Raw genomic sequence first — 56,349 nt, 5'->3', positions numbered from 1 at the left:
TGTAACGCCGATCAACGACGGTAACGGTCTGGCCAACTTCACCGGCAATCGCTATTACGCGTTCCCGATTCCAAAGAACGGAGTCGAGGTGATCTGGAACCACATCACCCGTTATCACGGCGGTAATCTGCGACGCACCATTACCCAGGCAACGCCGCAATCGAATGGTGATTTCACCGTCATCCGCTTCAAGGACGAGGTGGCCGTACCGTCCCTGCTGGGGGATTACAAACCGGGCAGCGATGAAAACGTGCTCAGCTATTTCAAGCAGGAGGTGACCGCACCGGCGCGGCTGGCGGGCAACGTGTTGCTGGTTCACGAGACCCTCGATCAGGTCCAGGAGCCGCGCAAGGCGTGGATCTACAACGCTGGCCAGCGCCGCGTGCGGCGTGCACCGCAAGTGGCCTATGACGGCGTCGGCACCTCATCGGACGGGTTACGCACCACCGACAACTTCGACATGTTTTCCGGAGCGCCGGATCGCTACGACTGGAAACTGATCGGCAAGAAAGAAATGTACATCCCGTACAACAGCTACAAGCTCGATTCGCCTGACCTGAAGTACACCGATGTGATCAAGGCCGGGCACATCAATCAGGACCTGACCCGCTATGAGTTGCACCGGGTCTGGGAGGTTGTCGCCACGGTCAAGCCCAACGAGCGGCACATATACGCCAAGCGCCACATGTACCTCGACGAAGACACCTGGCAAGTGGCCCTGGCCGATCACTACGACGGTCGCGGACAGCTCTGGCGTGTGGCCGAGGGGCATGCCCAGTTCTACTACGATCATCAGGTTCCGGCCTATACCGTCGAAGCGCTGTATGACTTGATTGCTGGTCGTTACATCGCCCTGGGGATGAAAAACGAAGAGAAGCGCAGCTTCGAATTCAACATCGCGGCAAAAGCCGGGGACTACACGCCTGCAGCCTTGAGGAGTACAGGTGTGAAGTAGTCTTCCTACAGGCTTTACACAAAAAGGTGACCTCGCGGTCACCTTTTTTATGGGTGTAAATCAGTCTGCTGAATACTTCTTCAACAAGCGTTCGGGAGAGGTCTAGGGTGGCGCCACAACTATAAAAAGGCGCCTCATAATGACTGCCATGACCCTGGGTCTGGACCGTCCTGGACCCCTGCCTCGTTTGTCTTCTCACCACCTGTCTCGCGACCGTTTAATTGAGCCGTTGCTGGCCTCGCCAGCGCGGGTGAAGTTGCTTTGCGCCCCGGCCGGCAGCGGCAAGAGCGCCCTGCTCACCGAGTGTCTGCTGCGAGCACCAACGCACTGTCGCGTGTATTGGCTGTCGTTGGCGGGGGCGTCCTTGAGTGTTGTCGAGTTCCAGCAATGGCTGGCCTGCACACTGGGGCTGCCTGGGGCGGATGAGCTTGCTTTGCTGGAGGCTCTGGCCAGGCTGCAAACGCCCACTTGGCTGTTTCTCGATGATTACTGTCGCGTGCCCAATCCTGAGCTCGACCGCTTGCTGGACCGTTTACTGGCTGTCAGAAATCCACTGTTGAACTGGTGGTTGGGTTCGCGCCGGCGTCCATCATGCAACTGGCCACGCTTGTTGCTCGACGATGAGTTGTACGAATGCGAGGCGCGGGCCCTGGCATTCAACGAATCGGACATCGAACAATTGCTCGTCCATGTCGTGCCGCCGCAGTCAGCCAATACGGCCAGGAGGATCATCCAGCGTAGCGGTGGCTGGTGCGCCGGCGTGCGCATCGCCTTGCTCGACGGTTGTCAGTGGGCGGCCGGGGAGGGCAGGCAGGGGCGATCGGCGACGTTGCTCGATTACCTGCAACATGAACTGTTCAACACCTTGCCGCCAGAACTGGTGGAAGCCTGGCAAGTGCTGGCGCACCTGCCGCGCTTCAATGCCAGCCTGTGCGAGCATCTGTTTGGCGCCGGTGAGGGCGCGCAGTGGTTGCACGCCTTGCAGGACATGGGGTGTTTCATCGAACCCTGGGAGGACTCGCCCGACTTGTTGCGGGTGTTCGTGCCATTGGCCCGGGCCATGCGCGAGGAACAAGGTTCGGCAGGGCGCTCCTGGCACCGGCGCGCCTGTCAGTGGTTCACCACCGAGGAGGACTGGCAGGGCGCGTTCGAGCAGGCGTTGTTGGCCGAAGAGTTCGAGGTGGCGGTCAGCCTGTTGCAGCACTTCAGCTTTGAGCATTTGTTCCGCCGGGAGAATGTGCGTCTGTTGCTCAGTCTGCATGAGCGCCAAGGTGAAGAATTGACCCTTGGTACGCCGCAATTGGTGGGTTTGATCACCGCGGCGTTGTTGTTTGCCGGGCGCTTCGATCAGGCCGCGTCGTGCATCGAGCAACTGGTGCGGTTCACGCCTCAGCCGACGGCGGCCCTGCAACGGCAACTGCTGGCGCGCTGGCAGGCTCAGCAGGGCTGGTTGCTGCATTTGCAGGGGCGGATGGAAGCGGCGCGCACGCACTTTATCGAGGCGCTGGCCGAGTTGGACTCCGACGCTTGGGCCGCGCGCTTGTTATGCCTGTCCGGGCTGACCCAGCAAGCGCTGCTGACCGCCGACCTCGATGGCGCACAGGCCTTCAATCGTGAGGCGCTGTGTCTGGCGCGGGCGCAGGGTTCGCTGCTCTTTGAAGGCTTGCTCGAACTCGATCATGCCCAGTGGCTGGAGCAGCGCGGTGCTCCCCAGCGAGCCGAAAGTTTGTTGGCGGATATCCATGAATTACTGTGTCGGCAGGCCGATCGCCCGACGCCGCTGCTGGGGCGGATTGCCTTGCGACGCGGACGTCTGGCGCTCTGCCAGGGGCAGGATGGCCTGGCATCCCGGTTCTTCCAGTCCGGTCTGCAGGACTGCCTGCACAGTCAGGACAAACGCGCGTTGTATGGTTTTCTCGGGTTGGCACAGGTGGCCGCCAATCAGCGCGATTACGCACAGGCGTTTGACCGGTTACGTGATGCCGAACGGTTGATGCAGCAGCGGCAGATTCCCGACACGGTTTATCGCAGCGCACTGCTGCAGATCAGCAGTCACTTCTGGTTGCAGCAAGGTCGCACGACATTGGCTTGTGAAGCATTGACCCGAGTCCTGCGGCACTACCGTGGACCTCAGGCTCGCCAGGCACCTCCGGCCACCATCGAACTGATCGCGCGGATCGAATACCAGCTGGTGATCGCCGAGACGTATCTGCAACAGGCGAAGCACCCCCTGGAGCGGCTCAAGGCGTTGCTTGATCAAGCGCAACGTGATGCCAGGCTGGCGCTTGAAGCGGAATTGCAATTGGCGATTTGCGAAGTGGCCGATCTGATGGGCGAGACGGCACTGGCGAAGTCGGCCTTGCAGGCCGGGCTGGAACTGGTGAAACGCTGCCATTTGCAACAAGCCTTGTGCGAACTGCGCCTGCGTCAGCCGACATTGCTCAGTCGCTTGGGGGAGGAGGAGCCCCTGGCGCCGTCAACGCTGGACGCCAATCCATTGAGCGTACGAGAACTGGAGGTGCTGAGCCTGATCGCCCAAGGCAACTCCAATCAACAGATTGCCGAACAGTTGTTTATTTCATTGCATACCGTGAAGACCCATGCGCGGCGAATACACAGCAAGTTGGGTGTCGAGCGTCGCACCCAAGCCGTGGCCACTGCGAAGAAGTTAGGGCTCATATCGTCAGGATGAAACGGGTGCTCTTTAAGTGGGTTGAGTATTACCTGCAAGATAGCGAAACATTCTACTGCGTACGTGGTGTGTGAATTTGCCTAGTATGCTTTCCGGCAACAACTAACGAAGATTCATTAATTGGCAAGCAAGGAAGTTAAATCATGGAAGAGCTGAATATTGAACGGGTGCGTGCCATGTTGCATGCAAGACTCGGCGGTCGTGGTATCAATGTCGATAAAGTGTATGTGAATGGCATTAATAAACTTGACGAACTGCTGGTGACTTATTCCCAAACGCTGGTGTGGGCGTTCCTTCTGCAGTTGCAGGATCGCGAGACTCCCTGCTTTGAAGGAGAGCACCTGGGGTTGTTTACCGAGCCTTACACATTCGACCCGGACTTTCGTTTCAAAGGTCTCGATTTTGACGAACTAAACAGAATGGGCGTAGACATCGCCCAGGTTTTTCTGGGTGACTCCGTAAACGGTTGAAAGCAGTGATGCCCGCGGCAGTGGGTATGAATGTTATTTGCGTGTTCCCTCCAGCATCTCTGAGCGGGCGGGACTCTCGTAACCCATGCGCCAACTGACGGCCCGCGATGCCGCGAGTAATCGCTGCGCCGCCGGGCCGTTTTCGTCGGCGTGAAACAGCGATGCCGGGCCCACCACCGTCAGCACGGCCACCACTTTCCCCATCGCATTGAACACCGGCGCCGACAAGGCATCCACACCGGGCATCAACAAACCATGCACATGATGCAGGCCGCGTGCGCGGATCTGTTCGCACATGGCGGCATAGGTTGGGTCATCCGCCAGGACGTGGGCTGATTGGCCCCGCAATTCCTGCTCGCGCAGGTCCGCGGTCTCGCGCTTGGGCAGGTAGGCGCCAAAGACCAGTCCCGTCGATGAACTGAGCAACGGCAGCACCGAGCCCAATTGCGTCACAACCGTCACCGCGCGCACCGCCGGCTCGATGTGCACCACGGTTGCCCCCTGGTTGCCCCATACCGCCAGGAAGCAGGTTTCGTTCAAGTCGTCGCGCAACTCGGCCAAGGGCAGGGCGGCGACTTTCAGCACGTCCATACTATTGAGTGCGGCCAGCCCGACGCGCAAGGCTTCGCGGCCCAGGCCGTAATGGTTGGTGACGCTGTTCTGTTCGGCAAAACCGCTGGCGATCAGCGCCTGCAGATAGCGGTGAACCTTGCTCGCCGGCATCTGCACGTGCTCGGCCAGGCGCGAGAGCGAAGTCGAGGGGGACAACTGCGCCAGGGCCTTGAGGATGTCGGTACCCACCTCGGCCGAGCGTACTTTCTGTTTACCGTTGCTGTCTGGCTTTTCCATGGAGGCGGTGTGATCCCGGGACGAATGGGCGTCTTTATAGCTTGACGGTCAATACCAATCAAATTACGTTAAGCGTAATTGAATTACGATAAAAATAACCCTGGCGTGTCCCAGACCTCTGCAATGGAGCGACAGGCCACTGCCCACTCCCTGTTCAGGAGGCTCCATGAACCTCGATTCAACGGCGCCAGCGCTGGCTTACCAGTCAGGCTTCGGCAACGAATTCAGCAGTGAGGCATTGCCCGGTGCGCTGCCGGTCGGCCAGAACGCGCCGCAAAAAGCCCCGTACGGCCTCTACACCGAACTGTTCTCCGGTACCGCGTTCACCATGGCCCGCAGTGAAGCGCGGCGTACGTGGATGTACCGCATCCAGCCATCGGCCAATCATCCGGCATTCGTCAAGCTCGAGCGGCAACTGGCCGGTGGCCCATTGGGTGAAGTGACCCCTAATCGGCTGCGCTGGAACCCGCTGGATATTCCCGCCGAACCGACGGACTTCATCGACGGCCTGGTGAGCATGGCCGCCAACGCCAGCGCCGACAAACCGGCCGGGATCAGCATCTACAGCTACCGCGCCAACCGCTCCATGGAACGGGTGTTCTTCAACGCCGACGGCGAATGGCTGCTGGTGCCTGAGCAGGGCCGTCTGCGCATTGCCACGGAACTGGGCGTGCTCGAACTCGAGCCACTGGAAATCGCCGTGCTACCGCGCGGTTTGAAATTCCGCATCGAACTGCTCGACCCGCAAGCCCGCGGCTACATCGCCGAAAACCATGGCGCGCCGCTTCGCCTGCCGGATCTGGGGCCGATCGGCAGCAACGGTCTGGCCAATCCGCGGGACTTCCTGGCCCCGGTGGCCCATTACGAAAACCTCAAGCAGCCGACCACGCTGGTGCAGAAATTCCTCGGTCAGCTGTGGGGCTGCGAGCTCGATCATTCGCCGCTGAACGTGGTCGCCTGGCACGGCAACAACGTGCCGTACAAATATGACCTGCGCCGGTTCAACACCATCGGCACCGTCAGCTTCGATCACCCGGACCCGTCGATTTTCACCGTATTGACCTCGCCGACCAGCGTCCACGGCCTGGCCAATCTGGACTTCGTGATCTTCCCGCCACGCTGGATGGTGGCCGAGAACACCTTCCGTCCACCATGGTTCCACCGTAACCTGATGAACGAATTCATGGGCCTGATCAAAGGCGAGTACGACGCCAAGGCTGAGGGCTTCGTGCCCGGCGGTGCTTCCTTGCACAGTTGCATGAGCGCGCACGGCCCGGATGGCGAAACTTGCACCAAGGCCATCAACGCTGACCTCAAGCCGGTGAAAATCGACAACACCATGGCCTTCATGTTCGAGACCAGCCAGGTGCTGCGTCCGAGCCGGTTCGCCCTCGATTGCCCGCAACTGCAAACCAACTACGATGCCTGCTGGGCCACATTGCCCGCGACTTTCGACCCGACACGGAGATAACCCATGACGCAAACTTCCATCCCTCGCAGTTGGGTTGCTTCCGCCAACGGCCATACGGATTTCCCTTTGCAAAACCTGCCGCTGGGCATCTTCAGCGTGAAGGGTTCGGCGCCACGCAGTGGCGTGGCCATCGGTGAGCATATCTTCGATCTGGAGGCCGCACTCGAGGCCGGCCTGTTCGATGGCGCAGCAAAAGCCGCCGTCGAAGCCACCCGTGGCGGTCAGTTGAATGCGTTCTTCGAACTCGGTCGTGAAGCGCGTGTGGCCTTGCGTGAACGTTTGATCGAGTTGCTCGAAGAAGGCAGCAGCCTGCGCGGCAAGATCGAAGTCCAGGGCGCAAAACTCCTGCCACTGGCGGCGGATTGCGTGATGCACCTGCCGGCGAAAATCAACGACTACACCGACTTCTATGTCGGTATCGAACACGCGCAGAACGTCGGCAAACTGTTCCGCCCGGACAACCCGTTGCTGCCGAACTACAAGTACGTGCCGATCGGATACCACGGCCGCGCCTCGACCATTCGCCCCTCCGGCACTGACGTGCGTCGCCCGAAAGGCCAGACCTTGCCGGCCGGTCAGAGCGAACCGACTTTCGGCCCTTGCGCGCGCCTGGACTACGAACTGGAACTGGGCATCTGGATCGGTCAGGGCAACGAGATGGGCGACTCCATCGCCATTGGCGACGCCGCCGATCACATCGCCGGTTTCTGCCTGCTCAACGACTGGTCGGCACGGGATATCCAGGCCTGGGAATACCAGCCGCTGGGGCCGTTCCTGTCGAAGAGCTTCATCACCAGCATCTCGCCGTGGGTCGTCACCGCCGAAGCGCTGGAGCCGTTCCGTCGCGCCCAGCCCGCGCGTCCTGAAGGCGACCCGCAGCCGCTGCCGTACCTGTTCGACAAGCGTGATCAGGCCTCTGGCGCCTTCGACATCGAGCTGGAAGTGCTGCTGCTGACCGAAGCCATGCGCGAGCAGAACCTGCCAGCCCATCGCCTGACCCTGAGCAACACACAACACATGTACTGGACCGTGGCGCAAATGGTCGCGCACCACAGCGTCAACGGCTGCCAGTTGCAGGCCGGCGACCTGTTCGGATCGGGCACCTTGTCCGGGCCGGAAAATGGTCAGTTCGGCAGCCTGCTGGAAATCACCGAGGGCGGTAAAAAGCCGATCGAACTGGCATCGGGCGAAGTGCGCAAATTCCTCGAAGACGGCGATGAAATCATTCTTCGTGGCCGTTGCCGCCGTGAAGGTTTTGCGTCCATCGGTTTCGGCGAATGCCGCGGCAAAGTGTTGCCGGCGCGCTAAGGGGAACGGGTCATGCAGCTCTATACCTATTACCGTTCGACCTCGTCGTATCGGGTGCGCATCGCTTTGGCGCTCAAAGGCCTGGATTACCAGGCGCTGCCGGTCAACCTGATCGCGCCGCCGGGTGGCGAGCACCGCCAGCCGCCGTATCTGGCCATCAACCCGCAGGGCCGCGTGCCGGCCTTGCGCACCGATGAAGGCGAGCTGCTGATCCAGTCACCGGCGATCATCGAGTACCTGGAAGAGCGTTATCCACACGCGCCGCTGCTGTCGAAAGACCTCGCGGCCCGCGCCCATGAACGTGGCGTGGCGGCGGTAATCGGCTGCGATGTGCATCCATTGCACAACGTCAGCGTGCTCAACAGGCTGCGCCAGTTGGGCCACGACGAGCCGCAGGTGGTGGAGTGGATCGGGCACTGGATAAGCCAGGGGCTGGCGACGGTGGAGCAGTTGATCGGCGACGAGGGTTACTGCTTCGGGCCTGAGCCAGGTCTGGCCGACGTCTACCTGATCCCGCAGCTGTATGCGGCCGAACGCTTCAATATTGCGCTTGAGGCCTATCCACGCATCCGTCGCGTGGCGGCGCTGGCGGCGACACATGCGGCGTTCATCAAGGCGCATCCGGCGAATCAGCCTGATACGCCTTGAATCCCGACACAAATCCCCCTGCGGGAGCGGGCGATCAATGGACGACGGAATTGGGCGGCAAATGCCCCAGTCGTTCAGTGAGGCGAATTCGCTGGATCGGATCATCACTGAGCAACAGTGCATGTTCCAGGTCGAAGCGTTCGGCGTTCGGGCAGTCCAGCCTTTGGTAGAGGCTGGCGCGGGCCAGATAGTCGGCGGCATTGCCATTGCCCAGTTCCAGCACACGTTCGGCGTCGATCAAGGCGCCGATGTAATCGTCGTGGGAAAGGTGCAGTTGACGCAGGTTGCGCGACAGGCGTTGCAGCATCTGCACGGGATCGGCGGTGACCAGGTGTTCGGCGCTGAGTTTCATGTTCGGGCCGTACTGGCGTTGCAGCAATTCCCGGCAATCGTTGGGGTATAGCCGACGGCCGCCGCACGGGTCGAGCAAGTGATCGGCCCCCGGCACGCGCAACAGGAAATGCCCCGGGAAGTTAACCCCGACCAAGGGGATTTCCAGGCCCCTGGCCAGTTCCAGGGCGATCAGCCCCAGGGAAAGCGGTTGCCCGCGGCGCAATGCCAGCACTTTGTTGAGCAAGGCCACCTGTGGGCGCAATGGGCTGAAGTCGTCCTGGGCGAAACCCAGGTCATTCATGCGGCGTAACAAGGGTTGCGCCAGTTCGTTGACCGGCAACATCGGCAAGCCGTAACTCACACGCTGTTGCAACTCATGGAAATCCTGGAGCAACGCCTCGGGGTTTACCTCGCTGTCATGTTCGGCCGCAATCCACAGCGCCGCCTCGAACAGCGCGGGCGGTGAACGTTGCAGACAGGCGAAAAACGATTGGCGCGGTGTCATCAGAATCTCCGGGCAATGCCTCGTTTTAGCCCCGTCGCCAGCATTCGTCCAGTGTCGTGCAGAGGCTGAAACAGGTTATTTCCGAAAGCTTGCATCAAGCCTTCGCTTATTCCGGTGCGCTTCTGCAATTTTTGGGCGCAAGCCTATACTGGCGACTACAAGAAGTGATTCGGGAGCCTTACGATGTTCGCTCTCATGCAAAGCACTCGCCTTGAATCGCTGCATCTGAGCGTCGACCCGGTCACCGGGTTGAAGGCGGTCATTGCCATTCATAACAGCCGACTGGGACCTGCCCTGGGGGGGTGTCGTTACCTTGCCTACCCCAGCGACGAATCCGCGGTCGAGGATGCGGCGCGCCTGGCCAAAGGCATGAGCTACAAAGCCGCATTGGCCGGCCTGGCCCAGGGCGGTGGCGTCGCGGTGATCATTCGGCCGGCCCATGTGGCCAACCGCGCGGCGCTGTTCGAGGCCTTCGGGCGCTGCATCGAGCAGCTCGACGGCCGTTACATCACCGCCATCGACAGCGGCACGTCGGTAGCGGATATGGATTGCATCGCCCAGCAGACCCAACATGTCACCAGCACCACCTCGGCGGGCGACCCTGCGCCCCATGCGGCGATGGGGGTCTTTACCGGCATCCGCAGCACCGCGATGGCGCGACTGGGCAGCGATAACCTCGAAGGTTTACGGGTGGCCATTCAAGGCCTGGGCAATGTCGGGTTTGCGCTGGCCGAACAACTGCACGCCGCGGGTGCCGAACTGTTGGTCAGCGACATCGACCACGGCAAGGTGCAACTGGCCATGGAGCAACTCGGCGCGCACCCGATCGCCAACGATGCATTGCTCAGCACCCCATGCGACATACTCGCCCCGTGCGGTCTGGGCGGTGTGCTCAACAGCCACAGCGTGACGCAACTGCGCTGCTCGGCCGTGGCCGGTTCGGCGAATAATCAGCTGACTCATCTGGATGTCGCCGATCAGTTGGAGCGGCGGGGCATTCTTTATGCGCCGGATTACGTGATCAATGCCGGCGGGCTGATCTACGTTTCGCTCAAACACCGTGGTGAAGAGCTGCCGACCATCACGGCGCACCTGTCAAAGATCAGCTCGCGCCTGACGGAGGTCTTCGCCCATGCCCAGGCGGAAAAACGTTCGCCGGCCCGGGTGGCGGATGAATTGGCGGAGAAAGTCTTGTATCGCTGAGCGGATTTCCCGGCATGAAAAAGGCCCTGACTCCATCGGACTCAGGGCCTGTTCAATTCGGGTGTTGCTTACTTTGCGGTTTTGGCGGCCTTCGCTGGCTTCGCCGGGGCGATCGGCTCGGCAACTGGCTCCTCGACGGGCGTCTCCACTTCAACCGGTTCCGCGACTTCGACAGGCGCGCTGAGCAATTCGGACAAAGCGTCCGGCTGGCTCTTGAACGCCTTGGCAAACACATCGCGATTCTTCGCCATGTAGATCCCGGCTTCTTCCACTTGCTGCTCGGTCAGGGACGGAACGGCTTTTTGCAACACTTCCGCCAGCAACTCGGCCAGTTCGAGCATTTTGTCATGACGGTCAGCTTCGGCTTTATCCATGAACAAGCGCTCCAGATCTCGGCTGCTGCGGTATACCACTTCGACGGCCATTCACCACCTCACATGCCTTCACATTTGGTTGTCTGATTCGACTACTGTATCTATATACAGCTAAAAGGATAAGCGAAACCCCGGGGTTTGGGTAGTGGCTTTTTAATCTAGACCGAAAACAGGGTTTGTCAGGCCCTGACAAGACAGGTGGGTGCGACCAAACGCCACGGAGCGCGTTCCAGAGCGCCCGGCCATCATGGCGTGGCCTTGTTTCTGCATGCAGAACAATCGTCATGTCCAACCCGCATTATCCGGTCGAGCCGACCTAAGGAAGCATCATCGTGAAAATCAACTGGGCAGAAAACCTGCGGCAGAACGTGCATGAACTGGCCGAGTCCCTGGGCAACCTGTTCGTCGAGACCTTCCATTACATGGCGCTGTTCGCCATTGGTGCGGTGACCGCATGGGCCGCGGTGATGGAATTTCTCGGGATGATCGAACAGGGGCACATCAAGATCGATGACATCTTGCTGCTGTTCATCTACCTGGAACTGGGGGCGATGGTCGGGATTTACTTCAAGACCAACCACATGCCGGTGCGTTTCCTGATCTACGTGGCGATCACCGCGCTGACTCGGTTGCTGATTTCCAACGTCTCGCACCACAACCCGCCGGACATCGGGATCATCTACCTGTGTGGCGGGATTCTGCTGCTGGCGTTTTCGATTCTGGTGGTGCGCTACGCCTCGTCGCAATTCCCGTCGGTGAAAATCGAAAACCCGCACCGCAAGACCGGCGCGGGCTCCAGTGAACACCCGGAAGTGGAGAAGGGCGAGCTTTAAAACCTCATGGCGGGTCGAGGCCGGCCTTTGGCGGGTGGAGGTGGCAGGTTGCGGGTGTCGCCATCAGTCATGGCTTCGAGGATTGCCACGGCGCTGTGGCCCTGTTCGATGGCGATACCGAATTGAATGCTTTGCACCAGGCGTTTGAGGCGTTCGGGGTCGTTGCGCTGGTCAGCACTGATCATGCGTTTGGCCACCACATGGCCACTATTGGACAGGGTCAGCATGATGCTGCCATCGAGTCCCTGAATGCTCAGGTTGATCTGATAATCCGCTGAAAAAGTATCGGTAATGAGCTGGAAAGGGTTGTCCATGATGCGTCACCGCCTGATTGAACGTGCAGTTGTTGACCGGTCGATATCGGGATTAGTTCGCAACACCGGACCATCGGCCTTCATGGCCACATCGCCATCAATGCTTGCAACAGGGGGTGTAGCAAGGGGCATGCCGTAAAGATTGTCGGACAATATTTACAGCATGCAGGAGCGAGCCTTGCTCGCGATGGACGTGAATGATCACGCGTCTAACCAGCTGTTTCGCGGTGCTGGTGGGGTTTTCGCGAGCGAGTTCGCTCCTACAGGGACCGTGTTTATTTTTCTGCCCGTTTCAGGGCAATAAATCCGGGTATGCCTCCAAAGCGGTCAGCATTCGACCCAATTCACCGCCAGGCCGCCCCGTGACGTTTCCTTGTATTTATCGTGCATGTCGGCACCGGTATCGCGCATGGTGCGGATCACCCGATCCAGGGAAATGAAGTGCTTGCCGTCGCCGCGCAGGGCCATTTGCGTGGCGTTGATCGCTTTCACGGCGGCAATCGCGTTGCGCTCGATGCACGGCACTTGCACCAGTCCGCCGACCGGGTCGCAGGTCAGGCCCAGATTGTGTTCCAGGCCAATTTCGGCGGCGTTTTCCAGTTGCTCCGGCGTGGCGCCCAGCACCTCGGCCAGGCCGGCGGCGGCCATGGCGCAGGCCGAACCCACTTCGCCCTGACAGCCGACTTCGGCGCCGGAGATCGAAGCGTTTTTCTTGCACAGAATGCCGACCGCTGCCGCGCCCAGAAAGAACGAAACCACGTCATCGTCCGACGCGTCCGGATTGAATTTCATGTAGTAGTGCAGGACCGCCGGGATGATCCCCGCCGCGCCGTTGGTCGGCGCCGTGACCATGCGCCCGCCTGCCGCATTCTCTTCGTTCACGGCGAGGGCGAACAGGTTCACCCATTCCATGGCCGACAGGGTCGAGGTGATGACGTTCGGCTTGCCGATTTCCAACAGGCTGCGGTGCAATTTCGCGGCGCGGCGCGGAACATTCAGACCGCCGGGCAGGATGCCTTCATGTTCCAGTCCTTGCTCGACGCACTCACGCATTACCGACCAGATGTGCAGCAGTCCCTGACGAATGTCGGCGTCACCGCGCCAGGCCCGTTCGTTGGCCATCATCAATTCGGAAACCCGCAAGCCATGCTCGTTACAGAGCTTGAGCAATTCGACGGCGCTGGAAAAATCGTACGGCAGCACCACATCGCTGGCGGGCGCAATACCCGACTCGGCTTCGGCCGCTTCGATGATGAAACCGCCGCCGACCGAGTAGTACGTCTGCTCGAACAGCTCACCGGTTTCGCCGAAGGCGGTCAAGGACATGGCGTTTGGGTGGTAGGGCAAGCTTTCGTCGAGCAGCAGGAGATCGCGCGACCAATTGAAGGCGATGGTCACTTGCCCTGCCAGCAGCAGTTCGCCAGTTTTGCGCAGGGTGTGGATTCGGCTGTCGATGGTGGCGGGGTCGATACGGTCCGGCCATTCACCCATCAGGCCCATGACGCAGGCGCGGTCGGTGGCGTGGCCGACGCCGGTCGCCGACAGAGAGCCGTAGAGACGTATTTCCACTCGTCTAACGTCCGGCAGAAAAGCTTGGTCGACCAACGCCTGGGCGAAGGTCGCGGCGGCGCGCATCGGACCGACGGTATGGGAACTGGATGGGCCGATGCCGACTTTGAAGAGATCGAAAACACTGATAGCCATGCTAAAGCCTATTCCTGCAATGGAAGATAAATCGCTGCCATTTTTGTAGGACAAGCGCACTTTCAGCGATACTGCCTCCCTCGGTCCTGCGTGACCAACGAAACTTCCTAAGATAGCCTTTAGCAGGACTAAACGATGAGCCGACAATTGCATGCCCAGACTTACGTGTGGCTGCAGGTGTTTTCCTGCGCCGCGCGGCACTTGTCGTTCACCCGTTGTGCCGAGGAACTGCACATCACGCCGGGGGCGGTCAGTCAGCAGATCCGCCAACTGGAGGAGCGCCTGGGCTTTCGCCTGTTTCATCGGCGTGCCCGAGGCGTGGAATTGAGCGCCGAAGGCCAGCGACTGGCCATCACCGTCAACGAGGCCTATGGCAGCATCGATGCGGAATTGCGCCGACTGGACGCCGGCATGATCAGCGGGACGTTGCGGGTACGTTCGATTCCCTCGTTCCTGAGCAAATGGCTCACCCCACGCCTGCCGCGTTTGCAGCAACGTTTTCCGGACATTCAATTGCGCCTGGTGGCCGAGGACAGCAGCGTGCCACTGCACGAGGGCGACTTCGATCTGGCCATTGACCTGAACGACGGCAGTTATCCCGGGCTGTTATCCACAGCCCTGCTCGACGAACAGATTTTTCCGGTGTGTGCGCCGGGCTTGTTGCGCGGACGCCCACCCCTGCATGGTCCGGCGGACCTGATGCATTTTCCGCTGTTGCACGACATCACCGCCTGGCGTGGCAGCTACGAATATGCGGAATGGGAGTTCTATCTCAATGCCATCGGCTTCGAAGGCGCGGATGTCCGGCGCGGGCACACCTTCAATCGCAATCATTTGACCATTGAGGCGGCGATCGCCGGGATGGGCGTGGCGATTGCGCGGCGCACATTGCTCAACGACGAGCTGGAGCGCGGCGCATTGATCGTGCCGTTCGGCCTCGCGGTGCCCAATCACAAGCGTTACATGCTGCTCTATGCACCAGGTGCGCTGAGCCATCCGGGCGTGCGGGCGGTGCATGACTGGCTGGTGGAGGAGGCGGGGATTTTTCGCAGCCTGCACCCACTGGCGGACCAGCAGATGTGAGCAAATATGACAAAGGCGCGGGGCGACTCAACTCCCGACATTAACAGCGCTTTTGCCCATTGTCCGGCTTTTTTTGCGATTAAAACTTTATCTTTTTTTAGGGGTTGAATTGTTCAGCGTACAGACCGATTGTGTAATCAAGAGGTCACGGTGATGACGCCCAAGGGCTTAGCTGACCGGCCTCTCGCGAGCTAGCTGAAATAAGGGATGAACTATGCAAATCCAAGTCAATAGCGATAACCATATTCAAAGCAGCATCCGACTGGAGGAGTGGGTACGTACTACCATTGAGAGCACGCTCGAACGTTATGAGGAGAACCTGACCCGAGTGGAGGTTCACCTGCGGGACGAGAACGGCGACAAGCCCGGTCCCCACGATCTACGCTGCCAGCTGGAAGCGCGGCCAAAAGGCCACCAACCGATCTCCGTTACCCATAAAGCCGCCAGCCTGGAACTGGCGATCGACGGAGCCGCCGAGAAACTCGAGCACGCGCTGGAACACCTGTTCGGCAAATTGCGAGGCAAACCCCGCGCCGCCGTCGTGCCGTTCGAGCGCAGGGCTCACGCGGATGAGTTGCTGGAGGAAGAGTTTCTTGAAAACGAACAGGCAGCGCAAAATGGCTGAAGCCTGATCCACTTTTTAACTTCCCACTTGAACGGGCCTGCATTGCAGGCCCGTTTCGTTTTCAGCGTTGTCGACATTGGAGTGCGGTCTCAACCATTATTTTTGCGTATGAGAATATTTATCATTAGTATTGGCGGCCTTGCAGGCCCGCGACATTCACGCGGCTTCATCGGTTTCCAGGTCGCGACATGAAGGGCAACACCAGCACATTCTCTCGCTTCACCGTTGATGCTCGGCGCCGTGCTGCTGATGTTGATGCCGTATCGCCGGCGTCCGGCCGCGATGAGGCGGCTGGCCAGGCCAATGGACGCATTGGCGCAGCAGTGGCTCGATGATCACTCCTCCTCCCAAACCCCACGAAATCCAGCGCGATGAACTGCGCGGCGACCGTGCGCATTTTCTTCATGTGTTCCTTTCGCAACGGTCGCAAATGGAAGCGCTGGTCAGTCGCCGGGTCGGTTGCCGGGCGACGGCCGCGGACCTGGTGCAGGACTTGTTCCTGCGGTTCTGGCGACGGCCGCTAGTGCAGGTCGAAGAACTCGGCACCTACCTGCTGCGCTGCGCCGGCAACATTGCCATCGACCATCTGCGCAGTGAGGCCACGCGGGTCCGGGCCAGTGAAGGCTTGATGGCGGAATCGTCGGACGGCGTGGACAGTGAGCCACAAGCGGCGCTGGAGGCGGGCAATGATTTGCGTCATGTCGAGGCAGCGTTGCGCGCATTGCCCGAACGTACGCGGCAGATTTTCTTGCTCAATCGCATCCATGGCCGCAAGTACGCCGAGATCGCCAAAGCGATGGGGCTGTCCCAAAGTGCGGTTGAAAAACACATGATGCGCGCGCTCGAGGCCTGCAAGGCCAGCCTGCGCGAGCCTCAACTGCGCGCGCCGGGGCACGCCAAGTGAAAGACTGCGAACGCGTGATCCCGACGCCCGCTCAGGAACAGGCGGCGCTGGCCTGGTTGAGTCTCCTGCGTGACCAGCCCGACAGCGCTGATCAGGCTGCTTTCAGTCGGTGGTTGCAGGCCGATCAGGCGCATGCCGAGGCCTATGCCCGAGCGCAGGTGGTCTGGGAGTTGAGCGAAGTCCCGGCACGGACCCTGGCGGATGAAGAGGCAGTGGCCCTGCAAGGTTATCTCGACGCCATGAACCGCCCACGCCGCCGCAGCCTTCGGAGCGGGTCCGGGGCGTTGGCCATGGCGGCGTGCCTGTTGCTGATGATCAGCCTCGGCGCGGGCTGGCAACCATCGCGCTGGATCGACGACCTGGGTGCCGATTACGTATCGGCGCCGGGGGAAATTCGCACCATCACACTGGCCGATCAGTCGCAGGTCACCCTCGATGCCGACAGTGCCATCGCGGTGGATTTCAGTCGTGGCGAGCGGCGGGTGCAGTTGCGGCGCGGTGCCGGTTTTTTCAGCGTGACCCACACCGGCGAGCCGTTCGTGGTGGACGCCGAGAAGGGCCGGGCTCGGGTCCTGGGCACGCAGTTCGAGGTGCGCCTGCAACCCCATGGCGCGCAGGTCACGGTGTTGTCCGGTCGCGTTGGCGTGTTGGCGGACAAGAATGCCGCACAGCAGATACTCACCGCCGGCCAGCAAGTGGCATACGGCGAAGGCGTGGGGCAGAAACTCCACGCGGTGGACAGTGAAGCGCAGTTGGCGTGGCGCCAGGGTTGGCTCAATTACTACAAGGCGCCGTTGGCCGATGTGGTGCGGGATCTCGGGCGTTATTACCCCGGTAGAATCGTGCTGCTCAACGATGAACTGGCGAAGCGCCGGGTCAGTGGCAGCTTTCCGAGCAAGGACCCGCAGGCGGTGTTGAGTTCGTTGCAGGGCGTGTTGGGATTTGAACAGCACCAGCTTTCGGGGCATTTGATTATTTTGCGCTGACCTTTATGACGTCTTCGCTGACAAGCCGGTTCATGCGGTAAAACGCGATCTCAGGCACCCAATCACCCTCACTAAGATTATTTTCAAAATTCTACTGAGGTAAAACCGAATGCCATCCGTGTAGTGACTGAAACTGCGAGTCATTCGCATCCGTTGCGGTTCTACACAGGTCATGAGTCATGAAGTCCAGGGCAAAATCGGGTTCGGTCAAACAATGGTTAGGTGTTTCTGCGTTGAGCTTTTCGGCCTTGGCATTGCTGCCGCTGAGTGCTGCAAGGGCCGCAGACATCGGTGCCCGGCAATACGCGCCGTTCAGTTTTTCGATGGACGCCAAACCGCTCCCTCAGGCCCTGAGCGATTTCAGCCGTGTCACCGGCATCAGCGTGGTCTACACCGATGAAGCGCCCTACGGTTTCAATGCTCCGGCGATCAACGGTCAGATGACTGCTGAACAGGCCCTGCAGCGTTTGCTCAGTGGTTCAGGCTTCACCTTCCGTCGCGCCGACGATCACACCATCGCACTGGAACCGCAGCCTACGGCGGGGGCCTTGAACCTGGGGGCGACCACCATTACTTCGGTGATGGATCAATCCACCAGCTACCAGCCGCCCCCCACCAGTTCGGTCATGCGCACCTCCGCGCCGATTCAGGAGATCCCGCAGACCGTCAACGTGGTTGCGGCCCAGGTCATTCGCGATCAGGCACCCCGTAATCTGGATGACGCACTGGCCAATGTCAGCGGCATTACCCAAGGCAATACGCTGGGCAGTACTCAGGATTCAGTCATGACCCGCGGCTTCGGCGACAACCGCAACGGCTCGATCATGCGCGATGGCATGCCGCTGGTGCAGGGTCGTGGCATGAACGCCACGGTGGATCGGGTTGAAGTGCTCAAAGGGCCGGCTTCGTTGCTTTACGGGATTCAGGACCCCGGCGGTGTGGTGAACATGGTCAGCAAAAAACCAGAGCTTGAGCAGTACAACGCCTTGACCCTGCGTGGATCGACTTACGGCGACGGCAAGAACGGCAGCGGCGGCACCTTCGACAGCACCGGCGCCCTGGGTACTTCCGGGCTGGCCTATCGCATGGTGCTGGACCACGAAGACGAAGATTACTGGCGCAACTATGGCGTGCATCGCGAGACACTGGTGGCGCCGTCGCTGGCCTGGTTCGGCGAGCGCACCAAGTTGCTGCTGGCCTATGAGCACCGTGAATTCCTCACCCCGTTCGACCGTGGCACGGTGATTGATCCAGGCACCAACCATCCGCTGGACATTTCGCGCAATGAGCGCCTCGACGAGCCGTTCAACGACATGGAAGGGCGCTCGGACCTCTATCACTTCGAGGCCGATCACGAACTCGATGACAACTGGAGCGCCCACTTCGGCTATAGCTGGAACCGCGAAACCTACGACGCCAGTCAAGTGCGTGTCACCGCCATCGACACCAGCAAGGGCACCCTGACCCGCAGCATGGACGGCACGCAGAATGCGATCAGCACCGACCGGTTCGCCACGGCCAGTCTTGAAGGCAAGGTCGATGTTGCGGGCATGCGCCACGACCTTGTAATCGGTATCGATGACGAGTACCGCAAGATCTATCGCGCCGACCTGATCCGACAGCAAAGCCTGAGCACGTTCAGCTACCTCAATCCGGTCTATGGTCGTGAAGTCGAAGGCAGCACGGTGAGCCCGGCCGACAGCGCCCAGACCGATTTGCTGCGCAGCGATTCGGTGTTTGTGCAGGACTCGATCCACCTCACCGACCAGTGGATTCTTGTAGCGGGCGGGCGTTTCCAGACGTACGACCAGTACGCCGGCAAAGGTGTGCCGTTCAAGGCCAACACCGACAGCAACGGCCAGAAATGGGTGCCGCGCGCCGGCCTCGTCTATCGCTACACCGATGAGCTGTCGTTCTACGGCAGCTACACCGAATCCTTCAAACCCAACTCGACCATCGCCCCCCTGAGCGGCAGCAGCACCGTGCTTGATGGCAGCGTTGCGCCGGAAGAAGCCAAGTCCTGGGAGATCGGTGCCAAGCTCGACATGCCGGGGCGGATAACGGGCAATATCGCCCTGTTCGATATCAAGAAACGCAACGTGTTGGTGGCCAACTCCGAAGGACCGGTCACGATCTACAGCGCGGCCGGCGAAGTGCGTTCCCGCGGTCTTGAGTTGGATCTGAGCGGTCAACTGAGCGACCGCTGGAGCATGATCGGCAGTTACGCCTACACCGATGCCGAAGTGACCGAGGACCCGGACTACAAGGGCAATGAACTGCAAAACGTGGCCCGCAACAGCGGTTCGCTATCGGCGGTGTACGACTTCGGCAGTGTCATCGGTGGCGATCAACTGCGTGTTGGCGCGGGGGCGCGTTATGTCGGGGAGCGGGAGGGCAACGCAGTGAACGATTTCGAGCTGCCGGGCTACACAGTCGCCGATGCGTTCGCCACCTACGACACGCAACTCGACGGGCAAAAGGTCAAGTTTCAGCTCAACGTGAAGAACCTGTTTGACCGCACTTACTACACCTCGGCGGCGAGCCGGTTCTTTGTGTCGATGGGCGATTCGCGGCAGGTGACCTTGTCCAGTACGCTGGAGTTCTAACGGAAGACCGCATCATCGTTCTTCGCGAGCAAGCTCGCACACACTTGATCGTATTCTCAGTAAAGAGCGCGGTCCCCTGTGGGAGCGAGCCTGCTCGCGATGGCGGTCTGACAGCCACTTAACATCCCGGACCTAGCGCAAAAACGCCTGCCGATACTCGCCAGGCGTCCCACCCAATACCTGGCGAAACCGATTGGTGAAGTGACTGGCACTGGCAAACCCGCAGGCCAGCGCGATGTCCCCCAGCGGCTGCGATGTCGAGCGCAACAACTCCCGCGCCCGGCCCAGTCGCCGTGCCAGCACATATTGATGCGGCGGCAGGCCGAAACTTTCGCGGAACATCCGCGCAAAGTGGTATTCCGACAAGGCGCACAGCGCTGCCAGTTGTCCCAGGCTGATGGCTTCGGCCAACTGACTGTCGATGTACTCCACCAGCTGACGACGCTGATGTGCCGCCAACCCGCCCTTGAGTCGCAATCCGTCGCGCAGGCCGACCTGGCCGAGCAAGGCATGGCTGAGCATCTCGTGAGCCAGGCTGCTGGTGAGCAGGCGTTCGCCGGGTTCATCCCAATTGAGCGTGATCATCTGCCGAAAGCGCCGGGCTTGCAGCGGGTCGTCGAGGAACGTGCCTTCACGCAGTTGCACTTCACGAGGTTCGCGGTCCAGCAGCGTGACGCAGCCGAGGGCGAATTGTTCGGGGCTGAAATAGAGGTGGGCCAGGCGAATATCACCGTTGATCACCCAGCCGGACTGATGATCGGCCGGCAGGATGCACAGTTTGTCCGGGCCCCCCTTGTTGCCGGGCTGATCGCGGCGAAAGGTGCCCGTGCCGCCGGCGATATAGCAGGACAGCGTGTGGTGGCTCGGCGCCTCGTAATCCTGGGCGTCATGATGATTGCTCCACAAGGCTGCAGCCATGCCGTCACCGAGCTCGGCGCTGTGCTCGAGGCGAGCATTGGGCGAGCGGTTGAGGGCTTGAAAGACTTGCAGGGTTTCCAGTGCGGGCATGATCAGTTCTCTCCAACGCCTTGCATCCTACTCCGTAGGCGTTCGCCTGCCAGCCAGTGGCGCGACAAAAGCGCAAGTTTATGCAAGTGCGCCACGGCGCGACGCCGGACACTGGGCACCTATCGAGGAGCCTTTGTCATGAACCTTTCATTGTATTTGCTGACCGTGCTGATCTGGGGCACCACCTGGATTGCCCTGAAATGGCAGTTGGGCGTGGTGGCGATTCCCGTGTCGATCGTTTATCGCTTTGGGCTCGCCGCGCTGGTGCTGTTCGTGATGTTGCTGCTCAGCCGGCGGTTACAGGTGATGAACCGTCGTGGGCATTTGATATGCCTGGCCCAAGGTCTGTGCCTGTTTTGCGTTAACTTCATGTGCTTCCTGACGGCCAGCCAGTGGATTCCCAGTGGTCTGGTCGCCGTGGTGTTCTCCACCGCGACGCTGTGGAATGCCTTGAATGCTCGGGTGTTCTTCGGCCAGAAAATCGCCCGCAACGTGCTGATGGGCGGTGCCTTGGGCTTGTCCGGTCTGGGCCTGTTGTTCTGGCCGGAACTGGTCGGCCATACCGCCAGCCCGCAAACCCTGCTGGGTCTGGGCCTGGCCCTGTGCGGCACCCTGTGTTTCTCGGCGGGCAACATGCTATCGAGCTTGCAACAGAAAGCCGGGCTCAAGCCGCTGACCACCAATGCCTGGGGCATGGCCTACGGCGCAGCGATGCTGTCGGTGTGGTGTCTGGTCAAAGGGATTCCATTCGATGTGGAATGGAGTGCCCGCTACATCGGTTCGCTGCTGTACCTGGTCATTCCGGGTTCGGTGATTGGTTTCACGGCTTACCTGACGCTGGTCGGGCGCATGGGGCCGGAGCGCGCCGCCTATTGCACGGTGCTGTTCCCGGTGGTGGCGCTGAATGTATCGGCGTTCGCCGAGGGTTACCAATGGACGTTGCCGGCCCTGGCAGGGTTGGTGCTGGTGATGCTGGGCAACGTCCTGGTGTTTCGTAAACCCAAGGCGCCGATCCTGCAGGGCACTGGCAAGTTGGCTTGAAGTTGCATCAGAGTCGAGTGCGTTTTCAGCGCTCGATCCTGATCGCCAGATACAACAACGATGGCAACATGAAGTCGACAATGTGCTGGGCCCAGTCTTTGTAGTTCCATTGTTTTGATTGGTCCATATTGAACCACTCGGCACCAATGACCTGGAAGCCGAGGTAATAAAGAAAGAGTGCAATCAATAAGCCGATAATGGCGAACTTCTTCGCTTCGTGAAATTTCTTGCTGCTGGAGTTTATGTTTTTGTACAGATTGTAAGTGCCCAGGATGCAGAAGGTCGTATACATGACTTCAAATGTAATGATCAGCCAGTAAATCCGGTGCTGGAGTATGGGGGAGGTAATCGCTCTCCTACTGTACCTGGAGCTTGCGTCGACGGTGTCCATGCTCAGGATGTGTGACAGGTACTCATAGTTGGTCGCGTAGTCGGTAATATTGCTGTACATCACAAGCAAGCCGAAGAAACTGAAGAATAGCATCAGTGTGGCTTTGCTGAATTTAATGACGTGGTTGGTTGTGATTAGGCTCAAGGTCTATGTTCTCCAAAACTAACTGTCGGGGTGTTTTAGTCTGGAGTTTATACGGCGAATTATTTATTTGGCCGTGAACTGAATTGCAGGATATGTATCGGTAAGTTGGATGCGTGGGTATTAATGTGAACGGGCAGGCGACTGTAACGCCTGCCCGTTTTTATTCAGCCTTTCCAGACTTGCGGGTTGACCAGATCCTGTGGGCGCTCACCCAGCAGGGCGCTACGCAGATTGGTCAGGGCGCGATTGGCCATGGCTTCGCGGGTTTCATGGGTGGCCGAGCCAATGTGCGGGAGGGTCACCGCATTTTTCAGTTGAAACAATGGCGACTCGGCCAGCGGTTCTTTTTCGTACACATCCAGCCCGGCACCGCGAATGCGGTTGTTCTGCAGGGCTTCGATGAGCGCCGGCTCGTCGACCACCGGGCCGCGAGCAATGTTCACCAGGATTGCGCCTGGCTTCATCAACGCCAGTTCGCGATGGCTGATCAGGTGTCTGGTTTTCTCGCTGAGCGGCACCACCAGGCAGACAAAATCGGCTTCGGCCAACAGATCGTCCAGGGTGCGAAATTGTGCACCGAGTTCCTGTTCCAGCGCGGTCTTGCGGCTGTTACCGCTGTAGAGGATTGGCATGTTGAAACCCAGGCGCCCACGGCGAGCGATGGCCGCGCCGATGTTGCCCATGCCGACGATGCCCAGAGTCTTGCCATGCACATCGCAACCGAACAACGGTGCGCCAACAGTGGCTTGCCATTGACCGGCCTTGGTCCAGGCATCCAGTTCAGCGACACGACGGGCACTGCTCATCAGCAGCGCGAACGCCAGGTCGGCGGTGCTTTCGGTGAGCACATCCGGGGTGTTGGTGAGCATGATCCCGCGCTCATTGAGATAGGCGACGTCGTAGTTGTCGTAGCCCACCGAAACGCTGGACACCACTTCCAGTCTGGCGGCGTTCTCCAGTTGGGCGCGTCCCAGTTTACGACCGACACCGATCAGGCCGTGGGCATGGGGCAAGGCTTCGTTGAACTGGGCATTGATGTCGCCGTTTTTCGGGTTCGGCACGATCACGTCGAAGTCTTGTTGCAGGCGTTCGACCATTTCAGGCGTGACGCGGCTGAAGGCGAGGACGGTCTTTTTCATGGGCGCAGGGCTCGTCTGTGCTGAGGAGAATGCTGAGCACGCTAACATTCTTCCCGGGATTTGTGCGAGTCGCTTAACAGCAGCTTGCAGCGCTTCATCCAGTTATACTGCCGCCTTTCGTGGCTCGCTGACCGGGCCCGACACTTTACGCACCACCCGGAGCTTTCATGACTTCCCCGAAACAACCGCCGGTCGCCGACACCTTGAGCGACGAGCAGGCAGAGCTGCCAGACAGCGTCGACTCCAGCGCCGACAGCGAAACCAAAGCCGCCATCCCCGCGTTCAAGTTCCCGTTCAAGCCAGGAGAACTGGCCGGCGCCAAGAACGCCAATCAGCCGTGGTACAAGAACGGCGCCAAGAACGGCCACACCAAGACGCCTGGCATGGCGCCACCGGGGACTCGGCGTTCGATGGGCAAGCGCTAGGTTTCAGGCTTTGCGGTGTCAGGCCTGCCTTGATTGCGAGCAGGCTCGCCCCACCATTGGAATGCATTCCCCAGTGGGAGCGAGCCTGCTCGCGATAACGCCCTCACAGGCGACACATTTTCCAGATTCAAGCCACCCGCAACGAAATAAACGAGTAGTTCGCCGGCGCCTGCGTGGCCAATTGCCCTCCGGCATCCACGACCTGTCTGGCGATATCCTCACCGGACACATGGAACAGCCACTCGCTGTCCCACTGCGGCAGCGTCTGCCCGGCCAGGTCATCGATGATCGTGGCAAATTCGGCCATATCCGGCAGATAAGCGGTAAATCCATCCCCCTTCAGCGCCGTCGTGCGAATGCCCAATAGCGCGCAAATCGCATCCTTCATCTGAATATCATCGCGATCCGCCTGACGGGAGCGTTGAATCAGCGCCATGAGCTCACGGTCGACCAACTCACCGCCGACGATCAGGTCCGGTCCTTTTTCCCAGGATTCGGGCGGGCATTCCTTGATCGCCGGGTTTAGGGGGATGTGCGGATTGATTTCCATCGGATAAATGCGGCACACCAGCGGCCGGCGCTCGTAGATGCGGCAGAGGTTATCCTCGTCAAGATTCCGGCAGGGACCGACGTTGTAGGCGGCAAAGGTGATGGCGACGTACGCTTCGGATTCGCCGCTGTGAACCACTGCCGAGCGGCGTTCGGCGTGTTCGCGTTGCTGCGCGGGCAGGCCCAGGCCGTTGCCCAGGAACGCCTCCACCAGCACGATCACCTGCCCGCCATCGGCCGCCCACATCCGGGCTTCGGCCAGGGTCAGGGGCACATGGTGATCGTTGCAGCATTTACCACAGCCTACGCAGGAAAACGTCGAATTCATTGGGCGCTCGGTCGCGTCGAGGGAAGCGGCGACAGAATGTCACCGTGAAGTCCGCTGCCGAAGCAAGTTATGCGCCACTCACTGTGCCTTGACGGCGGGGCGAATCGAATCCCATTCGGTGACATACGCGGTTTTGCTTTTTTTGTTGTAGAGGCACAGTTCGGTGCCTTGTGCGCCTTTCATGTGTTTTTGCGGGTACTGACCTTGCAGCAGGAGCGCGCTGTAACCGACCCGGTCATCGAACTGCGCGGCGTTGCCGACGGGTTTGGCATTCTTCAGCCCACTGGCCTTGGTGCAACTGACGAGTACGGTTTTGTCGTAGGCAGCCCAGGCGTCGGGGCTGGAAGCGTGGGCCTGGGTGGCGAGGGCGGTGAGGCAGAGCAGGGTCAGGGCTGCGTTTTTCATGGGCCGGAAATCCTTTTGGAGGGCGAAGGACCGGATTATGCCTGAATGATTGAGAGTGATCGTCAGGCTGGAACCGCTTCCCGGCGCACCACATACATCCCGACGCTTTCATACAACCGCTGCGCGCGCAGGTTGTCCTCCAGTACTTTCAAATCCACAAAGCCCTCGCGGCGTTGCTGGAACACCGTGAACGCATGCAGCAGCAAGGCGCGGCCCAACCCTTGTCGTCGAGCCCGTGGATGCACCACCAGGTCTTTGATGTAGGCACTGGTCCAGCACTGGCACGCGGCAACCACGCCTTCGGCATCCTGGGCAATAAAGCACAGCTCGGGATCGTATTCGGGGTCGGTTTCAAATTGCCGTTGCCAGCGCTCCAGTTCCGGTACGCGACCACCGCCCTCGCGGTAACCCAACGTCATCAACTGGTGGACGGTTTCGGCGAGTTCAGGACGGTAGCGGGTCAATTGAAGATCGCTTGGCCAAGGGATGGCCGGCACAGCCTCGGCGAGGTTGCGCCGCATCAAAAAGCAAAAGTCCTCGGCCAAGACTCAATGACCCTGTTCAGCCACAGCCTTGGCAGCCGTGATCAGGCACTGGGTCAGTTCTGGCGAGGAGAACTTGGTCAGCACCGCATTGGCACCGGCCAGGCGCGCCTTTTCACTGTTCATCGCACTGTCCAGTGAGGTGTGCAGCAGCACATAGAGGTGGGCAAAGTCCGGGGTTTCGCGCAGGGTTCGGGTGAAGGCGTAGCCATCCATTTCAGACATTTCGATGTCGGAGACAATCAGGTTGATCTGCTGGGCGGTGCCTTGCAGATCCAGCAGGCAGTCGATGGCTTCCTTGGCGCTGCGGGCCGTATGGCATTGCAGGCCGAGATTGCGCAACGTATGCACCGATTGTTGCAGGGCCACCTGACTGTCATCGACCACCAGAATCCGCGCGTTGCCCAACAACTCAGCGTCTTCCATGCTCAGTTCGGTCGGTGCCGATTCGATCTGCACCGGGGCGATGCCGTGGATGACTTTTTCGATGTCCAGTACCTGCACCAGGGTGCCATCGACCGAGGTCACGCCGGTGATGTACGAGCGCACGCCGCCAGAGCCGAAGGGCGGCGGACGGATATCGGTGGTCAGGCAGTGAACGATCTTGCTCACCGCCTGGACGTGCAGGCCCTGCTTGGAGCGACTGACGTCGGTGACGATCAGGCAGCCGCCGTTCGGGTCTTCCAGCGGTCGTTCGCCGATGGCCCGGCTCAGGTCGATCACCGACAGCGACGCGCCACGCAGCGTGGCAATGCCTTTGACGTGAGGGTGCGACTCCGGCAGCTTGGTCAGCGGCGGGCAGGGGATGATTTCACTCACTTTGAGCAGGTTGATTGCCATCAACTTGCCGCTGCGCAAGGTAAACAGCAAAAGCGAAAGTGAATCTGCGCGGGCTTTGGTGGAAGACATAAGTACCTTCTTGGGAAAAGGTGATGGGCGATCGCGAGGATCGCCAACAACTTCGATGCCGGGTTATCGACTTGTTGCGGGCAGGCTTTAGGGCCAATACCAATCCATTGGTTTTAGCACGACTCCTGCGGTGAGGTGGCAAGCCCGGCGTCACTTCATGCCGAGCCTTTTGGCCATGCGCCCCAGATTCGCCCGATCCAGGCCCAGTTCACGCGCGGCACTCGCCCAGTTGTTGTGATGCCGCTCCAGGCACGCGCCGATCAACTGGCGCTGATAGTTTTCGGTAGCTTCGCGCAAATCCCCCGTGACCAACGTCACGGCGGCCGGGGCCGTTGGCGCGACGGGTGCTTCAGCATTGGCATTGGGCAGATCCAGGTCCGCCGCGCTCAAGCTGAGAATCTTGGGTCGTTCCTTGCAATTACCCAGGGCTTTCAGGGCGCTGCGGCCGATCAAGTGTTCCAGCTCACGCACGTTGCCCGGCCAGTCGTAAGCCAGTAACGCGGCCTGGGCATCAGTGCTCAAGCGCAAGCTGTTGAGGCCCATGCGAGAACGGTTCTGTTCCAGAAAGTAGCCGCTGAGCAACAGAACGTCCCGCCCGCGATCACGCAGGGCCGGTACTAATAGTGGGTAAACGCTGAGGCGGTGATAGAAGTCGGCGCGGTAACGGCCACTGCGCACTTCCTCTGCCAGGTCGCGGTTGGTCGCGGCGATCAGGCGCACGTCGACCTGATGCTCCTTGTCCGATCCCAGTCGCTGCAGCTGTCCGCTTTGCAGGACCCGCAGCAACTTGGCCTGTACGGTCAGCGACAGCTCGCCGACTTCATCGAGAAACAGGGTGCCGCCATTGGCCAGTTCAAATTTGCCGCGCCGATCATTCAACGCCCCGGTAAAGGCACCGCGCACATGGCCAAACAGTTCGCTCTCCACCAGTGTGTCGGGCAAGGCGGCGCAGTTGAGGCTGATGATCGGTTTGTCGGCGCGGGCCGAGGCGGCGTGAATGGCCTGGGCCACCAGTTCCTTGCCAACCCCGGTCTCCCCGGTGATCAGCACGGTCAGGTCGCTGCCGCCCACCAGGTTGATTTCTTCCACCAGGCGTTTGTGCGCCTTGCTCTGGCCGATCATCTCGCGGTTCTGCTGGCCGCTGGCCTGGCGGTAGACCTCGGCGCGCTGGTGTTCATCCTCGACGCGATTGTTCAGGCGCTCGATGCGCTCGGCGGCATTGACCGTGGCGGCGGCGAGGCTGGCGAAGGCTTCCAGTGAATCGAGTTCGATCGGCTGAAACTGTTCCGGATCAAGGGCGTCGAGGGTCAGCAGGCCCCACGGGCGCTCGTCGATAAACAGCGGGCAGCCCATGCAGTCATGGACTTCCAGGTGGTCATCGAGGCCCTCGACCAGGCCGTCGTAAGGGTCGGGCAGGTTGCTGTCGGCGGCGAACCGGGTCGGCCCGGAACCGCTGAGCAAGGCTGCGAAACGCGGGTGTTCACTGACCTTGAAGCGGCGGCCGAGGGTGTCGGTACTCAAGCCGTCGACAGCCAGCGGCACCAGCCATTCGCCATCGAGGCGCAGCAGGGCGGCCGCATCGCAGGGGAGCAGGGCGCGCATGGCTTCCAGCAAGCGCCGATAGCGCTCGCCTTCGGGCAGTTCGCGGGACAGGTCCGAGACCAGTGGTAGCAGGGCGGTCAGCAGGGATTTTGCAGTCATAGTGACTCCATGTAGTCGGTATGACTATAAAGCAGGTCGTGTCGATATGACTATCTATGTTTTAAGTTGTTGATTTATAACGAAATAAATATTGGCATGGAAACTGATAAGCATAGGGCAAACGTTGAAAAAACCTTGTTGCCCAGGAGTCACTTTATGCTTAGCGCCCAAGACCGTGCCATCGTCAAATCCACTGTGCCGCTACTGGAAAGCGGTGGCGAGGCATTGATCACTCACTTCTACCGCATGATGCTCTCCGAGTATCCAGAAGTGCGCCCGCTGTTCAATCAGGCGCACCAGGCCAGCGGTGACCAGCCACGCGCCCTGGCTAACGGCGTACTGATGTACGCCCGCCACATCGACCAACTCGACCAGTTGGGCGACCTGGTGGCCAAGATCATCAACAAGCACGTAGCCCTGCAAATCCTGCCGGAACACTACCCGATCGTTGGCACCTGCCTGCTGCGCGCAATCGCTGAAGTGCTGGGCGAGGAAATCGCCACCCCGCAAGTGATTGCGGCGTGGGGGGCGGCTTACGGTCAACTGGCGGACATCCTGATCGGTGCCGAAACCAGCATCTACGATCAGAAAGAACAGGCACCGGGCGGCTGGCGCGGGGCGCGGGAATTCATCGTGGCGGCCAAGGTCGAGGAAAGCGCGGAAATCATCTCGTTCTACTTCGAACCGGCGGACAAAGGCCCGATCCTGGCGGCAGAGCCAGGCCAGTACATCGGCATGAAACTGATCCTTGATGGCGAAGAAATTCGTCGTAACTATTCGCTGTCGGCCCTGGCGAACAAAGGTCAGTACCGCATCAGCGTCAAGCGGGAAACCGGCGGTCGCGCTTCCAACCACCTGCACGATCAATTGCACGTTGGCGCGAGCATCCAGCTGTTCCCGCCATCGGGCGAGTTCACCCTGACTGCCAGCGACAAACCGCTGGTGTTGATCAGCGGCGGCGTGGGCATCACCCCGACCCTGGCGATGCTCGAAGCGGCGCTGGAGACCGAACGCCCGGTGCACTTCATTCATTGCGCCCGCAACGGCAGCGTTCACGCCTTCCGTGACTGGATCGACGGTCTGGCCGAGCGTCATCCGCAACTCAAGCGCTTCTATTGCTACGACGAAGACGATGGCGTGAGCCCGGCAGCGCACAAAGTCGGGTTGTTGAGCCAGGAGCAGTTGGCCGCGTGGTTGCCGCAAGAGCGCGACGTGGATGCTTACTTCCTGGGCCCCAAAGGTTTCATGGCGGCGGTCAAGCGCCACCTCAAGGCCTTGGGTGTGCCGGAGAAGCAAAGCCGTTATGAGTTCTTCGGGCCGGCTGCGGCGCTGGAGTAAGTCCCAGGCGCGGTGAGTCAGCCTCACCGCGTCGTCTTCATCGCGGGCAAGCCACGCTCCCACAGGATCTGCGTCGATCCAATTTGGTGTGTACGACGCGAACCCTGTGGGAGCGTGGCTTGCCCGCGATGGCTACACCTCGGTCCTGAACGGAAAAAGACCGAAAGTTAATCCCTTCTTAACCCGCTTATCGTCTATTCCCCCGACATCTCTCCGGATCGCGCCAGGCTCTCAAAAACCAGGGCAGCGTGTAGACTGGCGGGCAATCGAAACCTTCAAGGGAAACGCGATGAGCGAGGAAACAATGCGGTTGGGCCGTGAACGACGCTACCTGGTGTTGCTGGGCATCATCTGCCTGGCGCTGATCGGCGGCGCTCTGTACATGCAAATCGTGCTGGGTGAAGCGCCGTGCCCATTGTGCATCCTGCAACGCTATGCGCTGCTGTTGATCGCGTTCTTCGCCTTCATTGGCGCTGCCATGAGCACGCGCCGCAGCATCACCCTGTTTGAAACCCTGGTCGTGATCTGCGCATTGGCAGGCGTCGGGGTGGCGGGGCATCACGTCTACACGCAGTTTTATCCGGCAGTCAGTTGCGGCATCGATGTGTTGCAGCCGATTGTGGACGGTCTGCCGCTGGCGAAGATCTTCCCCCTGGGCTTCCAGGTCGACGGATTCTGCTCTACGCCCTACCCGCCGATCCTCGGTCTGTCCCTGGCGCAATGGGCGCTGGTGGCCTTCGTGCTGGTCGTCGTGCTGGTGCCGCTGCTGACCGTGCGTAACCGCAAAAGCCTGCGCTGAGTTCTGCGGCGCATTCACCGCGATGCATGAAAACACCCCGGTCCTCGATGAGGGCGCCGGGGCTTTTTTTGTCTTGCAGCGTGCGCTTCAGTGGGCCTGTAAAAAGGCCGTGATGTGTGGCAAGGAGGGGTGCGATACGTGTGCGACATGTTGTCACATCTTGAGTGTCGCAGCGGTCGCCAGGGCGTCGGATTGGTGCGTCGTCACGCAACGAAACTGGCCCGATTGGCGGGCTGGCGGTTTTGCATCGGCGAGGCCGGAACAGGCAGTTTTAACAGACCCTGGCAATTTGCCAGAACCCTTGTCATATCGGGGCTGGGGCCAGGTCGGCGGCGTCTTGGGAGGCGCCGATACTGTCTGAATCGCGGGTGGTAGCCCTACTTTTTTTGGTGTTTTTGTTGAGAATCAATTTCGATAAGATGCGCCACTTTTGCGAAAACCGGTAAGGATTGTTGCTGGTTTGGATAAAAATTATTTCGGGATGAGACATGGTTTATAAAACGCTACATATCTACAATCGCCCGCACTGAATTCCCGACTCTGCTCGCCCTGGCTCAGGTGGATGAGCAGAAACCGGGTGTCGAGAGGCCGGGTGGCTTCATGCGACCCCCTGGTGTCGGTGCCTCCAATTATCCGCACCAAATGGAATTGGTCTGTAACAAGGCCTTTGACCACGAATTCGAATAAGAACTCAACGCTAGCTCAGGATTTGTCGAAACGCGTCTGACGCACGACGGGCCAGCCCTTATTCAATCCAAGAAAAATGCCAACCCTTGGCAGGGTGAAGTGTTGGCGATCAAAACCCAACTGCATTGCGCAAGCTGCTTTAGAGGTCGTGAGATGAGTAAAAACAGGTACCCCAGACTACTAGGCTTATTGCCGCTGATTGGCACGTTGTTGCTGTCAGGCTGCAACATGACCTTGCTCAATCCCAAGGGCCAGGTCGGTCTGGACGAGCGAAACCTGATCATCACCGCAACGCTGCTGATGCTGTTGGTCGTGGTTCCGGTCATCGTCATGACCTTCCTGTTCGCCTGGAAATACCGCGCGTCCAACGCTAACGCCACCTACACCCCGAAATGGAACCACTCCACCAAGATCGAGATCGCGGTGTGGGCGGTTCCAATTCTGATCATCATTGCCCTGGGTTATGTCACCTACAAGTCGACCCACGCCCTTGACCCGTACAAGCCGCTGGAATCGGACGTCAAGCCTGTGACCATCGAAGTGGTCGCGCTGGACTGGAAGTGGCTGTTCATCTACCCGGAACAAGGCATCGCCACGGTCAACAAGATCGTGTTCCCGGCGCACACGCCGATCAACTTCAAGATCACTTCCGACGCCGTGATGAACTCGTTCTTCATCCCTGCTCTGGGCGGCCAGATCTACGCGATGGCGGGCATGCAGACCAAACTGCACCTGATCGCCAACCAGAACGCTGAAATGGACGGTATCTCCGCCAACTACAGCGGCGCGGGTTTCACCGGTATGAAATTCAAAGCGATCGCAACTTCCCAGGAAGATTTCGACGCCTGGGTAAGTGAAGTCAAAAAGGCACCTAAACAGCTTGAACAAGCTGAATACGCAGCCCTTTCCAAGCCAAGCCAGAACAACCCAGTCGAGCTCTACGCCTCGGTGACCCCAAACCTGTTCCAGACCATCGTCGACAAGTACGAAGGCATGAAACCGGGCCCTAAGGTCAAGCACGAGAAAGAAGAGAAAGAAGTGGCCCAAATGGAAGGGATGGACTCGAGTTCGCATTCAGCTGCCGGGGCAGAGGAGTAAACGATGTTTGGTAAATTAAGTTGGGAAGCGATCCCGTTCCACGAGCCGATTGTCATGGTGACCATCTCCATGATCGCGCTCGGTGGTCTGGCGTTGTTCGCTGCAATCACCTACTTCAAGAAGTGGACCTACCTGTGGACCGAGTGGCTGACGTCGGTCGACCACAAGAAAATCGGCGTGATGTACATCATCGTCGCCATGGTCATGCTGCTGCGCGGTTTTGCCGACGCCATCATGATGCGTACCCAGTTGGCCATGGCCACCGAGGGTTCGCCGGGCTACCTGCCACCTGAACACTATGACCAGATCTTCACCGCTCACGGTGTGATCATGATCATCTTCATGGCGATGCCATTCTTCACCGGCCTGATGAACCTTGCAGTGCCGCTGCAGATCGGCGCGCGTGACGTTGCCTTCCCGTTCCTGAACTCCCTGAGCTTCTGGCTGCTGGTTTCCGGCGTGGTGCTGATCAACCTGTCCCTGGGCGTCGGCGAATTCGCCAAGACCGGTTGGGTTGCCTATCCGCCGCTGTCGGGTCTGCAGTACAGCCCTGGCGTGGGGATGGATTACTACATCTGGGCGCTACAGCTATCGGGTCTGGGTACGACGCTAACGGGGGTCAACTTCCTGGCCACCGTGCTGAAAATGCGTACCCCTGGCATGAAGCTGATGGACATGCCGATCTTCACCTGGACCTGCACCTGGGCCAACGTCCTGATCGTGGCTTCGTTCCCGATCCTGACCGCTACCCTGGCACTGCTGACGCTTGACCGTTACATGGATTTCCACATTTTCACCAATGAACTTGGTGGCAATCCGATGATGTACGTCAACCTGTTCTGGGCTTGGGGTCACCCTGAGGTGTACATCCTGATCCTGCCGGCGTTCGGTATCTTCTCCGAAGTCATCTCGACCTTCACCGGCAAGAAACTGTTCGGCCACCACTCGATGATCTACGCATCGGGCGCAATCTCGATCCTGGGCTTCATGGTTTGGCTGCACCACTTCTTCACCATGGGTTCGGGTGCCAGCGTCAACGCCTTCTTCGGTCTGGCGACGATGCTGATTTCCATCCCGACGGGTGTGAAACTGTTTAACTGGCTGTTCACCATCTACCAGGGCCGTCTGCGCTTCACCAGCCAGGTGCTGTGGACCCTGGGCTTCATGGTGACCTTCGCCATCGGCGGCATGACCGGCGTACTGCTGGCCATCCCGGGTGCTGACTTCGTTCTGCACAACAGCCTGTTCGTGATCGCGCACTTCCACAACGTGATCATCGGCGGCGCGGTATTCGGTTACATCGCCGGCTTCGGCTTCTACTTCCCTAAAGCGTTCGGCTTCAAGCTGCACGAAGGTTGGGGCAAGGCAGCGTTCTGGTTCTGGATCAGCGGCTTCTTCGTCGCGTTCATGCCGCTCTATGCACTGGGCTTCATGGGCATGACCCGTCGTCTGAACGCCACCACCAACCCTGAGTGGGTGCCGTACCTGTACGTCGCCATGTTCGGTGCGGTGATGATCGCCGTGGGTATCGCTTGCCAGTTGATCCAGCTGTACGTCAGCGTGCGTGACCGCAACAAGCCGGAAAACATGTGCGACCACGGCGACCCGTGGAATGCACACACCCTGGAATGGTCGACCTCGTCGCCACCTCCGTTCTACAACTTCGCCGTGCTGCCGAAGGCTGACGTTGTCGATCCGTTCACCGAAGCCAAGGAAAACGGCACTGCGTACAAGGTTACGGCCAAGTACGAGCCGATCCACATGCCAAACAACACCGCCACCGGTGTGGTCATGGGCGCTCTGTTGACCGTGTTCGGTTTCGCGATGATCTGGCACATCTGGTGGCTGGCCATCGCTAGCCTGGCCGGCACCGTGATCTACTTCGCGATCCACGCCGCTCGTGATGATCAAGGCTACTACGTGCCGGTCGACGTGATCGAACGCATCGAAGCCGAGCAGCACAAGCGTCTGGTAGCGGCAGGGAAAATCCCGGCCACCGCCACCCGTGTTGAAACCTCGTTGGAACAGGCTTAAACCATGTCGAACTTAGTGACCAATGTTGGACACGCCCATGGTCATGACCATGGGCACGATGACCACCACCACGACTCGGGCGAGATGACCGTATTCGGTTTCTGGCTCTACCTGATGACCGACTGCATTCTGTTTGCGTCGATCTTCGCAGCGTACGCGGTACTGGTTAACAACGTAGCGGGTGGCCCGTCGGGCCACGACATCTTCGAACTGCCATACGTGCTGGGCGAAACCGCTCTGCTGTTGTTCAGTTCGATCACCTACGGCTTCGCCATGCTGGCGTTCTTCCGTGGCAACAAGAAGCAGGTCCTGGGCTGGCTGGCCATGACCTTCCTGTTCGGTGCCGGCTTCATCGGCATGGAGATCAACGAGTTCCACATGCTGATCTCCGAAGGCTACGGTCCTAACCGCAGCGGCTTCCTGTCCGGGTTCTTCACCCTGGTCGGCACCCACGGTCTGCACGTGACCAGCGGTCTGATCTGGATGGCGATCATGATGTATCAGGTGCAGAAAAACGGCCTGACGGCGACCAACAAGACCCGTCTGAGCTGCCTGAGCCTGTTCTGGCACTTCCTGGACGTGGTGTGGATCTGCGTATTCACGGTTGTTTATCTGATGGGGACTATGTAAATGGCTAACGCAGCTCATTCCCACAATGGTCACGACGACGCCGGTCACGGCAGCGTCAAGTCCTACGGCATCGGCTTCATCCTGTCGGTGATCCTGACCCTGATCCCGTTCGGTCTGGTCATGTTCCCGACGCTGCCGAAGTCGATCACCCTGATGATCGTCGTCGCCATGGCCGTCATCCAGGTGCTGGTGCACCTGGTGTACTTCCTGCACCTGGACCGTTCGGCCGCGCAGCGTAACAACGTGATTGCGTTTGTTTTCGCCGCGATCGTGATTGTCCTGCTGGTAGGTCTGTCGCTGTGGATCATGTTCAGCATCCACACGTTCATGATGGCGAAGTGAGGTAAGTCCGGATGTCCTTTAAGCACTTTATCCAAATCACCAAACCGGGGATCATTTTCGGTAACGTGCTTTCTGTGGCAGGCGGATTTTTCCTGGCCTCCAAAGGGCATGTCGATCTGGCCATCTTCCTGGCCGCCATGATCGGCACGTCCCTGGTGGTCGCCTCCGGTTGCGTGTTCAACAACTGCATCGACCGCGACATCGACCTGAAGATGGAACGCACCAAGAACCGGGTGCTGGTCCAGGGCCTGATCTCCCTGAAACTGGCCCTGATCTACGCGACCGTCCTGGGTGTCGCCGGCGTTGCGCTGTTGTACAAGGTGGCCAACCCGTTGGCTGCGCTGTTCGCGGTGATCGGTTTCGTCATCTACGTCGGCTTCTACAGCCTGTACCTCAAGCGCAAGTCGGTTCACGGCACGCTGGTGGGCAGTCTGTCGGGCGCCATGCCGCCGGTAATCGGTTACGTGGCCGTGAGCAACACCTTCGACATGGCTGCGTTGACCCTGCTGGTGATGTTCAGCCTGTGGCAGATGCCGCATTCCTACGCCATCGCGATCTTCCGCTTCAACGATTACCTGGCCGCATCGATCCCGGTGCTGCCGGTCAAGCGCGGAATCGAAGTGGCCAAGAAGCACATCCTGATCTACATCCTGGCCTTCCTCGTGGCGACCTTGATGTTGACCTTCAGCGGCTACGCCGGCATGAGCTACCTCGCCGTCGCCGCGGCCATGGGCATGTACTGGCTGTACATGGCCTGGACCGGCTACAAGGCAGTGGATGACACGGTCTGGGCACGCAAGCTGTTCGTGTTCTCGATCTTCACCATTACCGCGCTGAGCGTGATGATGTCCCTGGACTTCAAAGTGCCGACCGAGCTGTTGCTGACGTACGCGCCTTAAGGTTCAGAAGCTGAATTGAAAAGCCTCGCCTTCGAGAGAAGCGCGGGGCTTTTTGTTGGGTTGCTGTCTGTCGGTCAAGACTGTCGGCAAGTTCATCAAGAGATGGCTCATTGTATTGCGCGACTATAGGCAAATTGCCTATAGTCGCGCGATGCGAACCGTATTCTTCGAAACCACATCCTTTACCGCCACCGTTGGCAATTATCTGACGGACGATGAGTATCGTGCGCTACAAAGCCACATGCAGCTGAATCCGCACGCGGGCGATGTGATGCCTCGTACGGGAGGTTTCCGAAAGCTACGCTGGGCCGATGAGCGCCGGGGGAAAGGCAAGCGAGGTGGCTTGCGGGTTATCTATTATTGGCTTATGAATGATGGCCAGTTCTGGATGTTTGCAATTTATGACAAAGATGAGCTTGAGAATTTGACTGCTGACCAAGAGAAGGCGCTCAAGAAAGCCATAGAGACAGAGTTGAAAGTACGAGGTACCCCATGAAAAAGCGCGACCTGTTTGCAGAGTTGATGCAAGGCGTTGACGAGATGGCGGCTCAACGCGAAGGCAAGATTACGTTGCGCAATACGACTGTGGAGGACATTCCGGCTCCAGAGGTGGGAGCGCAGGAAATCGTTGCACTAAGGGAAAAGTTACACATGTCCCAAGCCGTTTTCGCCAAGCGAATTCGCACTAGCCCCAGTACCTTGAGAAACTGGGAGCAGGAAAAATCAAAGCCTAACGCTCAGGCGGCCTTGTTGATCAGACTGGTTGAGAAATTCCCGGATATGGTAGATCGACTGGCAGTGGTTTGATCGAGACAACGAATAGCTGAAAGCCCCGCATTCAAAAGAATCGCGGGGCTTTTTCATTTATGCGCGGTTGTTGCACGGTGCATCGAGCACTTTCACCACGTCATCGATGATGGCCTTGCTCATGTCCTGCAAGAAGTGCGAGGCCCAGGCGTGTCGGTCGGAGTCGCGGACCATGGTGGCGTCTGAGGCGAGGAGTTTGGCGAGGTGGAGCAGGTCGGAAGCGTGGGAGAGGGCGGCGATTACCGGGACGCCGGCGTTAATGCGGAACAGCGAGGCGTTGGCGTGGTAGGAGAAGGGGGTGAGGCCGATGGTTTTCAGGTCTTGTGGAATGGTCATTGGGATTCACCTCCTGTTGGCTTGGAGGTGGTTGATGACGTTTGAAGCAGACAGACCAATAGCGTTCATGAGTAAAGCTCCCGTTTAAAGTTGAGAGCTGCCACGTTCGTTCTCAGGCGAATGGGTGGCAGCTGTGCGTGGGCTGAGAAACCGGAGATACGGGATCCGGCAGACCCGAAGGTCTCCCACGCACAGCCGCCATTGCACGAGTGTGCAGGCATAAAAAAAACGCCGGCAATCGTGATTGGTGGCGCTTGTGCGCTCGTATCTTACCCGGGTTCTCAGGCCCGGTCGCTGAATTGGCAGCGACGGGCAAAGTTAGTCAGTCAGGATGAGGTCGGCAATCGTGGCGATCTGATGGCCGGGGATCTTATTGCACACCGACCCCCCCTGTGGGAGCGGGCTTGCCCGCGATGGCGGTGGGTCAGGCGACATTGAAACTGAATGTGACGGCCCTTTCGCGGGCAAGCCCGCTCCCACAGGATCGAAGACAGTCAGTTATTTGTGCGGCATGTCCAACAACCGGAAAAACCGCTCCCGCACCTGCACATGATCACTGTGTGCCACGTTGAAGCGCAGAAACTGATTGGCATCCGCCGCTTTGCTGAGCATGGTTCCCGGTGCCAGTACCAGGTCAATTTCCAGACCCTTTCTGGCCAGGCACTCGGCTTTGAATCCCTCTGGCAGTCGGGTCCAGATGTACAACCCTTCCCCCGGCAGCGACGACACCGAACACCCGGCTTCGCCCAGCCATGCCGCCACCCGGCTGTTCGACTCGTAGAGCCGGTCCACGGTGCGGCGCATGTGTTTGGCGTAGCTGCCATCGCTGAGCATGGTGCAGATGATCTGCTCGGCCATCTCCGAGGTCATGCCGCCGCAGGCCATTTTCAGCGTCACCATCCGCGCCGCCAGTTGCGGTGACAGCACCGCGAAGCTGACGCGGCTATTGGCGGTCAGGGTCTTGGAAAACCCGGAGACGTAAGAGACATTGTCCAGCCCGCTCGCGGCCAGGCGCGGCGTTCGGCGTTGCTGCATGTCGCAGTACAAATCGTCTTCGAGGATGTGGAAGTTGTAGCGATGGCTCAGCTCCACCAGGCGGTAAACCTGGGCCGAGGTGAACGAGTGCCCGGTCGGGTTGTGCAGGGCATTGTTGGTCATGTAGAGCACGGGACGATGGGTGATCAGCAATTGCTCGAACGCGTCCAGGTCCATGCCGTCGCACTCGCGGCGGATGGTAATGACCTTCACGCCATGCCAGGCCAGATTGGTGTGCATCGTGAAGTAACACGGGTCGTCGAGGAGCACCGTGTCGCCGGGTTTGACCAGCAGGCGCATCAGCATGTCGATGGCCTGGACGGTGTTGGCGGTGGTGATGATCTGCTCCACCGGCGCCTCGATGCCCAAGGTCGACATCTTGACCCGCAAGGCCTGGCGCAATGGCAGGTAACCGCTGGCGTTGCCGTATTCGCCCATGCGCAAGCTGGTCGCGCGAAGCGTTCCGCGCACGGCCTTGAGCAATTCTTCGGCAGGCAACCACGAGGACGGCAGAAAACCGGCCCCCGGGCGCAGCTTGCCATTGTCCAGTAGCACCGCGCGGCGGACCACGCTGAGGGTGTCTTGCGGGAGCAGGTCCGGCCCGGCGTTGGCTGGCAGGGTGCTGCTGGAACGGTGCACGTAGTGCCCGGAACCCTGGCGGGAAACCACCAGGCCCTTGGCCCGCAAGCGGTCCAGGGCGTCGACCACCGTGGACTTGCCCACGTGCATCAAGTCGGAGAGTTCGCGAATCGGCGGCAGCCTGGAGCCGTGGGGCAGGCCGCCCTGACTGATCGCCACGGTTAGTTGATCGACGATTTGCTGGACCAGCGGCACACCTGGCTGGAACTCGATAGCGGCGATCACTGCTCGCTGAGCCTGCATTTTACTGGTCTCTCCGGCAGTAAAGTTCGTTTGATTCTATACGAACTTGCTCTGATCAAGACAAGCATCTCTTTCTACCATCGCTTTGGAGAGTTTTCGGATTGTCGACCTGTTGCCGGTCGTTCAGTCGCCAAGGGTCATGAGGTGCTGCATGAGTTTAGAAACAACCGTTGTCGTGGCGAAACCGGTGATCAACCTGCGGTTGTTCACCATTCGAATCATCACGGCCGTTGCGCTGTTCGCGGTGCTGGGCAAGGCCAACGTCTGGCTCGACACCGCCACCAACAGCATTCTGGCCCTGGGGTATCGGGCCTTGTTGCTGCTGCTGCCGTTGACGTTACTGGTGCTCGGTCGCCGTTCCTTGAGCGTCACGCTGTTGTGCGCTGCCGCCGGCCTGGTGCTGTTGGCCGTCACCCACAACCAGGGCGTGGTCATGTTTGCCGCGGCGTTGTTTGCCTACGGCATTGCCATTGCCGGTTACCTGATCAAGAGCGAAGCGGCACAGACCAAGGAAGGCGCGGCCTATAACCGGGTTGCCATGAACATGGGCAGCCTGCTGGCAGGGCTGATCCTGCTGTCGCCACTGCTGACCCCGGCCATGTTTTTCCTCGGCGCCGCCGGTTTTGTCCTGCTTTGCCTTCCCATCGCCATGGGGGCGACCTTCACCTGCGACCCCGTGGTGGCCCGTCCCGCCGGCCAGGAAGGCAGCGGCTGGCGCAACAAACTGCCGTGGGTCATCGCCGGCGTCATCATGGGCATCAAGCTGTTTGGCGTGTTCTCGATCCTGCCGCAAGCGATCCTGCTCAAGACCGGCGAACTGCCGGGCTGGTACGGGCTGATGCTGATCCTCAACAGCGCCGTGGTGGTGTTCGCGCAGGTGCCGGTCATGAAACTGATCGAGCGCACCGGACGCTTCAAGGTGCTGACAGTGATCGCCATCATCGTCATCGGTTTCGCGGTGCTGTCTTCACCGGCGGCGTTCCACGTCGAAACCCTGGTCGGCGCGCTGGTCTGGGTGGCGGTGCTGTCCATCGCCGAGTGTGCGTTCAGTCACCTCGACTATTTCTCGGTCAAGCAGAACAACATGTTCGTCAAGGAAGTGTCCCTGGGGGTCGGCGCCGGGTTGACCGTGTTGATCATGCGGGTCATGCCGCCGCCCTACAACGCGCTGGTGCTGGCGGCCATCGGCGCGGGCGGGATTCTGGTCTGGTACTGGCTCAACCGTAAATCAATCGCGTCGCTGCATGACTGAGTCATCGCCGTTTCGGTTTTCATTTTGCAAGTCGGGGATTTTATGAATACGACTTCATGCGTAGTAGTGGTGGGGTACAACGGCAGTCGGGTCCACGATATCCCGAAGCTGCGCGAACTGTGCAAGTCGTTGTACAACGCGCGGCTCATCCTGCTGGTCGAGAAGATCCAGCCCGGGGACGATCAGGTCGCCGATCACGTGTGCAGTACATCGCTGGCCGAGAAAGACGTTCCGGCCTCTCTCGAACTGGTGGTCGGTTGCCTGAATGCCGATCGCTGGAAACTCATCGGCGTGCTGCCGTTTTCCGATCGCGGTGTAGTACTCGGTGCGGCGCTGGCCAGCCATTTCGGCCTGCCCGGCATCACCCCGGCCGAGGCGCGGGCGGGCCTGGACAAACAGATCTTCCGCCAACTCGAAGCGACGGCGACTGCGGCACCCGAGGATTATCGGCCGATCGTTTCCACCCGGATCACAAGCCTTCCGGAACTGCGTCAGCGCGTGATCGAAATGGGCGGCAAGGCGTTCATCAAGCCTGCCTGTGAAGGAGCCAGCCGCGGTTGCCGGGTCATTCGGCACCCGTCCGAGTGCGACGAGGCATGGCAGGCCCTCAAGCCCTATCGCGAGGGCGGCATCGTGCTCGAAGAGTTGATCCAGAACGCCCGGGAATACAGCTGGGACCATGTCGCGGGAAGTACCTGGATCACCGAGAAAACCACCACCGACGGCGCCTACCGCGCCGAGATCCAGCAAGTGGTGCCCGCGCCTTTGCCGGCGGACGCACAGGCTCGGCTGATGGCCGCCGGCCGGCACATGGCCGGGTTGGTATCGCAGCACAACGGGGCCTGGCACAACGAAGTCTTCCACAGGGCCAATCACCGCACCTCGGCCGTGGAAACCAACATGCGCCCGGGTGGCATGCACATCTGGGACCTGGCACGTAAGGCGTTCATCGATTTCGACCCGTGGGAGCGCTGGGTCCGCTGGGCCGTGGAAGGCCACGTCGACAGCCATGATCCCGTGCCGCGCGGCTACTGCGGCATACGCCTGTTGCGAGCGAACGCTGGCGGCATCCTGCGGGATGTTCCGGACATCCAGTCGCTGGCCCGGTCGCTGAACATCGAACTGGTGGAAGCGGTGCTGACCAAGCGCATCGGTGATTCGGTCAGTGCACTGGTGAAAGACAACTTCTCGTTCATCGGCCACATCGTGTTGTTCAACGAGCAGTACGAGCGCCTCAGCCTGGACCTGTCACGTCTGGCCGAGGCCATTGAATCAAGTGTTGGGATCACCGGCCTGGCAGCGCCGACAAGGGCTGTGGGTTGAGTCCTGGATCAAGCAGCAGCGATCGATGTTTTTTGCAGTATTGATCAAGAGGGTTACGTCAATGAGTGAACACATGACCTGTGATGAGCGCTTCATCGCTCTGGCACGGGAATTCGACTACGACATCTACGGCGAGAACACCGCAGGCGGGCATTACGCGCCGCTGATTCGTCATCACGATGAACTGTATATCAGCGGTCTGGTGCCGCGCATGAACGGCAAAATCCACTACCCGGGACGGGTCGGACTGGAGCTCAACATGGCGGATGCGCAAGCGGCCGCCAGCATCAGTGCAATGCGGGGATTGGCGCTGATCGTGGATGCCATTGGTTCGCTGGACAAGATCAAATCCTTGATCCGCATAACAGTGTATGTGAAGTCCACGGCCGATTTTGTCGACCTCAGTGAAGTCGCCAACGGTGCGTCGGATGTGTTCAGTCATGTACTGGGTGATGCCGGGAAACATACACGCACCACAGTCGGTGTTTATCAATTGCCGAAAAATGCGGCCATTGAAGTTGATATGATCGTGGCGCTGCGCCCGTCGGCGTTATAAATGAAGTTGTCCGGCTTTACACTGTTGAAGGGTTGGCCTAAGGTCGGGTAACTCAATTCGGCAGAATAAGTTGGAAACAGCTAATGAATAACGTTCAGGGTGCGTTTTTTTCATATAAGGACTTTCGCCAAAGTCTGGATCGGCAGCCGATCAAACCTCGTGTGTGGAAAAGTGCTGAACTTGGCGATATGCGTCAGGCCCTTGAGGCCAGCGACGTCGATATTGTTGCGCTGGCCCACGATAACACTGTCGAAGGTTGCCAACTGACACCCGGCATGGCGGTGTCCATGCAATGGCTGGTGCCGGGTTCAACGCTCGATGGCCATGTCCATGCCTGGTGGCATCTGTTTATCATCCAGTCCGGCAGCGGCGCCTTGTCCCTGGGGGATGCAGAGGAGGTAAACATCGGTGCCGGGGATGTATTGCTGGTGCCGGCCTGGACCCGTCACGGCTTCGTCAACACCAGCACCACCGAGCCGCTGGCCATGCTCAACCTCAGCAACATGCCGCAGATGGCATTGCTATCCAATCACGCCGCCAACGTTGGCCTGATACCTCGCCCGCTGTAATTTCTTCTCAGTTGCACACCAGGGAGTCCGCCTACGCTGACTCCCATTTTTTTTTGTACACCTCAAAAATGCTCTTTGGCGATTGATGTGCGCTGATTTCTGTATCGATAGAAACAGATAATTTCTGTATCTGTTCAGCACTTAATCAACTTACTACGATCGCCTCAAATGCAACGGATTAATGTGTTTGGTGCAAGGGAGCGTTCTATGGAAAGTACGAAGTTAAAGCTGTATCTGGGTGCGGATTATGTCAGCGCTTTTGCCATGTCGGCGTTTGTGGCTTTAAAGGAGAAGCAACTTTCATTTGACTTGATCACGCTGGATTTAAAGGCCCGTGAAAACTATCTCGAAAGTTATAGGAATCTTTCTCTAACTTGCAAAATCCCTGCACTGGTTCACGAAGGTTTTGCGCTTTCGGAATCTTCAGCCATTGCCGAATATCTGGAGGAGCTCGCTCCAGGTTCAAAAAGAATTTACCCGCAAGACATCAAGCAACGCGCCCGGGCCCGTCAACTGCAGGCCTGGTTGCGCAGCGATCTGCTCGTGGTGCGCAGGGAGCGCCCGTTCGATCTTGTGTACTTCGGCAAAAAAGACAATCCGCTGTCCGACGAGGCCCGGGCCGCGGTCGACCGGTTGTTCTTTGTGGCGGACCGCTTGCTGGAGGAGGGCGCCGAGCACCTGTTTGGCGACTGGAGCATTGCCGACACCGACCTGGCGATCATGCTCAACCGACTGGTTGCCAATGGTGATCCGGTCCCGGCGCGACTGGCGGCGTATGTGCAGCGCCAATGGGATCGCGACAGCGTCCGGGCATGGATGGACATAGAGCGCAAAGCGCCAGCCATCCAGTAACCACCGCCAGCACAGACCAGGAGCGCTGCCATGCAAGGACTGTCGGAGCACGAAAGATACAAACCCTATAATTCCCGCACCATCCGCGACACGCCTTACTGGCAGCGGCTGACGCCGGCGTTGCAGGAGGCCATGACCGTGGTGGCCCGGGTCATGCCGTTTCGCACCAACGAATACGTACTGGGGACACTGATCGACTGGAACAACATTCCGGACGATCCGATTTTCCGCATGACCTTTCCCCACAAGGACATGCTGCTGCCAGACGAGTACCAATCGCTCAAGCAGTTGATCGAGCTAGACGACAGCGTCGCCATCAAGCGGCGGATCGAAGCGATCTGGCTGCGCATGAACCCGCACCCGGCAGGGCAACTGACGCACAACGGCGTCACCCTCGACGGAAAAGTCCTGCCAGGCATTCAGCACAAGTACCGCGAGACCGTGCTGTTTTTCCCCGGTGCCGGTCAGACGTGTCATGCGTACTGCACCTTCTGTTTCCGTTGGGCGCAGTTCATCGGCGAAGAAGAACTCAAGTTCAATGCGCGCGAATCCCAGGAACTGGTGAGTTACCTGCGAGTACACACCGAGGTCACCGATGTGCTGATCACCGGCGGCGACCCGCTGATCATGAACAGCCGATCCCTGGCCGGGTACATCGAGCCACTGCTGGAACTGCCCCACCTGAAAAGCATCCGCATCGGTACCAAGTCGGTGGCCTATTGGCCGCAACGATTCGTCAGCGACAAGGACGCGCCGCAGCTGCTGACGCTGTTCAAACGGATCGTCGCGGCAGGGAAAAACCTGTCGATCATGGGCCACTACAACCACCCGGTGGAGATTCGCCAGGACATCGCCCGTCAGGCTGTCGAGCGCATCCGCTCCACGGGCGCCACCCTGCGCATGCAGGCGCCGGTGATCCGCCACATCAACGAAAACCCTGCCGATTGGGCGGCGCTGTGGACCGAAGGCGTTCGGCTCGGGGCGGTGCCGTATTACATGTTCGTCGAGCGCGACACCGGCCCCAGCCATTACTTCGCGATGCCGCTGGCCCGGGCATTCGAAATCTTCCAGGCCGCGTACCGCACGGTGTCGGGCCTGGCGCGCACGGTGCGCGGGCCGTCCATGAGCACCTTCTACGGCAAGGTGCTGATCAACGGCATCGAGACCGTCGCCGGGGAAAAAGTCTTTGTCCTGCAGTTCCTCCAGGCCCGGGATCCGCAATGGGTGTTGCGCACCTTTTACGCGCGCTTCGACCCGCAGGTGACCTGGTTCGATGACTTGCAACCCGCCTTTGGCGAGCGAAGGTTTTTCTTTCAGAACGAGCCTGAACGGTTGCTTGAGTCAGCGCCCGAATTGATACCGGTCCTGCTGCAAACGGCGTAGGACGAATCTTGAACACAGGGGAGACAAGGACATGAGTGGTATCCCGTTTGATCAACGCGAAGGATGGATCTGGCTCGACGGCGAGTTCGTCGAGTGGTCGCAAGCGCGCCTGCATGTGCTCAGTCACGGCTTGCATTACGCGAGCACGGTGTATGAAGGGGAGCGCGTCTACAACGGCAAGATCTTCAAGCTGCGCGAACACAGTGAGCGTCTGTATCGCTCGGCGCAATTGATGGATTTCGCCATTCCGTTCGAACTGGCCGAACTGGAAGCGGCCAGCCATGAACTGCTGCAACGCAACAACGTCAGCGACGGTTACCTGCGACCCGTGGCCTGGCGTGGCAGCGAGATGATTTCCACCTCGGCGCGCTTCAACCGTGTGCATGTGGCCATCGCTTGCTGGCAATGGCCGAGCTATTTCGATCCGGCGGCGCGCATGGCCGGTATCCGGTTGAAGACCGCCACCTGGCGACGTCCACCGCCGAGCAGCAGCCCTTTTGAGGCCAAGGCGTCCGGGCATTACCAGATCGCCACACTGAGCAAGCACGACGCGGAAAACAGCGGTTACCACGACGCCATGATGCTCGACTGGCGCGGCCACGTCGCCGAAGCCACCAGCGCCAACGTGTTCTTCGTCAAAGGCCGGACGCTGTACACGCCGATGCCCGACTGTTTCCTCAACGGCATTACCCGGCAGACCGTGATCGAGCTGGCCAGGGCCCTGGATTACCAGGTGGTCGAAGCGACGATTCTGCCTGCGCAACTGGGCGACTTCGATGAGTGTTTTCTCACCGGCACCGCCGCCGAAATCACCCCCGTGCAGAGCATCGATGAGCAGCACTATCGACCGGGTGATGCCTGTCGCCAGTTCATTGCCGCGTACACCTCAACCGTAAACGCCTGATCAACCGCCAGGAATCACACCATGCCAAATCAAGGGATTGTTGCGTCCAAACCTTACGTCTCACTCGATCATCGCCATGAAGAATTGTCGACCCGTGGCTGGACTGTCCTGACCCCCGGCGAATTCGCCCATGACGTGACCGGCACATTGCATGAGTTCGGTCCGGTCATTCCGCAGTTCAACGGGCAAGTGGCCTTTGCCATCACCCGCAAGCCGGGCTACGAAGACTTGCCGTACTCCCAGAGCATGAACGGCATCGGCCCGCATACCGAAGCGCCGGTATACGGACCGCCACCGCGTTACCTGGCCCTGCATTGTCACAAGCAGGCGACCTGCGGTGGCGGGCACACCGGGCTGGTGGACGGTTACGAATTCCTGAAGTCCCTGGAACGCAGTGAACCGGAGTTGCGCGAGTGGTTGAATGACACGCCGGTGGAGTTCGTCGCCACCGCCAAACCCGGCGAACCCGCACAGTGCCGGGTCAAGGAATACATCCTCACGCCGACAGAGGAGGGCGACATTTTCCGCTTCAGTTACAACCAGTTTCACTACGGCGATGTGAATCCTTCCAAGGAAGCCTTGCAGCAATCCCGGGTCACCAACAGCACCTCGCCCCTGGCCCGATTTGCAGCACTCGGCGAGGCGTATTTCGTCGAGCACAACATTCCGGTGCTGATACCCGACGGGTGCATGCTGATTTGGGACAACTGGCGGATGATCCACGCCCGCAGCCGTTACACTGACCCGGCGCGCCACCTGACCCGCTATTGGCTGGCCTGATTTTTCCGTCGCCCTTCATTCTTTTGGCGTACCCCTTGTGGGTACGCGTCTTACAGGTATCGCGTCATGCAAACAGCAATCGAGATCGCCAAGGTCGATCATCAACTGATCGTGCGGCTCAATCAGGCCTGGACCCGGCGCGCCACCGTCTGCTCGCCGGACAAGTGGTCGGTCGATGAAGTGTTCGACCCGGCGCGCCCGGATTACCCCGAGGGCATGGTGCCGTTTTTCCATCACCCCAAGTTCCAGGCCTTGAGCGAAGCGCTCAAGAGCCGCGTGGTGACCTGGGGCTGGATCGGCTACAACCTGCGCACCGTCACCGCCGAAGAACACGTCGTGAATCCGGCGCTGAGCGTCATTGCCAACCAGTACCTGGGCAAGGACGACTGGCATTTTCGCGAGGCGATGCAGCAAACCCTGATCGACGAGCATTACCACACGCTGATGCACCTGCGGGCCATCGAACGGACCAGGCTGGAGCGGGCGCTGGATCAGGATCTGGACTTGCCGCCGTCCGTCACTTATCTACGCCTGCTGGCCCTGCGTGAAACGCTGACCGAGCAATGGCAGAAGGATCTGGCGGCGATCACCTTTGCGGTGGTGGCCGAGATCAGCGTCAACGCCTATCTGGACCTGCTGGCGGACGACCAGACCATCCAGCCGCAAAACCGTCGCGTGGCCGAACAGCACAACCGCGACGAGTACGCCCACAGCAAGGTGCTGGCCGAAGTGGCCAAGGTGATGTACGCCAACATGCAGCCGCCTCAGCAGGCATTTTTCGCACGCACCTTATCGCAGGCGCTGAGTGCCTTTATCGCCCAGGACTACTCGATGTGGGAGGCGATTCTGACGCAGCTTGGGGTCGAAGACGCCGCGTTGATCATTGCCGACACCCGCGAGAGCAACAAGAACGCCACCATCATGCGCGACTACAGCGGTCTGCATCGTCTGGCGCAGGATCTGGGCATCAGCGAGCAGATCGATTTCGATTTTCGTCCGACCCTCAAAACCACCGCAGCGGCCTGAACCCGGAGGCGCCCATGTCAGTTCCTGTGTACGAAGTGTTCGCCATCCGTGTCGGCGCTAACGCCCAGCGCACCGCACGGGAGAATTTCCTTTACGACGCCTGCTGCGGTGATCCCAATGCGCCGATGCCGCTGGACTACTACTTCTGGGTCATCCGCAACGAGCAGCAGGTGATCGTGGTCGACACCTGTTTTCAACCGGCCACGGCGGATCGGCGCAATCGTCAGATGTATCGTTTGCCGGAAGAATCCCTGCGGCAACTGGACATCGATCCGGCGCAGGTCGAGCACCTGATCCTGACGCATCTGCACTGGGACCACGCCGGCAATCTCGCGCTGTTTCCCAAGGCCACGGTGCATCTGCAGGAAGCGGAACTGCGCTTCTGCACCGGGCCGAAAATGGCTCATCGCACGGTGAATAAGACCTACGAGGTCGACGATGTGATGTCGGCGCTGCCGCCGTTGTTCGAAGGGCGGATGCGCTTGCACAGCGGTACAGTCGAGGTGATGCCCGGTGTGACGCTGCACCCCGTGGGAGGGCATACGCCCGGCAGTCAGGTGGTGCGGGTCAATACCGCGCGAGGATGGATCGTGCTGGCCTCGGACGCCGCGCATTTGTGGGTCAACATCCGTGAGCGCAGCCCGTTCCCGATCCTCGACGACCTGGCGCAGACCCTTGAAGCCTTCAGCGAAATCGACCGCCTGGCCGACAGCGAAGACCACGTGATTCCCGGTCACGACCCACTGATCGCCGAGCGCTTCCCGCACTGGAACGACGACCCGCACATCATCAGCCTGCACCAGTCCCCGACCTGAAGAACACCCAAACCAGTAGGAGCGAGCCTGCTCGCGATGGCGGCACATTCAACATGGATGTGTCTGACACGACGCCATCGCTGGCAAGCCAGCTCCCACAGAAATTTGGGCCGTTCACGGACTCGGCGTACATCCACGAACACTGTGGGAGCGGGCTTGCCCGCGACGAGGCCGGCACATTCAGCATCAATGCCGCCTGACACTCCGCCATCGCTGGCAAGCCAGCCCCCCCAGTTGATGGTAGTCGTGCTCGAATTCTGTGTTCAGTGACAATCCCCTGTGGGTTAGCCATGGCTCTTCAGGATACGGCCCAAGGTCTGCAGTGCCTCGTCGATTTTTGCTGAATACGGCGCTCCGCAGCCAATGCGCACGAAGTGATTGAAACGCTTGGCATTGGAAAAGATATCCCCAGGGGAAATCTGGATGCCGACCTTCAGCGCCTCATGGAAAAACGCCATGGCCGAGTGCTCGCGCGGCAGTTCCACCCACAGCAACGTACCGCCTTGCGGGTGGGTCACGCCGGTGCCTTCGGGAAAGTAGCGAGTGATGGCTGCGCTCATCTGCTGGCGCTGTTGTGTCAGGGTTTTGCGCAAACGCCGCAGGTAACGCTCGTAGGACGGTGTCCCCATGAAGGCACTGACCGCCAGTTGCGACAACGCCTCGCAACAACGGGTTTGGGTGTGTTTGAGCATCTCCACGCGGTCGTGCCATCTCCCGGCGCTGATCCAGCCCAGGCGCAGACCCGGTGCCAGGGTTTTGTTCAGTGAGGCGCAATAGATCAGGTTGCCGGTGCTATCCCAGTGCTTGAGCGTGGACAACGGCTGCTCGGTGTCCACCAGATCACCGTAGGTGTCGTCTTCGATCAGTACGGTGTTGTGTTCGGTGCACAACTGAACCAGCCGCGCTTTGTTGGCATCGGGCATGACGCTGCCCAGCGGGTTGTGCAGGTTGGGCATGACGATCAGCGCCTTGATCGGTTCCGGGCCTTGCAGCAGTTGTTCGAGGGCCAGCAGATTGATCCCGCTGTGGGGCGTGGCCGGGACTTCCAGCACCCGCAGATTCAGGCTTTCGAGAATTTGCAGCAGGCCGTAAAAGGTTGGCGATTCCACGGCCACGGTGTCGCCGGGCCGGGTCACGGCGCGCAATGCCAGATTGATTGCTTCGGTGGCTCCGTTGGTGATCACGATGCGATCGGCCGTGAGGTTGGTCTTGGTGGTCAGCGCCCGGCGGGCCAGGATGTTGCGCAATGCGCTGTTGCCGCAGGTCGGGCCGGCGGCACCGAGCAAATGCTGATCGTGACGCAGCGCCTTGATCATGTTGTCTTGCAGGGTCTTGATCGGGTACAGCTCCGGCGCGCAGTAGGCACTGGCGAAATTGACCTTGATCGTCGCCCGCTGACTGGCCTTGAGCACCGAGGACACCTGTTCATGAATGCCGACATAGATCCCGGTGTCCAGAGGGGGTGGCGGGGCGGCGGGCGCGGGTTTGACCGGTGTGTCGGGCTGGCGGATGTAGTTGCCGGAACGTGGCCGTGCTTCCAGCACCCCGTAGTCCTCCAGCTCGCGGCACACCTGCACCGCGGTCGACAGGCTGACGGCGTGCTTTTCCATCATCAGCCGAATCGAGGGAAATCGTTCACCGGTTTTCAGGGTGCCGCTGCGGATGGCATCCAGGTAATGGTGGGCTAACTGACGATACAAGGGCGTCGTGTTCATGATGACCTCAGCAATCGCACCACTGAGGTCTTGAGCTGGAAAGTGAGTTGACGCCTTCCCGCAGGCGGACCCGTGGTGCTCAAGGGTTAAGGGAAGGTGGTTCTGGCGTCGATACTGGAAGAGTAATCGCGGATTGCGAGGAATCACGGGCAATAAAAAGCCCCGCGCTGGGGCGGGGCTCTTAAATGAGGCGATGAGGTCTTGTGGCGAGGGTGCTTGCCTGTGGCGATGGGGCTTGCCCTCGCTGGGTGGCGAAGCCGCCCCAAGTCAGTCACCGGCGTTATTTCAGAAAAACCGCATTCACCGGTTTTACGACGGCTGCGCCGCCGAGCGCGAGCAAGCTCGCTCGCCACAGGCAAGCCCCCTCACTACAGGGCAAGCCGAAGGTGTAGCGGATTACTGCGCGGCGATGCTGTAACCGTCGAACGCGGTTTGCTGCTGCAGGGCGGTGATGATGTTTTTGCGGTTGACCGCTTGTTCCGCGCCCGTGCTGTCCAGGAACGTCTCGCTTTCCAGCTCCGCTTCATCGCCTTCGCCAACGAAGGTAAAGCCCAGGAATTCCAGGGCTTCACGGTCAACGTTCAAGCGCGAGCGTGGGGTGCGCAGCGGCAGGGTCACGCTCATGCCGTCCTTGCTGATGGTGAACACTTCGACTTCTTTCTTGGCTCGCGCCGCCTTGCTCTTGCCGCTGCTCGGGTTGCTGATGGCCTGGTGCGTCTGGTTCAACACCTTCAACGCCAGCCCGTAAACGATCTCCTGAAACGCCGGGTCGTCCTTGAAGCTGGAGAGAATGCGGCTGATCGGGAACTTGCTGCTCAGGTCTTCCAGGGCTGCGATGTCGGCCGCTTCGGCGTCCTTGAGCTGCTTGAGCTGGCCCATCAGCTCGTAGGCCTTGTCATCGTCGAAGCTGTCGTGGGCCTGGCGAATCGCGGCGCGCAGCTCACGGAGCTGATCGCTTTCACGGCTCGATTGAAAAGCGTCCAGGACCATCTCACTGATGGTTTTCGCCTGAGGCACGTGTTGTGAAAGATTGATGGAGTTTTCGTATTCCGCTTTGGACGACAAGGTGACTACGGATTCAGCGGTGTTGGAATCGGACATTGAAAATTCACTACTTCTTTTAACTTGAATAGAGGCGAGAAAGCACGGGGGCCTTTTCAGGCCGACTAATCTATTGGACCGGGGCGGCGTTGTCACGGATCAACAGGCGGCTGTTCATTTTTTGCACTTCTGTAGGCGCGAGCCTCGCGATGGAAGTCAACGATTACGCGTTCAAGCGGGATAAACGCGGTGCCCTGTAGGAGCGAGCCTGCTCGCGATGGACGTCAACGATTACACGTTCATGCTGGATGAACGCGGTGCCCTGTAGGAGCGAGCCTGCTCGCGATGGACGTCAACGATTACACGTTCATGCTGGATGAACGCGTTGCCCGTGAGGCCATCGCGAGCAAGCTCGCTCCTACAGGGGCGGCGCAAATGCAAAAAGCCCCGCGTTCATCACGAAGCGGGGCTTTTGCTTTCGGTTGCGACGTGTTTACCGATGCAACAGCTTCTGCGCCCGTTTGTCCGCCAGATGCTGCACCACCAACCGCCCGATCAGCACCAGCAGGGTCAGCGAGATCAACAACACCGAAATCGCCGCGACACTCGGGTCGACGTTATCGCGCAAGCCGCTCCAGATGCGTTTGGGCAGGGTGTCGACATTGACGCTGGTGATGAACAGCGTCACCGCCACCTCTTCCCACGACAGGGCGAACCCCAGCAGCGCGGTGGAGGCCAGGCCCAGTTTCAGGTTGGGCAGGATCACCATGAAGGTGGTCTGCATCAGGCTGGCGCCGAGGTTGCGCGAGGCCAGTTCGATGCGACGGTCAATCTGGCTGAGGGCCACCAGCATGGTCACCACGCCGTAAGGGACGACCATGATCACATGGGCAATCACCACGCCGGTCGGGGTGTCGTAGCCGATCCCCGGTGCGTAGCTGCCGAGTTTGGTTTCCATGAAGTACAGCACCAACGCGGAGATCACCGGCGGAATCGCCATCGGCAACAGCACCAGGCCGATCAGCGCCGTGGCCAGTTTCGAGCGCATGTACCAGATGCCGAGGCTGAAACTGGCGGCCAGCAACGTGGCGATGATGCTGGTGGCAAACGCGATGCTCAGGCTCTGGCTGATGGCATGGAACCAGTCAGGGTTGCTGACCAGCGCCTCGTAGTGGCGCAGCGACCAGTTGCCCTCGGGCATCGACAGGAAGCGTTTGCTGGTGAAGGACACCGGAATGACCGTCAGCAGCGGGAACAGCATAAAGGCCATGGCGATCACGGCCAGCAGCCGCGTGCTCAGGCTTGTGCGATGGGTATTCATAGTGATCTCAGCCTACCAGTCGGTTCACGCGGGTCATTTTCAGCAACACCCAGATCAACGCGATGACCAGGGCCAGCAGCACCACGCTCAGTGCCGCCCCCAGGCCCCAGTTGCTGGTCTGGAACATTTGCAGGAACACGTATTCGGCGATCATCACCGTTTGCCCGCCGCCCAACAGCACCGGGGTGATGAAGAAGCCCAGGCAGAACACGAAGACCATGATGAAGGCACCCAGTATTCCCGGCAGGGTCTGCGGCAGCAGCACCTGCCAGAACGTCCGCAGGGCACCGGCACCCAGGCCTCGCGAGGCCATGAGCACACGTTGATCCAGCTGACGCATGGTCGACAGCAGGGGGAACACGGCATACGGGATCATCACGTGCAGCATGCCGATGACCACCCCTATCTCATTGCGGCTCAGTTGCAGTGGCTGATCGATCAATCCCATGCCCATCAGGCCGTTGTTGAGTACGCCGTTGCTGCGCAGGGCGATCAACCAGCCAAAGGCCCGCACCAGCACGGAAATCCAGAACGGAATGAAGATGCAGATCTCCACCACCCGTTGCCAGAACGGCGGGCTGAACACCCAGCAGTACGCCAGCAGATAACCGATCACCAGGGCCAGGCAACTGACTGTCATGCACAGGCGCAGGGTGCGCCAGAGCATTTCGTGAATCGCCGGGTCGGTGGCGATGCGCTGGTATTGCTCGATGCCTGGCGTCGGCAGCGAGAAGCTCCAGCCGACCACGCCGAGAAACGGCAGCACGTAGAAAATCAGCAGCAACACCGGCAGCGGAAACAGCAGCAAACCGCGCTCCAGGCCCGGCGAACTGAACCGGGGCTTGGGTTTGCTCAAGGTGGACGTCAAGGTCATGGTCATGATCGATGGCTCACTTGGACAGCCGCGTCAGGTACTCTTCCAGGGCTTTGGAGTAGTTGTCGGCGTACCACTGGGAGTTGAGGGCGATCTGTTTTTTCAGGTTGGCTTCGGAGGCGCAGTTGGCTTCCAGTTGCTTGGCCGTCATCATTTTTTCCGTGGCGCTGTTCGACGGTCCGTTGCCCAGCAGTTCAAAGAGTTTGAGCTGGCCTTCGGGTTGCAACGCTTGCTGGATGAACTGCATCGTCGGTTGCGTGCCGGCCGGGTTGCCGGAAAGCACCGCCCAACTGCTGGAGTTGATGAAGCCGTTGTCGAAGCTCCAGCGCACGCGGTTGTCGGTGTCTTCGCTGAGCAGCTTGGCGCGGGTGTGCCAGATCGCGCCGACCGACACTTCGCCGTCGACCATCAGTTGCTGACTCTCGGCGCCCGAGCTCCAGAACGACAGCACGTGAGGTTTGATCTCGTCGATCTTCTTCATTGCCCGTGGCACGTCCAGCGGGTACAGCTGATCGGCCGGTACGCCGTCGGCGAGCAGCGCCGCTTCGAGCATCCCGTTCATCCATTTGTACAGGGTGCGTTTGCCGGGGAATTTTTTCACGTCCCAGAAATCGGCCCAGGTCTTGGGGCCGTTATCGCCGAATTTGGCACTGTCCCAAGCCATCACGTAGCTGAACTGGTAGCTGGCGATGCCGAAATCCGAGGCGAGCGCCGGGGCCACCTGATCGCGCTTGATCAGGTTGTAGTCCAGCGGTTGCAGGATTTTTTCGCGGCCCAGCACGAGGGCGCTGTAGCTCTCGACGTCGACCACGTCCCAGCTCGGTTGGCCGCTGGCCAGTTGCGAGCGGATCGCGCCCTCGGTCGGGCCGGCGCCGTCGATGCGCACTTGAATGCCGGTGTTTTTGGTGAAGGTGTCGGTCCATGCCGAACGGAACGCATTCAGGGCATCACCGCCCCAGTTGACCACCACCAGCGGCTTGTCGGCCGACCAGCTGATGCCGCTGCGCAGTGCCAGGGGCACCGCTGCCAGCAGACCCATGGCCTGGATGAAGGTGCGACGGTTGATCTGGCCGTCACGGGCCTTTTCGATAAGCACTTCGATGCAGTCTTGTTGGTGATCCTGGCGCATGGACAAGTCCTCAGTCGGCGGGCACCTGCGTGGGCACCGGCCTTTTTGTTGTCGTTGGAAGAGAGCTTTGTGACGCAAATTTTTTCGGTGTCAGGCCTGTAGCAGGAAGCTTTGCTGCACCGGCCAGCTCAGCCACACCGGCGCACCGCTGGGCATCGATGCGCCAGGGTGGTTGCCGGGCACGGAGAGGTTGATCGGCAAGGTATCGCCGCCGACCTTCAAGGCCAGATGAGTGCTGGAGCCTTGATAGACCTTGTCGGTGAGCTGTGCAGGCATGACGTTGTAGCCGTCGCGGGTCGGGCACTCGCTGTGCAGTTCCATGTGCTCGGGGCGCACGGCCAGCACGATGGGCTCTTTGCTCAGGGGGGCCGGGGCGAGGGCATGGAGGATACTGGTGCCGCAGCGGCCGCTGGCGGTGGGGCCGTTGCGGGACATGTCGGCCAGGGGGAACAGGTTCATCTTGCCAAGGAATTCGGCGACGAAACGGCTTTCGGGGCGGTTGTAGATGTTTTCCGGTGTGTCGACCTGCGTCAGCTTGCCATGGTTGAAAATCGCGATGCGCGACGACAGGGCCAGGGCTTCGTTCTGGTCGTGGGTGACGAAGACGAAACTGGTCCCGACCTGACGGTGGATGCGCTGCAATTCGGTTTGCAGCTGTTCGCGCAGGTTCTTGTCTAGCGCCGACAGTGGCTCGTCGAGCAGCAGCAGTTCCGGTTCGAACACCAGCGCCCGGGCAATCGCCACACGCTGTTGCTGGCCGCCGGACATTTCAGCGGGTTTCTTGTGCATGTGCGCACCGAGGCCGACCACCTCAAGAATGTGCTTGACCCGACGCTGGCGCTCTTCGGCCGCGACTTTGCGGATGCGCAACGGATAGGCGACGTTGTCCGCCACGGTCATGTGCGGGAACAGCGCATACCCCTGGAACACCATGCCGTAGTTCCGCTTCTCGGCGGAGCGCTTGATGATGTCGACGCCTTGCTCCATCAACTTGCCCGACGTCGGGCTGAGGAAGCCGGCCAGGATCATCAGCAAGGTGGTTTTGCCCGAGCCGGAAGGACCCAGCAGGGTAAGAAATTCGCCTTGGCGAACGTCAAGATCGACGTTATCCAGCGCCGCGAAACGACCGTAATACTGGCTGATACCTTGTGCGCTGAGCTGAATCGCTGAACGGCTGGACACGATGAGGTTCCTCTTTTTATTGCCCATAAGACGTACGAGGACGGATGCGAATCCGAAATGGGCTTTGGGCTTATTATTGTTAAAAATATCGCTACATCAATGGAATTATTTTGCGCCTATTGGTTAGTTTTATTACTCAATTGCGGCGTGTTTTTGCGCCAGGAAAGTCGACCCTTACAGGAGCTGGTTTGCCCGCGAAAGGGCCGGCACCTTCAGCATCAATGCCGCCTGACACACCGCCATCGCTGGCAAGCCAGCTCCCACAGAAATTTGGGCCGTTCACGGACTCGGCGTA

At 59.9% G+C, this 56,349-nt stretch carries 54 protein-coding genes and 1 pseudogene (1 of these 55 only partly in view); 34 read left to right on the top strand and 21 right to left on the bottom strand.

The features are described from left to right. From ACVWYU_RS11675 to ACVWYU_RS11665, 3 genes are all read left to right on the top strand, one after another. Positions 1-955 carry the 3' portion of a DUF1329 domain-containing protein gene (locus ACVWYU_RS11675; RefSeq protein WP_247255977.1) on the top strand. Its footprint begins 413 nt before the window's first position, so the window shows 955 of its 1,368 coding nt (coding positions 414-1,368); the start codon falls outside the window, past its left edge; its stop codon occupies positions 953-955. A 139-nt stretch (positions 956-1,094) separates the two neighbouring features. Beyond that, positions 1,095-3,647, top strand: coding sequence for a LuxR C-terminal-related transcriptional regulator (locus ACVWYU_RS11670; protein ID WP_457372741.1), 2,553 nt, complete (start codon positions 1,095-1,097; stop codon positions 3,645-3,647). 143 nt (positions 3,648-3,790) lie between these two features. Continuing rightward, entirely contained in the window at positions 3,791-4,117 is a 327-nt protein-coding gene (locus tag ACVWYU_RS11665; RefSeq protein ID WP_457372740.1) for a hypothetical protein, read from the top strand. Positions 4,118-4,150: 33 nt separating this feature from the next. Here ACVWYU_RS11665 and ACVWYU_RS11660 read toward each other — a convergent pair whose 3' ends face one another. Beyond that, positions 4,151-4,966, bottom strand: a complete 816-nt coding sequence (locus tag ACVWYU_RS11660; protein ID WP_457372739.1) for an IclR family transcriptional regulator — start codon at positions 4,964-4,966, stop codon at positions 4,151-4,153. Positions 4,967-5,132: 166 nt separating this feature from the next. On the opposite strand from ACVWYU_RS11660, the gene hmgA reads away from it, so the two are divergent. The 3 genes from hmgA to maiA are packed head-to-tail and all read left to right on the top strand — an operon-like array spanning position 5,133 to position 8,393. Next, a complete protein-coding gene (gene hmgA / locus ACVWYU_RS11655; RefSeq protein WP_457372738.1) occupies positions 5,133-6,437 on the top strand; it encodes a homogentisate 1,2-dioxygenase in 1,305 nt (434 codons plus the stop codon). 3 nt (positions 6,438-6,440) lie between these two features. Next, positions 6,441-7,745: a fumarylacetoacetase gene (gene fahA / locus ACVWYU_RS11650; protein WP_457372737.1), complete on the top strand. Its 1,305-nt coding sequence runs from the start codon at positions 6,441-6,443 to the stop codon at positions 7,743-7,745. 12 nt (positions 7,746-7,757) lie between these two features. After that, a complete protein-coding gene (gene maiA, locus ACVWYU_RS11645; protein WP_457372736.1) occupies positions 7,758-8,393 on the top strand; it encodes a maleylacetoacetate isomerase in 636 nt (211 codons plus the stop codon). 34 nt (positions 8,394-8,427) lie between these two features. On the opposite strand, the gene ACVWYU_RS11640 is transcribed toward maiA, so the two are convergent. Further along, positions 8,428-9,231 carry a SirB1 family protein gene (locus tag ACVWYU_RS11640; RefSeq protein ID WP_090316261.1) on the bottom strand — a complete coding sequence of 268 codons (804 nt, stop codon included), beginning with the start codon at positions 9,229-9,231 and terminating at the stop codon, positions 8,428-8,430. 183 nt (positions 9,232-9,414) lie between these two features. Between ACVWYU_RS11640 and ACVWYU_RS11635 the strand changes: the two genes are divergently transcribed. Then, on the top strand, positions 9,415-10,434 hold the full coding sequence (locus ACVWYU_RS11635; RefSeq protein WP_090316263.1) for a Glu/Leu/Phe/Val dehydrogenase family protein: 1,020 nt from the start codon (positions 9,415-9,417) through the stop codon (positions 10,432-10,434). Between the two features lie 185 nt (positions 10,435-10,619). Here ACVWYU_RS11635 and ACVWYU_RS11630 read toward each other — a convergent pair. Then, positions 10,620-10,859, bottom strand: a pseudogene (locus ACVWYU_RS11630) (YebG family protein); the annotation flags it as partial. Positions 10,860-11,140: 281 nt separating this feature from the next. On the opposite strand from ACVWYU_RS11630, the gene ACVWYU_RS11625 reads away from it, so the two are divergent. Beyond that, positions 11,141-11,641, top strand: coding sequence for a phosphate-starvation-inducible protein PsiE (locus ACVWYU_RS11625; protein ID WP_090316269.1), 501 nt, complete (start codon positions 11,141-11,143; stop codon positions 11,639-11,641). Here ACVWYU_RS11625 and ACVWYU_RS11620 read toward each other — a convergent pair. Together ACVWYU_RS11620 and ACVWYU_RS11615 are read right to left on the bottom strand one after the other, a co-directional pair. Further along, entirely contained in the window at positions 11,638-11,955 is a 318-nt protein-coding gene (locus ACVWYU_RS11620; RefSeq protein WP_457372735.1) for a DUF3509 domain-containing protein, read from the bottom strand. The two genes, ACVWYU_RS11625 and ACVWYU_RS11620, sit on opposite strands and share 4 nt — an antisense overlap. 327 nt (positions 11,956-12,282) lie before the next feature. Further along, positions 12,283-13,659 carry an L-serine ammonia-lyase gene (locus ACVWYU_RS11615; protein WP_457372734.1) on the bottom strand — a complete coding sequence of 459 codons (1,377 nt, stop codon included), beginning with the start codon at positions 13,657-13,659 and terminating at the stop codon, positions 12,283-12,285. 135 nt (positions 13,660-13,794) lie between these two features. Between ACVWYU_RS11615 and ACVWYU_RS11610 the strand changes: the two genes are divergently transcribed. The 5 genes from ACVWYU_RS11610 (at position 13,795) to ACVWYU_RS11590 (ending at position 19,863) form a co-directional block, all read left to right on the top strand. After that, positions 13,795-14,742, top strand: coding sequence for a LysR substrate-binding domain-containing protein (locus ACVWYU_RS11610; RefSeq protein WP_090316277.1), 948 nt, complete (start codon positions 13,795-13,797; stop codon positions 14,740-14,742). A 214-nt stretch (positions 14,743-14,956) separates the two neighbouring features. Beyond that, a complete protein-coding gene (locus ACVWYU_RS11605; protein WP_090316280.1) occupies positions 14,957-15,367 on the top strand; it encodes an HPF/RaiA family ribosome-associated protein in 411 nt (136 codons plus the stop codon). Between the two features lie 331 nt (positions 15,368-15,698). Beyond that, positions 15,699-16,271, top strand: a complete 573-nt coding sequence (locus ACVWYU_RS11600; RefSeq protein ID WP_457372733.1) for an RNA polymerase sigma factor — start codon at positions 15,699-15,701, stop codon at positions 16,269-16,271. Continuing rightward, complete coding sequence (locus ACVWYU_RS11595; protein WP_457372732.1) at positions 16,268-17,257, top strand: FecR family protein; 990 nt, start codon at positions 16,268-16,270, stop codon at positions 17,255-17,257. The genes ACVWYU_RS11600 and ACVWYU_RS11595 overlap by 4 nt, the downstream gene beginning before the upstream one ends. Before the next feature lie 179 nt (positions 17,258-17,436). Then, a complete protein-coding gene (locus tag ACVWYU_RS11590) occupies positions 17,437-19,863 on the top strand; it encodes a TonB-dependent siderophore receptor (RefSeq protein WP_457372731.1) in 2,427 nt (808 codons plus the stop codon). A 132-nt stretch (positions 19,864-19,995) separates the two neighbouring features. Here the strand turns inward: ACVWYU_RS11590 and ACVWYU_RS11585 are convergent, their stop codons facing one another. Then, on the bottom strand, positions 19,996-20,871 hold the full coding sequence (locus ACVWYU_RS11585; RefSeq protein WP_090316294.1) for a helix-turn-helix domain-containing protein: 876 nt from the start codon (positions 20,869-20,871) through the stop codon (positions 19,996-19,998). 138 nt (positions 20,872-21,009) lie between these two features. Here ACVWYU_RS11585 and ACVWYU_RS11580 point away from each other — a divergent pair, with 138 nt between their 5' ends. Further along, positions 21,010-21,912, top strand: a complete 903-nt coding sequence (locus ACVWYU_RS11580; protein ID WP_457372730.1) for a DMT family transporter — start codon at positions 21,010-21,012, stop codon at positions 21,910-21,912. Between the two features lie 25 nt (positions 21,913-21,937). On the opposite strand, the gene ACVWYU_RS11575 is transcribed toward ACVWYU_RS11580, so the two are convergent. Further along, on the bottom strand, positions 21,938-22,447 hold the full coding sequence (locus tag ACVWYU_RS11575; RefSeq protein ID WP_390958812.1) for a DUF2165 family protein: 510 nt from the start codon (positions 22,445-22,447) through the stop codon (positions 21,938-21,940). 164 nt (positions 22,448-22,611) lie between these two features. After that, positions 22,612-23,586: a 2-hydroxyacid dehydrogenase gene (locus ACVWYU_RS11570; RefSeq protein ID WP_457372729.1), complete on the bottom strand. Its 975-nt coding sequence runs from the start codon at positions 23,584-23,586 to the stop codon at positions 22,612-22,614. A gap of 167 nt (positions 23,587-23,753) precedes the next feature. On the opposite strand from ACVWYU_RS11570, the gene ACVWYU_RS11565 reads away from it, so the two are divergent. Then, positions 23,754-24,011: a hypothetical protein gene (locus tag ACVWYU_RS11565; RefSeq protein ID WP_103405249.1), complete on the top strand. Its 258-nt coding sequence runs from the start codon at positions 23,754-23,756 to the stop codon at positions 24,009-24,011. Positions 24,012-24,138: 127 nt separating this feature from the next. Here the strand turns inward: ACVWYU_RS11565 and ACVWYU_RS11560 are convergent, their stop codons facing one another. From ACVWYU_RS11560 to norR, 5 genes are all read right to left on the bottom strand, one after another. Beyond that, positions 24,139-24,888 (bottom strand): YkgJ family cysteine cluster protein, encoded by a 750-nt coding sequence (locus ACVWYU_RS11560; RefSeq protein WP_457372728.1) that lies wholly within the window; start codon positions 24,886-24,888, stop codon positions 24,139-24,141. 78 nt (positions 24,889-24,966) lie between these two features. Next, entirely contained in the window at positions 24,967-25,293 is a 327-nt protein-coding gene (locus tag ACVWYU_RS11555) for a hypothetical protein (protein ID WP_457372727.1), read from the bottom strand. A gap of 62 nt (positions 25,294-25,355) precedes the next feature. Continuing rightward, positions 25,356-25,814, bottom strand: a complete 459-nt coding sequence (locus ACVWYU_RS11550; RefSeq protein ID WP_457372726.1) for a GNAT family N-acetyltransferase — start codon at positions 25,812-25,814, stop codon at positions 25,356-25,358. Positions 25,815-25,841: 27 nt separating this feature from the next. Further along, positions 25,842-26,744, bottom strand: coding sequence for a chemotaxis protein CheV (locus ACVWYU_RS11545; RefSeq protein WP_090316320.1), 903 nt, complete (start codon positions 26,742-26,744; stop codon positions 25,842-25,844). 150 nt (positions 26,745-26,894) lie between these two features. Then, entirely contained in the window at positions 26,895-28,445 is a 1,551-nt protein-coding gene (norR, locus tag ACVWYU_RS11540; protein ID WP_090316322.1) for a nitric oxide reductase transcriptional regulator NorR, read from the bottom strand. A gap of 156 nt (positions 28,446-28,601) precedes the next feature. Here norR and hmpA point away from each other — a divergent pair, with 156 nt between their 5' ends. The 9 genes from hmpA to ACVWYU_RS11495 all read left to right on the top strand — a co-directional run bounded on the left by hmpA (position 28,602) and on the right by ACVWYU_RS11495 (position 37,079). Further along, positions 28,602-29,783 carry an NO-inducible flavohemoprotein gene (gene hmpA, locus ACVWYU_RS11535; RefSeq protein ID WP_090316325.1) on the top strand — a complete coding sequence of 394 codons (1,182 nt, stop codon included), beginning with the start codon at positions 28,602-28,604 and terminating at the stop codon, positions 29,781-29,783. A 289-nt stretch (positions 29,784-30,072) separates the two neighbouring features. Further along, the gene (locus ACVWYU_RS11530; protein WP_457372725.1) at positions 30,073-30,582 is read left to right on the top strand and encodes a disulfide bond formation protein B; all 510 of its coding nucleotides are present in this window, start codon (positions 30,073-30,075) and stop codon (positions 30,580-30,582) included. Between the two features lie 840 nt (positions 30,583-31,422). Further along, the gene (cyoA, locus tag ACVWYU_RS11525) at positions 31,423-32,367 is read left to right on the top strand and encodes a ubiquinol oxidase subunit II (RefSeq protein WP_090316334.1); all 945 of its coding nucleotides are present in this window, start codon (positions 31,423-31,425) and stop codon (positions 32,365-32,367) included. A gap of 3 nt (positions 32,368-32,370) precedes the next feature. Next, positions 32,371-34,401, top strand: a complete 2,031-nt coding sequence (cyoB, locus tag ACVWYU_RS11520) for a cytochrome o ubiquinol oxidase subunit I (protein ID WP_090316337.1) — start codon at positions 32,371-32,373, stop codon at positions 34,399-34,401. A 3-nt stretch (positions 34,402-34,404) separates the two neighbouring features. After that, on the top strand, positions 34,405-35,031 hold the full coding sequence (locus tag ACVWYU_RS11515; protein WP_090316339.1) for a cytochrome o ubiquinol oxidase subunit III: 627 nt from the start codon (positions 34,405-34,407) through the stop codon (positions 35,029-35,031). Further along, positions 35,032-35,373 (top strand): cytochrome o ubiquinol oxidase subunit IV, encoded by a 342-nt coding sequence (gene cyoD / locus ACVWYU_RS11510; RefSeq protein WP_090316342.1) that lies wholly within the window; start codon positions 35,032-35,034, stop codon positions 35,371-35,373. A gap of 11 nt (positions 35,374-35,384) precedes the next feature. After that, positions 35,385-36,272 (top strand): heme o synthase, encoded by an 888-nt coding sequence (gene cyoE, locus ACVWYU_RS11505; RefSeq protein ID WP_090316345.1) that lies wholly within the window; start codon positions 35,385-35,387, stop codon positions 36,270-36,272. A gap of 151 nt (positions 36,273-36,423) precedes the next feature. Beyond that, the gene (locus tag ACVWYU_RS11500; protein ID WP_457372724.1) at positions 36,424-36,768 is read left to right on the top strand and encodes a toxin; all 345 of its coding nucleotides are present in this window, start codon (positions 36,424-36,426) and stop codon (positions 36,766-36,768) included. After that, entirely contained in the window at positions 36,765-37,079 is a 315-nt protein-coding gene (locus tag ACVWYU_RS11495) for a helix-turn-helix domain-containing protein (protein WP_008060552.1), read from the top strand. Before ACVWYU_RS11500 ends, ACVWYU_RS11495 begins: the two co-directional genes overlap by 4 nt. Before the next feature lie 57 nt (positions 37,080-37,136). On the opposite strand, the gene ACVWYU_RS11490 is transcribed toward ACVWYU_RS11495, so the two are convergent. Both ACVWYU_RS11490 and ACVWYU_RS11485 read right to left on the bottom strand, forming a co-directional pair. After that, complete coding sequence (locus tag ACVWYU_RS11490; RefSeq protein WP_457372723.1) at positions 37,137-37,415, bottom strand: DUF3077 domain-containing protein; 279 nt, start codon at positions 37,413-37,415, stop codon at positions 37,137-37,139. Positions 37,416-37,913: 498 nt separating this feature from the next. Next, positions 37,914-39,332, bottom strand: a complete 1,419-nt coding sequence (locus ACVWYU_RS11485; RefSeq protein WP_090316351.1) for an aminotransferase-like domain-containing protein — start codon at positions 39,330-39,332, stop codon at positions 37,914-37,916. Between the two features lie 151 nt (positions 39,333-39,483). Between ACVWYU_RS11485 and ACVWYU_RS11480 the strand changes: the two genes are divergently transcribed. The 10 genes from ACVWYU_RS11480 to ACVWYU_RS11435 all read left to right on the top strand — a co-directional run bounded on the left by ACVWYU_RS11480 (position 39,484) and on the right by ACVWYU_RS11435 (position 48,792). Beyond that, a complete protein-coding gene (locus tag ACVWYU_RS11480; protein WP_090316354.1) occupies positions 39,484-40,584 on the top strand; it encodes an MFS transporter in 1,101 nt (366 codons plus the stop codon). 42 nt (positions 40,585-40,626) lie between these two features. Continuing rightward, positions 40,627-41,907, top strand: coding sequence for an ATP-grasp domain-containing protein (locus tag ACVWYU_RS11475; RefSeq protein WP_247255958.1), 1,281 nt, complete (start codon positions 40,627-40,629; stop codon positions 41,905-41,907). Positions 41,908-41,968: 61 nt separating this feature from the next. Then, on the top strand, positions 41,969-42,463 hold the full coding sequence (locus ACVWYU_RS11470) for a RidA family protein (RefSeq protein WP_090316359.1): 495 nt from the start codon (positions 41,969-41,971) through the stop codon (positions 42,461-42,463). Between the two features lie 83 nt (positions 42,464-42,546). After that, positions 42,547-43,032: a cupin domain-containing protein gene (locus ACVWYU_RS11465; protein WP_457372722.1), complete on the top strand. Its 486-nt coding sequence runs from the start codon at positions 42,547-42,549 to the stop codon at positions 43,030-43,032. Between the two features lie 207 nt (positions 43,033-43,239). Further along, positions 43,240-43,884, top strand: coding sequence for a glutathione transferase (yfcF, locus tag ACVWYU_RS11460; protein ID WP_457372721.1), 645 nt, complete (start codon positions 43,240-43,242; stop codon positions 43,882-43,884). Between the two features lie 30 nt (positions 43,885-43,914). Next, positions 43,915-45,267, top strand: a complete 1,353-nt coding sequence (locus tag ACVWYU_RS11455; RefSeq protein WP_248914398.1) for a KamA family radical SAM protein — start codon at positions 43,915-43,917, stop codon at positions 45,265-45,267. A gap of 31 nt (positions 45,268-45,298) precedes the next feature. Next, positions 45,299-46,171 (top strand): branched-chain amino acid aminotransferase, encoded by an 873-nt coding sequence (locus ACVWYU_RS11450; protein WP_457372720.1) that lies wholly within the window; start codon positions 45,299-45,301, stop codon positions 46,169-46,171. Between the two features lie 21 nt (positions 46,172-46,192). Then, on the top strand, positions 46,193-46,951 hold the full coding sequence (locus ACVWYU_RS11445) for a TauD/TfdA family dioxygenase (RefSeq protein WP_457372719.1): 759 nt from the start codon (positions 46,193-46,195) through the stop codon (positions 46,949-46,951). Between the two features lie 66 nt (positions 46,952-47,017). After that, the gene (locus ACVWYU_RS11440; RefSeq protein ID WP_457372718.1) at positions 47,018-47,977 is read left to right on the top strand and encodes a diiron oxygenase; all 960 of its coding nucleotides are present in this window, start codon (positions 47,018-47,020) and stop codon (positions 47,975-47,977) included. Between the two features lie 14 nt (positions 47,978-47,991). Beyond that, complete coding sequence (locus ACVWYU_RS11435) at positions 47,992-48,792, top strand: N-acyl homoserine lactonase family protein (RefSeq protein WP_090316378.1); 801 nt, start codon at positions 47,992-47,994, stop codon at positions 48,790-48,792. A 284-nt stretch (positions 48,793-49,076) separates the two neighbouring features. Here the strand turns inward: ACVWYU_RS11435 and ACVWYU_RS11430 are convergent, their stop codons facing one another. The 6 genes from ACVWYU_RS11430 to ACVWYU_RS11405 form a co-directional block, all read right to left on the bottom strand. Next, positions 49,077-50,507 carry an aminotransferase-like domain-containing protein gene (locus ACVWYU_RS11430; protein ID WP_457372717.1) on the bottom strand — a complete coding sequence of 477 codons (1,431 nt, stop codon included), beginning with the start codon at positions 50,505-50,507 and terminating at the stop codon, positions 49,077-49,079. A 396-nt stretch (positions 50,508-50,903) separates the two neighbouring features. Continuing rightward, a complete protein-coding gene (locus ACVWYU_RS11425) occupies positions 50,904-51,608 on the bottom strand; it encodes a hypothetical protein (RefSeq protein ID WP_457372716.1) in 705 nt (234 codons plus the stop codon). A gap of 433 nt (positions 51,609-52,041) precedes the next feature. Continuing rightward, positions 52,042-52,869, bottom strand: coding sequence for an ABC transporter permease (locus ACVWYU_RS11420; protein ID WP_090316387.1), 828 nt, complete (start codon positions 52,867-52,869; stop codon positions 52,042-52,044). 7 nt (positions 52,870-52,876) lie between these two features. Then, positions 52,877-53,749: an ABC transporter permease gene (locus ACVWYU_RS11415; RefSeq protein WP_457372715.1), complete on the bottom strand. Its 873-nt coding sequence runs from the start codon at positions 53,747-53,749 to the stop codon at positions 52,877-52,879. A gap of 10 nt (positions 53,750-53,759) precedes the next feature. Next, positions 53,760-54,872 (bottom strand): ABC transporter substrate-binding protein, encoded by a 1,113-nt coding sequence (locus ACVWYU_RS11410; protein ID WP_457372714.1) that lies wholly within the window; start codon positions 54,870-54,872, stop codon positions 53,760-53,762. Between the two features lie 90 nt (positions 54,873-54,962). Then, positions 54,963-56,054 carry an ABC transporter ATP-binding protein gene (locus ACVWYU_RS11405; protein ID WP_247255947.1) on the bottom strand — a complete coding sequence of 364 codons (1,092 nt, stop codon included), beginning with the start codon at positions 56,052-56,054 and terminating at the stop codon, positions 54,963-54,965. Between the last annotated feature and the right edge of the window lie 295 nt (positions 56,055-56,349).

It is taken from the genome of Pseudomonas sp. TE12234 (assembly GCF_054061835.1).
Note: the sequence above shows the minus strand (reverse complement) of the source record. Positions and strands in the feature narration are given on the sequence as shown.

Excerpts from the sequence above, each read along its gene's own strand:
- ACVWYU_RS11590 (WP_457372731.1), top strand. The coding sequence starts at position 17,437 with ATGAAGTCCAGGGCAAAATCGGGTTCGGTCAAACAATGGTTAGGTGTT.
- ACVWYU_RS11435 (WP_090316378.1), top strand. The coding sequence starts at position 47,992 with ATGTCAGTTCCTGTGTACGAAGTGTTCGCCATCCGTGTCGGCGCTAAC.
- ACVWYU_RS11560 (WP_457372728.1), bottom strand. The coding sequence starts at position 24,888 with ATGAATTCGACGTTTTCCTGCGTAGGCTGTGGTAAATGCTGCAACGAT.
- ACVWYU_RS11515 (WP_090316339.1), top strand. The coding sequence starts at position 34,405 with ATGTCGAACTTAGTGACCAATGTTGGACACGCCCATGGTCATGACCAT.
- ACVWYU_RS11555 (WP_457372727.1), bottom strand. The coding sequence starts at position 25,293 with ATGAAAAACGCAGCCCTGACCCTGCTCTGCCTCACCGCCCTCGCCACC.
- maiA (WP_457372736.1), top strand. The coding sequence starts at position 7,758 with ATGCAGCTCTATACCTATTACCGTTCGACCTCGTCGTATCGGGTGCGC.
- fahA (WP_457372737.1), top strand. The coding sequence starts at position 6,441 with ATGACGCAAACTTCCATCCCTCGCAGTTGGGTTGCTTCCGCCAACGGC.
- ACVWYU_RS11480 (WP_090316354.1), top strand. The coding sequence starts at position 39,484 with ATGAGTTTAGAAACAACCGTTGTCGTGGCGAAACCGGTGATCAACCTG.
- cyoB (WP_090316337.1), top strand. The coding sequence starts at position 32,371 with ATGTTTGGTAAATTAAGTTGGGAAGCGATCCCGTTCCACGAGCCGATT.
- cyoA (WP_090316334.1), top strand. The coding sequence starts at position 31,423 with ATGAGTAAAAACAGGTACCCCAGACTACTAGGCTTATTGCCGCTGATT.
- ACVWYU_RS11450 (WP_457372720.1), top strand. The coding sequence starts at position 45,299 with ATGAGTGGTATCCCGTTTGATCAACGCGAAGGATGGATCTGGCTCGAC.
- ACVWYU_RS11430 (WP_457372717.1), bottom strand. The coding sequence starts at position 50,507 with ATGAACACGACGCCCTTGTATCGTCAGTTAGCCCACCATTACCTGGAT.
- ACVWYU_RS11410 (WP_457372714.1), bottom strand. The coding sequence starts at position 54,872 with ATGCGCCAGGATCACCAACAAGACTGCATCGAAGTGCTTATCGAAAAG.
- hmpA (WP_090316325.1), top strand. The coding sequence starts at position 28,602 with ATGCTTAGCGCCCAAGACCGTGCCATCGTCAAATCCACTGTGCCGCTA.
- ACVWYU_RS11615 (WP_457372734.1), bottom strand. The coding sequence starts at position 13,659 with ATGGCTATCAGTGTTTTCGATCTCTTCAAAGTCGGCATCGGCCCATCC.
- ACVWYU_RS11550 (WP_457372726.1), bottom strand. The coding sequence starts at position 25,814 with ATGCGGCGCAACCTCGCCGAGGCTGTGCCGGCCATCCCTTGGCCAAGC.
- ACVWYU_RS11455 (WP_248914398.1), top strand. The coding sequence starts at position 43,915 with ATGCAAGGACTGTCGGAGCACGAAAGATACAAACCCTATAATTCCCGC.
- ACVWYU_RS11580 (WP_457372730.1), top strand. The coding sequence starts at position 21,010 with ATGAACCTTTCATTGTATTTGCTGACCGTGCTGATCTGGGGCACCACC.
- ACVWYU_RS11610 (WP_090316277.1), top strand. The coding sequence starts at position 13,795 with ATGAGCCGACAATTGCATGCCCAGACTTACGTGTGGCTGCAGGTGTTT.
- hmgA (WP_457372738.1), top strand. The coding sequence starts at position 5,133 with ATGAACCTCGATTCAACGGCGCCAGCGCTGGCTTACCAGTCAGGCTTC.
- ACVWYU_RS11665 (WP_457372740.1), top strand. The coding sequence starts at position 3,791 with ATGGAAGAGCTGAATATTGAACGGGTGCGTGCCATGTTGCATGCAAGA.
- ACVWYU_RS11445 (WP_457372719.1), top strand. The coding sequence starts at position 46,193 with ATGCCAAATCAAGGGATTGTTGCGTCCAAACCTTACGTCTCACTCGAT.
- ACVWYU_RS11500 (WP_457372724.1), top strand. The coding sequence starts at position 36,424 with ATGCGAACCGTATTCTTCGAAACCACATCCTTTACCGCCACCGTTGGC.
- norR (WP_090316322.1), bottom strand. The coding sequence starts at position 28,445 with ATGACTGCAAAATCCCTGCTGACCGCCCTGCTACCACTGGTCTCGGAC.
- ACVWYU_RS11475 (WP_247255958.1), top strand. The coding sequence starts at position 40,627 with ATGAATACGACTTCATGCGTAGTAGTGGTGGGGTACAACGGCAGTCGG.
- ACVWYU_RS11530 (WP_457372725.1), top strand. The coding sequence starts at position 30,073 with ATGAGCGAGGAAACAATGCGGTTGGGCCGTGAACGACGCTACCTGGTG.
- ACVWYU_RS11470 (WP_090316359.1), top strand. The coding sequence starts at position 41,969 with ATGAGTGAACACATGACCTGTGATGAGCGCTTCATCGCTCTGGCACGG.
- ACVWYU_RS11415 (WP_457372715.1), bottom strand. The coding sequence starts at position 53,749 with ATGACCATGACCTTGACGTCCACCTTGAGCAAACCCAAGCCCCGGTTC.
- ACVWYU_RS11440 (WP_457372718.1), top strand. The coding sequence starts at position 47,018 with ATGCAAACAGCAATCGAGATCGCCAAGGTCGATCATCAACTGATCGTG.
- ACVWYU_RS11425 (WP_457372716.1), bottom strand. The coding sequence starts at position 51,608 with ATGTCCGATTCCAACACCGCTGAATCCGTAGTCACCTTGTCGTCCAAA.
- ACVWYU_RS11660 (WP_457372739.1), bottom strand. The coding sequence starts at position 4,966 with ATGGAAAAGCCAGACAGCAACGGTAAACAGAAAGTACGCTCGGCCGAG.
- ACVWYU_RS11620 (WP_457372735.1), bottom strand. The coding sequence starts at position 11,955 with ATGGACAACCCTTTCCAGCTCATTACCGATACTTTTTCAGCGGATTAT.
- ACVWYU_RS11585 (WP_090316294.1), bottom strand. The coding sequence starts at position 20,871 with ATGCCCGCACTGGAAACCCTGCAAGTCTTTCAAGCCCTCAACCGCTCG.
- cyoE (WP_090316345.1), top strand. The coding sequence starts at position 35,385 with ATGTCCTTTAAGCACTTTATCCAAATCACCAAACCGGGGATCATTTTC.
- ACVWYU_RS11635 (WP_090316263.1), top strand. The coding sequence starts at position 9,415 with ATGTTCGCTCTCATGCAAAGCACTCGCCTTGAATCGCTGCATCTGAGC.
- ACVWYU_RS11570 (WP_457372729.1), bottom strand. The coding sequence starts at position 23,586 with ATGAAAAAGACCGTCCTCGCCTTCAGCCGCGTCACGCCTGAAATGGTC.
- ACVWYU_RS11605 (WP_090316280.1), top strand. The coding sequence starts at position 14,957 with ATGCAAATCCAAGTCAATAGCGATAACCATATTCAAAGCAGCATCCGA.
- ACVWYU_RS11565 (WP_103405249.1), top strand. The coding sequence starts at position 23,754 with ATGACTTCCCCGAAACAACCGCCGGTCGCCGACACCTTGAGCGACGAG.
- ACVWYU_RS11545 (WP_090316320.1), bottom strand. The coding sequence starts at position 26,744 with ATGTCTTCCACCAAAGCCCGCGCAGATTCACTTTCGCTTTTGCTGTTT.
- yfcF (WP_457372721.1), top strand. The coding sequence starts at position 43,240 with ATGGAAAGTACGAAGTTAAAGCTGTATCTGGGTGCGGATTATGTCAGC.
- ACVWYU_RS11490 (WP_457372723.1), bottom strand. The coding sequence starts at position 37,415 with ATGACCATTCCACAAGACCTGAAAACCATCGGCCTCACCCCCTTCTCC.
- ACVWYU_RS11495 (WP_008060552.1), top strand. The coding sequence starts at position 36,765 with ATGAAAAAGCGCGACCTGTTTGCAGAGTTGATGCAAGGCGTTGACGAG.
- ACVWYU_RS11420 (WP_090316387.1), bottom strand. The coding sequence starts at position 52,869 with ATGAATACCCATCGCACAAGCCTGAGCACGCGGCTGCTGGCCGTGATC.
- ACVWYU_RS11670 (WP_457372741.1), top strand. The coding sequence starts at position 1,095 with ATGACTGCCATGACCCTGGGTCTGGACCGTCCTGGACCCCTGCCTCGT.
- cyoD (WP_090316342.1), top strand. The coding sequence starts at position 35,032 with ATGGCTAACGCAGCTCATTCCCACAATGGTCACGACGACGCCGGTCAC.
- ACVWYU_RS11465 (WP_457372722.1), top strand. The coding sequence starts at position 42,547 with ATGAATAACGTTCAGGGTGCGTTTTTTTCATATAAGGACTTTCGCCAA.
- ACVWYU_RS11600 (WP_457372733.1), top strand. The coding sequence starts at position 15,699 with ATGATCACTCCTCCTCCCAAACCCCACGAAATCCAGCGCGATGAACTG.
- ACVWYU_RS11640 (WP_090316261.1), bottom strand. The coding sequence starts at position 9,231 with ATGACACCGCGCCAATCGTTTTTCGCCTGTCTGCAACGTTCACCGCCC.
- ACVWYU_RS11485 (WP_090316351.1), bottom strand. The coding sequence starts at position 39,332 with ATGCAGGCTCAGCGAGCAGTGATCGCCGCTATCGAGTTCCAGCCAGGT.